The sequence below is a fragment of the Romboutsia sp. 1001216sp1 genome, from assembly GCF_039841805.1.
In the GTDB taxonomy this organism is placed as follows: domain Bacteria; phylum Bacillota; class Clostridia; order Peptostreptococcales; family Peptostreptococcaceae; genus Romboutsia_C; species Romboutsia_C hominis.
The window spans coordinates 115,344-173,014 of sequence record NZ_JBDPHA010000002.1 but is presented as its reverse complement, the minus strand read 5'-3'; the positions used below and the strand labels follow the sequence as shown (position 1 = coordinate 173,014).

At 26.7% G+C, this 57,671-nt stretch carries 55 protein-coding genes and 1 pseudogene (2 of these 56 cut by a window edge); 8 read left to right on the top strand and 48 right to left on the bottom strand.

Annotation, left to right across the window (positions count from 1 at the left end):
* The 14 genes from ABHC41_RS03990 to ABHC41_RS03925 form a co-directional block, all read right to left on the bottom strand.
* A protein-coding gene (locus ABHC41_RS03990; RefSeq protein ID WP_195238162.1) for a protein adenylyltransferase SelO crosses the window boundary here: on the bottom strand, window positions 1-643 show its 5' end (the start). 830 nt of this gene lie to the left of the window's left edge; the window shows 643 of its 1,473 coding nt (coding positions 1-643); the start codon lies at window positions 641-643; its stop codon lies off the left edge, out of view.
* A gap of 120 nt (window positions 644-763) precedes the next feature.
* Window positions 764-1,477, bottom strand: coding sequence for a DUF434 domain-containing protein (locus ABHC41_RS03985; RefSeq protein WP_271893498.1), 714 nt, complete (start codon window positions 1,475-1,477; stop codon window positions 764-766).
* Between the two features lie 81 nt (window positions 1,478-1,558).
* Window positions 1,559-3,328 carry a hypothetical protein gene (locus tag ABHC41_RS03980; protein ID WP_271893497.1) on the bottom strand — a complete coding sequence of 590 codons (1,770 nt, stop codon included), beginning with the start codon at window positions 3,326-3,328 and terminating at the stop codon, window positions 1,559-1,561.
* Between the two features lie 156 nt (window positions 3,329-3,484).
* Entirely contained in the window at window positions 3,485-3,682 is a 198-nt protein-coding gene (locus ABHC41_RS03975; protein ID WP_092925443.1) for a hypothetical protein, read from the bottom strand.
* Between the two features lie 616 nt (window positions 3,683-4,298).
* Window positions 4,299-5,576 carry a methionine gamma-lyase family protein gene (locus ABHC41_RS03970; protein WP_092925439.1) on the bottom strand — a complete coding sequence of 426 codons (1,278 nt, stop codon included), beginning with the start codon at window positions 5,574-5,576 and terminating at the stop codon, window positions 4,299-4,301.
* Between the two features lie 158 nt (window positions 5,577-5,734).
* Complete coding sequence (gene hfq, locus ABHC41_RS03965; protein WP_092925437.1) at window positions 5,735-5,977, bottom strand: RNA chaperone Hfq; 243 nt, start codon at window positions 5,975-5,977, stop codon at window positions 5,735-5,737.
* A gap of 85 nt (window positions 5,978-6,062) precedes the next feature.
* A complete protein-coding gene (gene miaA, locus ABHC41_RS03960) occupies window positions 6,063-7,004 on the bottom strand; it encodes a tRNA (adenosine(37)-N6)-dimethylallyltransferase MiaA (protein ID WP_195238164.1) in 942 nt (313 codons plus the stop codon).
* A gap of 14 nt (window positions 7,005-7,018) precedes the next feature.
* Entirely contained in the window at window positions 7,019-9,139 is a 2,121-nt protein-coding gene (gene mutL / locus ABHC41_RS03955) for a DNA mismatch repair endonuclease MutL (protein ID WP_166505557.1), read from the bottom strand.
* A gap of 41 nt (window positions 9,140-9,180) precedes the next feature.
* Window positions 9,181-12,210: a DNA mismatch repair protein MutS gene (gene mutS / locus ABHC41_RS03950; RefSeq protein WP_271893491.1), complete on the bottom strand. Its 3,030-nt coding sequence runs from the start codon at window positions 12,208-12,210 to the stop codon at window positions 9,181-9,183.
* 229 nt (window positions 12,211-12,439) lie between these two features.
* Window positions 12,440-13,006 carry a chromate transporter gene (locus ABHC41_RS03945; RefSeq protein WP_207733573.1) on the bottom strand — a complete coding sequence of 189 codons (567 nt, stop codon included), beginning with the start codon at window positions 13,004-13,006 and terminating at the stop codon, window positions 12,440-12,442.
* Window positions 13,003-13,542: a chromate transporter gene (locus tag ABHC41_RS03940; RefSeq protein ID WP_092925428.1), complete on the bottom strand. Its 540-nt coding sequence runs from the start codon at window positions 13,540-13,542 to the stop codon at window positions 13,003-13,005. Before ABHC41_RS03940 ends, ABHC41_RS03945 begins: the two co-directional genes overlap by 4 nt.
* A 138-nt stretch (window positions 13,543-13,680) precedes the next feature.
* On the bottom strand, window positions 13,681-15,297 hold the full coding sequence (locus ABHC41_RS03935; RefSeq protein WP_092925426.1) for a Na/Pi cotransporter family protein: 1,617 nt from the start codon (window positions 15,295-15,297) through the stop codon (window positions 13,681-13,683).
* 200 nt (window positions 15,298-15,497) lie between these two features.
* The gene (locus ABHC41_RS03930; protein WP_092925424.1) at window positions 15,498-16,151 is read right to left on the bottom strand and encodes a diphthine--ammonia ligase; all 654 of its coding nucleotides are present in this window, start codon (window positions 16,149-16,151) and stop codon (window positions 15,498-15,500) included.
* Between the two features lie 124 nt (window positions 16,152-16,275).
* The gene (locus ABHC41_RS03925) at window positions 16,276-17,322 is read right to left on the bottom strand and encodes a hypothetical protein (RefSeq protein WP_092925422.1); all 1,047 of its coding nucleotides are present in this window, start codon (window positions 17,320-17,322) and stop codon (window positions 16,276-16,278) included.
* Between the two features lie 224 nt (window positions 17,323-17,546).
* Here ABHC41_RS03925 and ABHC41_RS03920 point away from each other — a divergent pair, with 224 nt between their 5' ends.
* Window positions 17,547-18,158, top strand: coding sequence for a CoA pyrophosphatase (locus ABHC41_RS03920; protein ID WP_166505561.1), 612 nt, complete (start codon window positions 17,547-17,549; stop codon window positions 18,156-18,158).
* A gap of 122 nt (window positions 18,159-18,280) precedes the next feature.
* Here ABHC41_RS03920 and miaB read toward each other — a convergent pair whose 3' ends face one another.
* Window positions 18,281-19,714, bottom strand: a complete 1,434-nt coding sequence (gene miaB, locus ABHC41_RS03915; RefSeq protein ID WP_092925418.1) for a tRNA (N6-isopentenyl adenosine(37)-C2)-methylthiotransferase MiaB — start codon at window positions 19,712-19,714, stop codon at window positions 18,281-18,283.
* A 194-nt stretch (window positions 19,715-19,908) separates the two neighbouring features.
* Between miaB and ABHC41_RS03910 the strand changes: the two genes are divergently transcribed.
* Both ABHC41_RS03910 and ABHC41_RS03905 read left to right on the top strand, forming a co-directional pair.
* The gene (locus ABHC41_RS03910; RefSeq protein ID WP_092925416.1) at window positions 19,909-20,559 is read left to right on the top strand and encodes a DUF421 domain-containing protein; all 651 of its coding nucleotides are present in this window, start codon (window positions 19,909-19,911) and stop codon (window positions 20,557-20,559) included.
* A 25-nt stretch (window positions 20,560-20,584) separates the two neighbouring features.
* Window positions 20,585-20,965 carry a DUF4363 family protein gene (locus tag ABHC41_RS03905; protein ID WP_092925414.1) on the top strand — a complete coding sequence of 127 codons (381 nt, stop codon included), beginning with the start codon at window positions 20,585-20,587 and terminating at the stop codon, window positions 20,963-20,965.
* A 30-nt stretch (window positions 20,966-20,995) separates the two neighbouring features.
* Here the strand turns inward: ABHC41_RS03905 and truA are convergent, their stop codons facing one another.
* The 8 genes from truA to larE form a co-directional block, all read right to left on the bottom strand.
* Complete coding sequence (truA, locus tag ABHC41_RS03900) at window positions 20,996-21,733, bottom strand: tRNA pseudouridine(38-40) synthase TruA (protein WP_092925412.1); 738 nt, start codon at window positions 21,731-21,733, stop codon at window positions 20,996-20,998.
* A 96-nt stretch (window positions 21,734-21,829) separates the two neighbouring features.
* A complete protein-coding gene (locus ABHC41_RS03895; protein WP_092925410.1) occupies window positions 21,830-23,299 on the bottom strand; it encodes an ATP-binding protein in 1,470 nt (489 codons plus the stop codon).
* Between the two features lie 2 nt (window positions 23,300-23,301).
* Window positions 23,302-24,000, bottom strand: a complete 699-nt coding sequence (gene walR, locus ABHC41_RS03890) for a cell wall metabolism DNA-binding response regulator WalR (protein ID WP_092925408.1) — start codon at window positions 23,998-24,000, stop codon at window positions 23,302-23,304.
* Between the two features lie 17 nt (window positions 24,001-24,017).
* Window positions 24,018-25,421, bottom strand: coding sequence for a VCBS repeat-containing protein (locus ABHC41_RS03885; RefSeq protein ID WP_195238172.1), 1,404 nt, complete (start codon window positions 25,419-25,421; stop codon window positions 24,018-24,020).
* A 10-nt stretch (window positions 25,422-25,431) separates the two neighbouring features.
* Complete coding sequence (locus tag ABHC41_RS03880; protein WP_166505565.1) at window positions 25,432-26,055, bottom strand: HD domain-containing protein; 624 nt, start codon at window positions 26,053-26,055, stop codon at window positions 25,432-25,434.
* 162 nt (window positions 26,056-26,217) lie between these two features.
* The gene (locus ABHC41_RS03875) at window positions 26,218-26,889 is read right to left on the bottom strand and encodes a hypothetical protein (RefSeq protein WP_195238174.1); all 672 of its coding nucleotides are present in this window, start codon (window positions 26,887-26,889) and stop codon (window positions 26,218-26,220) included.
* Window positions 26,890-26,949: 60 nt separating this feature from the next.
* The gene (locus ABHC41_RS03870) at window positions 26,950-28,092 is read right to left on the bottom strand and encodes a class I SAM-dependent RNA methyltransferase (RefSeq protein ID WP_092925400.1); all 1,143 of its coding nucleotides are present in this window, start codon (window positions 28,090-28,092) and stop codon (window positions 26,950-26,952) included.
* 9 nt (window positions 28,093-28,101) lie between these two features.
* Entirely contained in the window at window positions 28,102-28,911 is an 810-nt protein-coding gene (gene larE / locus ABHC41_RS03865) for an ATP-dependent sacrificial sulfur transferase LarE (protein WP_195238182.1), read from the bottom strand.
* Between the two features lie 143 nt (window positions 28,912-29,054).
* Here larE and ABHC41_RS03860 point away from each other — a divergent pair, with 143 nt between their 5' ends.
* Window positions 29,055-29,285, top strand: coding sequence for a hypothetical protein (locus tag ABHC41_RS03860; protein WP_166505568.1), 231 nt, complete (start codon window positions 29,055-29,057; stop codon window positions 29,283-29,285).
* A 60-nt stretch (window positions 29,286-29,345) separates the two neighbouring features.
* Here ABHC41_RS03860 and ABHC41_RS03855 read toward each other — a convergent pair whose 3' ends face one another.
* From ABHC41_RS03855 to ABHC41_RS03835, 5 genes and pseudogenes are all read right to left on the bottom strand, one after another.
* Entirely contained in the window at window positions 29,346-30,050 is a 705-nt protein-coding gene (locus ABHC41_RS03855) for an N-acetylmuramoyl-L-alanine amidase (protein ID WP_195238183.1), read from the bottom strand.
* A gap of 130 nt (window positions 30,051-30,180) precedes the next feature.
* Window positions 30,181-30,492 (bottom strand): annotated as a pseudogene (locus tag ABHC41_RS03850) (Spx/MgsR family RNA polymerase-binding regulatory protein); the annotation flags it as partial.
* A 97-nt stretch (window positions 30,493-30,589) separates the two neighbouring features.
* Entirely contained in the window at window positions 30,590-31,897 is a 1,308-nt protein-coding gene (locus ABHC41_RS03845) for a hypothetical protein (protein ID WP_092925391.1), read from the bottom strand.
* Between the two features lie 281 nt (window positions 31,898-32,178).
* Complete coding sequence (locus ABHC41_RS03840) at window positions 32,179-36,393, bottom strand: 2-hydroxyacyl-CoA dehydratase (RefSeq protein WP_240275762.1); 4,215 nt, start codon at window positions 36,391-36,393, stop codon at window positions 32,179-32,181.
* 300 nt (window positions 36,394-36,693) lie between these two features.
* A complete protein-coding gene (locus ABHC41_RS03835) occupies window positions 36,694-38,292 on the bottom strand; it encodes a Na/Pi cotransporter family protein (protein WP_166505571.1) in 1,599 nt (532 codons plus the stop codon).
* A gap of 162 nt (window positions 38,293-38,454) precedes the next feature.
* Here ABHC41_RS03835 and ABHC41_RS03830 point away from each other — a divergent pair, with 162 nt between their 5' ends.
* Complete coding sequence (locus ABHC41_RS03830; protein ID WP_195238185.1) at window positions 38,455-38,619, top strand: hypothetical protein; 165 nt, start codon at window positions 38,455-38,457, stop codon at window positions 38,617-38,619.
* Window positions 38,620-38,730: 111 nt separating this feature from the next.
* Here the strand turns inward: ABHC41_RS03830 and ABHC41_RS03825 are convergent, their stop codons facing one another.
* Together ABHC41_RS03825 and ABHC41_RS03820 are read right to left on the bottom strand one after the other, a co-directional pair.
* Window positions 38,731-39,900, bottom strand: a complete 1,170-nt coding sequence (locus ABHC41_RS03825; protein ID WP_195238186.1) for a hypothetical protein — start codon at window positions 39,898-39,900, stop codon at window positions 38,731-38,733.
* Window positions 39,901-40,108: 208 nt separating this feature from the next.
* A complete protein-coding gene (locus ABHC41_RS03820) occupies window positions 40,109-40,243 on the bottom strand; it encodes a hypothetical protein (protein ID WP_271893476.1) in 135 nt (44 codons plus the stop codon).
* Window positions 40,244-40,460: 217 nt separating this feature from the next.
* Here ABHC41_RS03820 and ABHC41_RS03815 point away from each other — a divergent pair, with 217 nt between their 5' ends.
* Complete coding sequence (locus ABHC41_RS03815) at window positions 40,461-40,709, top strand: hypothetical protein (RefSeq protein WP_092925384.1); 249 nt, start codon at window positions 40,461-40,463, stop codon at window positions 40,707-40,709.
* A gap of 28 nt (window positions 40,710-40,737) precedes the next feature.
* Here ABHC41_RS03815 and ABHC41_RS03810 read toward each other — a convergent pair whose 3' ends face one another.
* From ABHC41_RS03810 to ABHC41_RS03760, 11 genes are all read right to left on the bottom strand, one after another.
* Entirely contained in the window at window positions 40,738-41,286 is a 549-nt protein-coding gene (locus ABHC41_RS03810) for a hypothetical protein (protein WP_092925382.1), read from the bottom strand.
* Window positions 41,287-41,362: 76 nt separating this feature from the next.
* The gene (locus ABHC41_RS03805; RefSeq protein WP_166505574.1) at window positions 41,363-42,982 is read right to left on the bottom strand and encodes an ATP-binding cassette domain-containing protein; all 1,620 of its coding nucleotides are present in this window, start codon (window positions 42,980-42,982) and stop codon (window positions 41,363-41,365) included.
* 94 nt (window positions 42,983-43,076) lie between these two features.
* A complete protein-coding gene (locus ABHC41_RS03800; protein ID WP_092925378.1) occupies window positions 43,077-44,096 on the bottom strand; it encodes a molybdopterin-binding protein in 1,020 nt (339 codons plus the stop codon).
* Entirely contained in the window at window positions 44,083-44,661 is a 579-nt protein-coding gene (mocA, locus tag ABHC41_RS03795) for a molybdenum cofactor cytidylyltransferase (protein ID WP_092925376.1), read from the bottom strand. Before mocA ends, ABHC41_RS03800 begins: the two co-directional genes overlap by 14 nt.
* A gap of 90 nt (window positions 44,662-44,751) precedes the next feature.
* Window positions 44,752-45,462 carry a selenium cofactor biosynthesis protein YqeC gene (gene yqeC / locus ABHC41_RS03790; protein ID WP_092925374.1) on the bottom strand — a complete coding sequence of 237 codons (711 nt, stop codon included), beginning with the start codon at window positions 45,460-45,462 and terminating at the stop codon, window positions 44,752-44,754.
* A gap of 106 nt (window positions 45,463-45,568) precedes the next feature.
* Window positions 45,569-46,312 carry a cell division protein gene (locus tag ABHC41_RS03785; RefSeq protein WP_207733574.1) on the bottom strand — a complete coding sequence of 248 codons (744 nt, stop codon included), beginning with the start codon at window positions 46,310-46,312 and terminating at the stop codon, window positions 45,569-45,571.
* Between the two features lie 18 nt (window positions 46,313-46,330).
* Entirely contained in the window at window positions 46,331-46,822 is a 492-nt protein-coding gene (locus ABHC41_RS03780) for a QueT transporter family protein (RefSeq protein WP_092925372.1), read from the bottom strand.
* Window positions 46,823-47,028: 206 nt separating this feature from the next.
* Window positions 47,029-47,613, bottom strand: coding sequence for a CDP-alcohol phosphatidyltransferase family protein (locus ABHC41_RS03775; RefSeq protein WP_092925370.1), 585 nt, complete (start codon window positions 47,611-47,613; stop codon window positions 47,029-47,031).
* 16 nt (window positions 47,614-47,629) lie between these two features.
* Window positions 47,630-48,283, bottom strand: a complete 654-nt coding sequence (locus tag ABHC41_RS03770; protein ID WP_271893469.1) for a TVP38/TMEM64 family protein — start codon at window positions 48,281-48,283, stop codon at window positions 47,630-47,632.
* Window positions 48,276-49,097, bottom strand: a complete 822-nt coding sequence (locus tag ABHC41_RS03765) for a (Fe-S)-binding protein (RefSeq protein WP_166505577.1) — start codon at window positions 49,095-49,097, stop codon at window positions 48,276-48,278. The genes ABHC41_RS03770 and ABHC41_RS03765 overlap by 8 nt, the downstream gene beginning before the upstream one ends.
* A gap of 82 nt (window positions 49,098-49,179) precedes the next feature.
* Window positions 49,180-49,899 carry a TVP38/TMEM64 family protein gene (locus ABHC41_RS03760; protein WP_330405509.1) on the bottom strand — a complete coding sequence of 240 codons (720 nt, stop codon included), beginning with the start codon at window positions 49,897-49,899 and terminating at the stop codon, window positions 49,180-49,182.
* 282 nt (window positions 49,900-50,181) lie between these two features.
* Between ABHC41_RS03760 and ABHC41_RS03755 the strand changes: the two genes are divergently transcribed.
* Window positions 50,182-50,460: a hypothetical protein gene (locus tag ABHC41_RS03755; protein ID WP_271893467.1), complete on the top strand. Its 279-nt coding sequence runs from the start codon at window positions 50,182-50,184 to the stop codon at window positions 50,458-50,460.
* A gap of 111 nt (window positions 50,461-50,571) precedes the next feature.
* Here the strand turns inward: ABHC41_RS03755 and ABHC41_RS03750 are convergent, their stop codons facing one another.
* From ABHC41_RS03750 to ABHC41_RS03740, 3 genes are all read right to left on the bottom strand, one after another.
* Entirely contained in the window at window positions 50,572-50,796 is a 225-nt protein-coding gene (locus ABHC41_RS03750; RefSeq protein ID WP_092925364.1) for a hypothetical protein, read from the bottom strand.
* A gap of 87 nt (window positions 50,797-50,883) precedes the next feature.
* On the bottom strand, window positions 50,884-51,816 hold the full coding sequence (locus tag ABHC41_RS03745) for a DUF362 domain-containing protein (RefSeq protein WP_092925362.1): 933 nt from the start codon (window positions 51,814-51,816) through the stop codon (window positions 50,884-50,886).
* Window positions 51,817-51,982: 166 nt separating this feature from the next.
* Window positions 51,983-52,732, bottom strand: a complete 750-nt coding sequence (locus ABHC41_RS03740; protein ID WP_092925360.1) for an acyl-ACP thioesterase domain-containing protein — start codon at window positions 52,730-52,732, stop codon at window positions 51,983-51,985.
* Window positions 52,733-52,966: 234 nt separating this feature from the next.
* On the opposite strand from ABHC41_RS03740, the gene ABHC41_RS03735 reads away from it, so the two are divergent.
* Window positions 52,967-53,815, top strand: a complete 849-nt coding sequence (locus ABHC41_RS03735) for a DegV family protein (RefSeq protein ID WP_166505580.1) — start codon at window positions 52,967-52,969, stop codon at window positions 53,813-53,815.
* 151 nt (window positions 53,816-53,966) lie between these two features.
* Here ABHC41_RS03735 and ABHC41_RS03730 read toward each other — a convergent pair whose 3' ends face one another.
* The 4 genes from ABHC41_RS03730 to ABHC41_RS03715 form a co-directional block, all read right to left on the bottom strand.
* Window positions 53,967-56,231, bottom strand: coding sequence for a molybdopterin cofactor-binding domain-containing protein (locus ABHC41_RS03730; protein WP_195238190.1), 2,265 nt, complete (start codon window positions 56,229-56,231; stop codon window positions 53,967-53,969).
* Window positions 56,232-56,681, bottom strand: a complete 450-nt coding sequence (locus ABHC41_RS03725) for a 2Fe-2S iron-sulfur cluster-binding protein (protein ID WP_195238192.1) — start codon at window positions 56,679-56,681, stop codon at window positions 56,232-56,234. It abuts the gene before it with no gap.
* Window positions 56,681-57,469: an FAD binding domain-containing protein gene (locus tag ABHC41_RS03720; RefSeq protein WP_092925352.1), complete on the bottom strand. Its 789-nt coding sequence runs from the start codon at window positions 57,467-57,469 to the stop codon at window positions 56,681-56,683. Before ABHC41_RS03720 ends, ABHC41_RS03725 begins: the two co-directional genes overlap by 1 nt.
* A 200-nt stretch (window positions 57,470-57,669) precedes the next feature.
* On the bottom strand, window positions 57,670-57,671 hold a 2-nt sliver of the coding sequence (locus ABHC41_RS03715; protein ID WP_092925350.1) for an HAD family hydrolase. It continues 796 nt past the right edge of the window; only 2 of the gene's 798 nt are visible here; its start codon lies beyond the right edge, outside the window; its stop codon straddles the right edge of the window (only 2 of its three bases are visible, at window positions 57,670-57,671).

Here is a 57,671-nt window from a genome sequence, read left to right as displayed (position 1 = left end):
AGTGTCTTTTTAATGAATAATCTGCTAAAGCCTTAATATCACTTGTACTTCCAAAATTTGCTGCATACTCAAATGTTCCAAATCTAATATGACTAGATGCAATACGAGTAAGTATTGCTCCTTGTTTTATATCTTCTCGAATTACAGATTCACCAGTTTTAATTACTGCCAAGCTGCGGGTAGTTGGAATACCTAAACCATACATAGCTTCACTTATTATATATTCACGAAGCATAGGGCCAAGTACTGCCCTCCCATCTCCTCGGCGAGAGTATGGTGTTTTACCAGAGCCTTTAAGTTGAATATCATATCTTTCACCACTTGGTGTTATTTGTTCACCGATTAATAATGCTCTTCCATCTCCCAGCATTGTAAAATACCCAAATTGATGTCCTGCATAAGCCTGTGCAATAAAAGCGCCTTCTTCTATTTTTTTGTTACCTGCAAGTATTGATACTCCTTCATCACTTTTAAGAGCATCGCTATTAAGCCCTAAAGATTCTGCTAGTGGATAATTTAGAATAACTAATTTTGGTGAACTTACTTTATTTAAATCAATCTTACTAAAAAATGTTTTGGGTAAAGTAATATAGCTATTATCTAAATTCCATCCTATTTTTTTAGTTTCGTTCTTATTAGTCATTTTTTCTCCTATCTATTTTTTATATTTAATTTATCTTATATTAATTTTTATATATTCTATTTTTATATATTATTTTCATTTGCTACTTTTTTATTTATTATTTATAAATTAACCTTATATCTATGTGTTCAGATCTATAATATTTGCTTCTTGTATATACTTATCTATTATCTCTTTTGCTATATTAAAATAACTTATACATTTATCAATTATAGCTGCATCGCTACTAACTACTCTATCTAACTTATCTAGTATTATATCTGCATTGTTAACTAATACAACATCAGTATTAAATCTCCAATTTTTTGTACAATCTAATATTTTATATTTTAAGTTGCCAGAATTAGAAACTGTAGAATCTAAATAAAATATAACTTTGCTAGCATTATATTCATTAAAAAACCTTCCAATTAAATTTAATGCTTCTTCTGTTTTATCTATGATTTTATAAGTTCCTCTAAGTCCTGCTAGATCCCTAATATTTTCATCAGTTCCTATGATTAATGTTCCTTTAGATAATGCAACTTCTAGTATTATTATCAAATTGAACCCATCTATATATATAGACCCTTCATTTATCTTATCTATTGAAAGTTTTTTAGATTCTCTTATCATTTTCTTTTTATAAGAACATACAGATCTTTTTATAGCATCCCTTTGTCTTATTGAGAATTGATATTTATTTGAAACAAAATTTACTACCGGTTCTATTTTATAATCTCTATTTATCAACCATTCTACTTCTTCTTTAGCTTTTTTTAGTTTCATCAATTCTTTATTAGAAAACCATCTTTTATCATTTTCATCAAATCCACGCCTAGATATTTTAGCCATATTATATTTTACCCCTTATTATATAAAATTCGTTTCGTTCATGTCGCCAATGTCTTTGTAAGTTGATCAAAATATCATTTATTACTTTTTATTTAATATATCTAAGTAATCAAATAAAGTAAATTTATCTTCACTAACAAAGCTACCTAGTCTATCCTTAGCCAAAGATATATACCAATCCTTATCAAGCTTATCTGGTATATCTTTATTTATAATATTACTATTATCTATAAATACTCTATCAGGAGTATAACTTATCTTCTCTAACTTATTGCCTGGCTTCATTTTCATAACAGCAAAATCTAAATTCGACTTACTGGCAAATACCCGAAGGACCTTTAATTTTATCTCTTCACTTCCATATACGACATGACTATATTTACCAGTTACCTTAATGCATTTTTGAAAATCTATAAGCTTATTAGATTTATTTATAGTAGTTTCTATATCTACACCATTAATTAATTTTTCTTTTAAAGCTTTATTAACTATAGGTAAATCATTATCTATTAAGCTTAATTTCTTTACATAAGCACCTTTACTTTTAATATTACCATCCTCTTTTATATAAATATAATTATTAACATCTTTTTGTATAATCTTCTTTATAAAATCATGTTCTAAATCCATCCTAGTTCTTTTGCACCATTTGCTACAAATATCTAAGTATTTATCTACATCTTCCTTAGAACTAAACTTAAACATAACTCCATCAGTATTGCCTTGTATAAATTCTGCACTGCTTCCAAACTCCAACTCTACCTTTTCTATAAGGTCTAATAGTAAAAGTTGTCCATTTACGCATATAGATATTCCTTGTCTAGGGTCATAAAGTTCATTATTAATATCCATACAGGCACCATAAGTGCTATTTAATACTAGTTTAAGAGATTTTTCTATAGGATTACTTTCTTTTTTAAATTTAATTCTAGTATCCCTTATTTCTTTGTACTTAGAAGGTTTTTTTACATTTCTACTAAGTAAATCATATTCTATCATTATAGAAGGATAAAAAGAGCTTACATCTGAGTTTACTATAAAGTCTTCCCCTTCATATTTTTTTCTAGCAGAGTGAAGTCCTCCCCAACCAAAATCAGTTTCAATTCCATATACATTAGTTCTTAGATATTTTTTTAAATCTCTATTATTATAATTTTCATACCAATCTTTTATATGATTATATTTACTAAGCTTTAAAGTATTGACTATATCAAATTCATTAGTATCATTCCTATCGTAATTAGGCTTTTTTGCACCTAGTATATATGCACTTAGTTGAGCTTCTGTTTTATTAAACATATCTTTATCTAAATTAAAGTATTCTATAAGCCCTAGCTGTGCTTCATATTTATAATAAATCTGTTCAAATACTTTATAAGTCATTCTTACATCATGTAAACAATAAGATGTTAACTCATCTATTTCTTTTTTTGTTGGATATCTATCTAAATCAAAAGATACACTACTTTCTCTTATATCTTCTCCCATAAATAATTCAAGCTCTTTTAAACTTCTATAACTGTCACTTATCTCAAATATATATAAAGGTATCTTGTGTAAGTTTCTATCTATTTTCCATCCTGACACTTTTCGTTCAACAAGCTTATACGATACATCACAAGGATCTATGCCTGCTATTATTGACTTTAATATCCACTGATCGTATCCTCTTATATTATATCCTACCCATACTGATTCTTTATTTTTGTTAAATACTCTTAAAAGTTCTTCTCTATTATTTATTATAATATGTTCTTTTTGCGTTTTATAATCTTTCATACAGCACATCCAAAACCCTGCTTTAGATAGTACTTCAAAGTCTATTATTATACGTCTTCTTTCTTTTGCCATTAGCTCACGCCCTAAATTATATTTTGTTATATATTATACCCAATTTTTATATACCTCTAAATGTTTACTATAAGTTTATCCTCATCTTATTTTTAAGCGTGAATAAATGCTTGTTCAAATAGTAATTAACCTTTTCTTATTTTACGATAAAAAAAACTAATTTATAACCTTTATATAATCTGTGTATACTTCTCCTTTTAAACCATTTGGTCTTACTATCTTTATTAAATAGTAATCATCATCTAATTCTTCATATTCTTTAACAAAATAATTTCCTATTAATTCATTAAATTCATTGTATTTTAAATTTTTCTTTTTAAGGTATTTTTCTAGTATTTCTAATTCTTCTTTCATTTTTCACCTCTAGTATTTACCCCTATGTATCAATTTAATATTCCTTAAAACAAATTATATATCTTATCATTATATTTTATATCCTTTATTTATCTCCAGAACTTATCACAACAATTCTTAACGTCTTCACTTTTTCTAACTCTAATATTATCTCTCCAATCAGATGAAAATAAACTTTGATACCTTCTTTGCTAATACCTATTGTCTAAGAGAAGTATTACTCATTTATCTCTATTAGTTCTTATACATCTTCTAGCTCCTTGAAGTACCTTAGTCATATAATCCATAATTCTTTGCTTGCTCTAAATATAGTGGATTTGTATTTTCATCTATTCTACCTTCTACTATTATGTCTAAACCTTCATATATAAAAGCATGCTTTATAGGTACTTCTGGTGTATAGTTTTCGCCATATAATTTTTTAACCCTTTTGTTCCCTCTAATTCCTTCTATTGCTTTTTCTCAACCTAACTATCTATTATCTATACTTCCTCGCCTCATTATAAATCCAACTAAGTTTCTTAGTGATATCTTTATATTATTCATATTAGTTTTCTTTTTATTAAAAAAATACCCTACATTATAGACTTATTATCTATAACATAGAGTATTTATATTAACTATTTTTTTTCATGTATTCTATAGCCTTTAATGTACCCATCTTAGAATGGTCAAATGTAAGTCCACCTTGGAAATATACATTATATGGAGGCTTTATAGGAGCATCTGCACTTAATTCTATAGAAGAACCTTGTATAAATGCACCTGCTGCCATTATAACATCGCTATCATATCCTGGCATTGCCCAAGGTACTGGCTTAACATATGAATCAACTGGTGCCGCTGCTTGTATTCCTTGACAGAATGCTATAACCTCATCAGCATTTTTAAGTCTAACTATTTGTATTATATCACTTCTTGGATCATCATACTTTGGAAGAACTTCATATCCTAACTTTTCAAACATTCTAGCACAGTATATTGCACCCATAACAGCTTGGCTAACTACATATGGAGCCATAAAGAATCCTTGAAGTACAGTTCTACTAGTACCAAATGTTAATCCACATTCTTTACCTATACCAGGAGAAGTTAATCTATATGATATAAGTTCTACTAAGTCTTTTCTTCCTACTATATATCCACCTGTTAGAGCAAGTCCACCACCTGGATTTTTTATAAGTGATCCTGCCATTATATCAGCACCTACATCTGTTGGCTCTTTAGTTTCTATAAATTCCCCATAACAGTTATCAACCATAACTATTACTTCAGGCTTTACACTTCTTACAGTATCTATTATCTCTTTTATATCTTCTATTGTTAAAGATTTTCTCCAAGAATATCCTTTAGACCTTTGTATCATTACAAGTTTAGTTTTATCATTTACCTTTTCTTTAATTCCTTCTAAGTCAACATTTCCATCTTCTAAGAAATCTACTTGGTTATAAGTTACTCCAAACTCTTTTAAAGAACCTTTTTCTTCTCTTATACCTATTACACCTTCTAATGTATCATATGGTTTCCCAGTAACTGATAATATCTCATCACCTGGTCTAACTATACCTTGTAAGCAAAGAGTTAGTGCATGAGTTCCATTAACTATTATAGGTCTAACTATTGCATCTTCTGCATTAAATACACTTGCATATATTTCTTCTATTTTTTCACGTCCAATATCATTGTATCCATACCCAGTTGTCCAGTTAAAGTGATTATCACTTAAGTTGGCTTCCTGCATTGCTTTTAATACTTTATATTGATTATATTCTCTTATTTTTTTTATTTCTTCAAATCTTGGTTCTATCTCTTTTATAACTTCTTCAGATAAGTTGAATGTTTCATCATCTAATCCGTAGAAACTTTGTAATAATTCTTTTGTTTCCTTTAGCATATTTTCCACCTGTCTTATTTATTTTAACAATCAAATTTTATCATATTGAATTTTTTAATGCAAATTAAAAAGTAAATTCACTAATATCTTCAAAAATATTTTTTATTTATAATTAAATAAAAAAGGCTAACACATGTTAGCCTTTTATCTATCTAAGTTTATTTTTGCATATTTGGATTCTGTAAATTAATAGGTCTTGCAGGTATTATAGTTGATACCGCATGCTTATATATCATATTTTGTTGCTTGTTCTCGCCTTCTAATAATATTATATAACTATCAAACCCCTTAACTAAACCTTTTACTTGAACTCCATTCATTAAAAATATAGTTACAGGTGTTTTATCTTTTCTAGCATTATTTAAAAACATATCCTGTAAATTTAATACGGCATTTTTCATTTGTATATATCCTCCCGAGATCTTAATTAAATTTTAAAGATTAATATATTTTAATTTATTTTATACTATTCCTCTATACTCTATTTTATACAAGTTGTAATCTTTTTTCAATATAGTTATTTACTTCTTTTTCCAATTCTTTTTTATCACTATATTCATCTAGATTAAACCATTTCGCATCTTTATACCTTCTAAACCATGTTAATTGACGTTTTGCATATCTTCTAGAATCTCTTTTTATAATTTCTACTGCTTCGTCAAGAGTGTACTCTCCATCTAAATACTTTATTATCTCTTTGTAACCAATTCCTTGCATAGATATCATATCCTTAGTATATCCCATAGATAAAAGATTTTTAACCTCATCTATAAGTCCACAATCCATCATTATATCTACTCTTTTGTTTATTCTTTCATATAAATGTTCTCTTTCTCTATTTAGAACTATTATTATCGGTTCATATTTTTCATTAAATCTTAAGTCATTAGAAAAATCATTCATTTTTTCTCCGCTAAGACATACTTCTAATGCTCTTATAACTCTTTTTGTATTATTTTTGTGTATTCTATCCGCCGCATCACTATCTAGTTCTTTTAGTTTTTGATGCATATAATCTATTCCATTTTCTTTTAATTCTTGCTGTAATTTATCTCTTAATTCGTTGTTTGCATCAGATTTTGCAAAATCCATATTGTATATTAATGAGTTTAGATATAATCCCGTACCACCAGTTACTAAAATATTTTTACCTTCTTGATGTATTTTTTCTATATATTTGTTTGCTCGACTTTGAAATTCCGACACCGAAAAAGCATAGTTAGGTTTTACTTCATCTATCAAATAATGAGTTACACCGTTCATTTCCTCTTTAGTTACCTTCGCACTTCCTATATCCATATACTCATATATTTGCATAGAATCTGCTGAAATAATATCAGCATCTAAGGACTTTGCTAAATTTATTGATAATTCTGTTTTACCAACAGCTGTTGGTCCTGTAAGTATTATAAGTGGAATCTTTTTCATAATTACCTTCCTATCTACATAATTCTTTTGAACATTTTTTCTATTTCTTTTTTAGAAATCTCTACTAATACTGGTCTACCATGAGGACAAGTAAAAGGATTTTCACAAGCTTCCATCTGACTAAATAAGCTATTTATTTCTACATTTTTTATCTTATCATTAGCTTTTATAGCTGATCTACAAGCCATTGATGCAAACTTTTCTCCTTTTAGTTCATAGTTATTATTTATATCTTCTATATTGTCTATTATTTGTAGTATAAATTTCTCACTTTCAGGGACTCCAAATACAGTTGGTACACATCTTATCATTATATGATTATTACCAAAGATTTCAATTTCAAACCCAAATTTCATAAATAATTCCAAGTTTTTCTCTACCTGAAGCATATCTACATTTGATAACTCTAATATTATTGGATCTAGTAACATTTGCATACTTATATCACTTTTATAAAACTTGTCCATATACCTTTCGTATAAGACCTTTTCATGTGCTGCATGTTGATCTAGCAAATACATAGAATTTCCTTTGGACATTACTATATAAGTATCAAATATAGTTCCTAATACTTTGTATTCACTTAAAGAGAATTTACTTTTTTCCTCTTTAAAAAATCCTTCTTGAATACTTTCACTATCACTTGTTATAGATAAATCATTTATATTAGTAGTGTTTAATATATTGTTTTCTAAACTTTTTTGTAAGCTATCATTTTTATCTTCATCTAACTTACTTATTTCCTCTATAGAAAATGTTTTGTCTAAATTTATCTTTCCTTCTATTAAAAATTCATTATTTGAATCCTTAGTTAATTTAATATCGTCATCTATATAAATTTTAGGTGTATTTTCTTTTATAACATCCTCTTTAGTACTTTCTTCGTTGTATAAAATATTTTTGTTTTCATGTGAAACATTTATATTTTTGTCGTTTGATGTTTTACTTTTTAATACATCATCTAATCCTAAAAAATTATCTATAGGTTTTTGACTGTCTAATTCTACTACCTCTATCTTATCCATAGCTATATCATCTAAATTAACTTTGCCTTCTTTTTTATTTAGTATACTACTTTTATTATCTACTGCATTAATTTTGTCTAAATTATTTATACTATCGCTAGCTTCATATTTTCCTATTAAATGATTGTTAAGTAATGTTCTTCTTATTAAATCTCTAAGTTCTATATATACTTCTTTTTCATTTTCAAACTTTACCTCAAGTTTTGTTGGATGTATATTAACATCTATACTACCTGGATTAATTTTTATATCTAAAAAGCATACAGCATGTTTATTTATAGGTATTATACCTTTATAAGCTTCATTTATAGCATCTAATATAATTTTACTTTTAACAAATCTATTGTTTATATATATATGCTGAAGGTTTTTATTTGAACGATACACATTATTATCTCCAACATAACCTTTTATTTCAAAGTTATCACTTTTATATTTAAGCTTAACTAAATTTTCACATACATCTTTTCCATATATACTTCTTATGGCGCTAATTAATCTATTATCTCCAGGTGTATTTAACATAGGTTTGTTGTTATTTATATATTTAAATTGAATATTAGGATTTCCTATAGCTAATTTGTTTATTAAATCACTTATATTTATAGTTTCAGCATGATTTGATTTTAAGAACTTTTGTCTAGCTGGAGTATTAAAGAATATATCTTTTATTATGATAGTAGTTCCATTAGAACATCCTACTGGTTCCTTAGATATAATCTTTCCACCCTCAACTATAACCTTGGTTCCTATTGATTCTTCCTTAGTTTTTGTTATCATTTCAAGCTTACTTACCGCACTTATAGATGCTAGTGCCTCTCCTCTAAAACCTAGGGAATATAAGTCATATAAATCATCAATTTTCTCAATTTTGCTTGTTGCATGTCTTAAAAATGACTTATCAACTTCACTAGAGGCTATACCACAACCATTATCAGTTATTCTTATTAACTTTTTACCACCGTCAATAATCTCAACTATTACTTTAGTACTTCCTGCATCTATACTATTTTCAACTAATTCCTTAACAACAGAAGATGGTCTTTCAACCACTTCTCCTGCTGCTATTTTATTTATAGTTAAATCGTCTAAGATGTTAATTCTATTCATATTTATTCCTCCCTTATCAAACCTTTAGTTTAGTAAGGTAATTATTTAAGTGAATCCTTAGCTTTTCGTTGGAGCATATATATAGTATTCATAGCATCTAGTGGAGTCATATTTAATATGTCTATATTTGCTATTTCATCTAGTAAAGATGTTTGCCCCAGATTATCAAATGATACCTGAGATATTGCAACTTCTTTTACCCTGTTATTACTATTTATTTTTCTATTTAATTCTTCATTTTCCTTATCTAGATTATTATAACTATTTTGTAAAGATATATGGTCTCTATCTAACTCTTCATATTTATACTTTAATATATTATATTCGTCTTCTAATTTATTTACCTCAGTTCTTAATGATTCAAGTTCTAACTCTTTTGAAGAATCTATATTAACCTCTGCTTTACTTAAAGCATCCTCTAATTCTTGAGATATTGCAACTTCTTTTATCATGTTACTACTATTTATTTTTCTATTTAATTCTTCGTTTTCTTTATCTAGATTATTATAACTATTTTGTAAAGATATATAGTCCCTATTTAGCTCTTCATATTTATACTTTAATATATTGTATTTGTCTTCTAATCTACCTATATCAATACTATCACTTAAAACTAAATTCTTTTCATTGTTTATAGTTACACTTTCATACATATGATTTTTTTCTAAATCACTAAGTATTTCTTTAGCTCTAGCTATAACTAAATCTGGTAACTTTGCAAGTTCAGCAACATATATCCCATAACTCTTATCAGCGCCTTGTGGTACTATTTTTCTTAAAAATATTATATTGTCATTATCTTCTTTAACAGCTATAGAATAATTCTTGACATCACTAAACTCATTTTCTAAATCTGTTAATTCATGATAATGTGTTGCAAATAGTGTTTTACATTTTATATTATTTTGAATGTATTCAACTATTGACCAAGCTAAACTTATACCGTCATAAGTACTTGTTCCTCTTCCTATTTCATCAAGTATAACTAAACTTTTTTCTGTAGCATTTTTAAGTATATGAGATACTTCACTCATTTCTACCATAAATGTAGATTGCCCTTGACTTAAATCATCACTAGCACCAACTCTAGTAAATATTCTATCCATTATAGGAATTTCAGCAAACTCTGCTGGTACAAATGAACCAATATGTGCCATTAAAGCTATTATTGCAGTTTGTCTCATATATGTAGACTTACCTGCCATATTTGGCCCTGTTATTATATTTATTATATTTTCACCAGTATTTAAATAAGTATCATTTGGTACGAAGTTTTCTTCTCCTACTAAGTTTTCAACTACAGGGTGACGACCATTTTTTATATCTAGTTTATTGTTGTCACTTATAGTTGGCTTAACGTAGTTGTTAATATATGCCACAGTAGCAAGTGACACAAATACGTCTATATTTGCTATTGTTTTAGCAGTTTTTTGTATTCTATCTATATTTTCATATATGTTATTTCTTATATTTACAAATATCTCATACTCTAAAGACTTTATCTTTTCTTCAGCATTTAATATCTTATCTTCTATTTCTTTAAGTTCTGGAGTTATAAATCTTTCTGCATTACTTAAAGTTTGCTTTCTTATATAGCTCTCATCTATATTAGCAGTAGCTAAGCTAGCTTTAGTTATTTCTATAAAATATCCAAATACCTTGTTAAATCCAATTTTAAGTGATTTAACACCAAGCTTTTCTTTTTCTCTATTTTCAATTTCTTTTATTAAAAATGCTCCATTTTTAGATATATCACGAAGCTCTTTTAATTCATCATTAAACTCAGATTTTATTATGTTTCCTTCTTTTAAATTTATACCTGGGTCTTCTTTTATAGCTTCTTCTATAAGGTTATATATATCATCTAATATATCCATATTAGCTATATATTTTTTAAGTATACTTGCACTAGAATCATTTATAGTTTCTCTAAGCTTTGGAAGATTTTCTATAGAATTTTTAAGGTGTATTAGTTCCTTTGGAGTAACTCTTTCAAAGGCAATTTTCCCACATATTCTTTCTATATCGTATACAGTTTTAAGTATTTCATTTAAATCTTCTCTTAACATAAAATCTTCTTTGATTTCTTCTATAACATCAAGTCTTCTCTTTATACGCTCTTTATTAACTAATGGTTCTTCTACATATTTTCTAAGAAGTCTCCCTCCCATAGCAGTAGATGTTTTGTCTAATACATGTAAAAGTGAACCTTTTTTCTTATTTGCTCTTATAGTTTGAGTAAGTTCTAAGTTTACTCTTGTAAACATGTCTAATACCATATATTCACTACTATTATATATGTTTATATTATTAATATTTGATGTTACTTGCTTTTGAGTGTTGTATATATAGTTAAGTAATATTGATAAAGAAGACTTTATAAGTCCATTATCATCAAAGTTTAATCTTTGAAGGTATGCCTCTGTGAAGTATTCTTTAAGTATTTCAGCATCTAGGTAGTTATTATCAAAGTTTTCATTTATATATATATTACTAACTGTTGCTATGTTTTTTAGTTTCTCTATAAAATCTAAATCATTTAATATAATTTCAGTTGGGTGAACTTTTGCTATTTCTTCTATAACTTTCTCTTCTTTTAAGAAAGTGGCATTTACTTCACCTGTACTTATATCAACATAAGTAAGACCTATATTATCATTGTTTTTATATAAACTCATTAAGTAGTTATTTTTCTTATTTTCAAGTAAGCTTCCATCAAGTACTGTCCCTGGCGTTACTACTCTTATAACATCTCTTTTAACTATTCCCTTGACGCTAGCTGGGTCTTCTAATTGCTCACCTATAGCTACTTTATATCCATTTTCTACTAACTTTGATATATATGCATTTGCAGAATGGAAAGGTACCCCACACATTGGTGCTCTTTCTTCTAATCCGCAAGATTTTCCTGTTAGTGCAATTTCAAGTGTTTTTGAAGCAACTATTGCATCTTCAAAGAACATTTCATAAAAATCTCCTAATCTAAAAAACAATATACAATCAGGATATCTATCTTTAACTTCAAAATATTGTTTCATCATAGGAGTTAGTTTATTTCTGTCTATATTCATATTTGCCTCCTTATGTTTTATGCTAATGTTTATTTTAAGACTTCGTAAGTTTAAATATTTAATCTTTAACTTTAATCTAATTATTTATTATACCATAACTGAAAATTGTTATTAAGTTAATAATAAAAAAGAACTAGCAAAATTTATGTCAGTTCTTTTTTATTAAATCTATTTTAACTCTACAGTTATTGCTTTATCATAAAAAAGATTAGTCAAATTGACTAATCTTTTAAAGCCCTAATATTATTCCGGCTACTGCTCCTATTAAAATAAATATAGCCGGGTGTTTTTTAGATTTTCTAGATAATATAAATATACCTATAGCTAATATTAAAGCTTTGTAGTCAAATATATATAATATATTTTTACTTTCAACAAAATTACTTACAGTTATTATAGATAACTTTAATATTTCAAATAAAGCTACTGCTATAAGTCCAGTTACTGCGGGTCTTAATCCATAAAATATAGATGTAACTATAGTATTTTCTTTAAATTTATTTAAAAAGTTAGCTATTATAATTATTATTATAAATGATGGAAGTACAAGTCCTGTTGTTGCAACTAAAGAACCTATAATACCTTTAGCATTATATCCAGCAAATGTTGCCATATTTATTCCCATAGGCCCTGGTGTTGATTGGCTAACTGCCACCATGTCAGCTAACATTGATTTATCAAACCAATTATATTTACTTGCTATATCACTTAAAAACGGGAGTGTTGCAAGTCCACCACCTACTGCAAATAGTCCAGTTTTAAAAAATTCAAAGAATAACTGTATATATGTAATCATTTTTCATCTCTCCTATATTTAAAGGCTATACCAAATACTGCCGCCCCTACTACTATATAAATAGGAGAAACATAGAAAAATGCACCTAGTATAACGGTTGATAAAAATATTATAGTTCCTATATTATCTTTAACTGAGTTTTTATACAGCTTACAAACTGCATTAAATATCAAAACACTTACTGCTACCCTTATGCCACCTAATGCATGCTGTACAATTTTATAATTAGAAAAATTCTTAAGAGTTGATGCTATTAATATAATTATAACTAGTGATGGGAATACCATTCCTATTGTAGCAAAAGCTGCTCCTAATATACCTTTTGTTTTATATCCTACAAATGTTGCAACATTTATTGCTATTACACCTGGTGTAGCTTGCCCTACTGCGTAGTAATCTAATAGTTCTTCATTTGTAACCCAATTTTTATTATCTACTATTTCTTTTTCTAACATAGGAAGCATTGCATAACCACCTCCAAATGTTAATCCACCGATCCTTGCAAAAGTTTTAAATAAATCAAGTAACTCTTTCATATCGTCTCCTTATTATTTCTACCATATATGTATATATTACTATTTTGTATTGTAAAAATCTATATCTTAAATTTTTAATACAAAATAGTAATATAAATCATAAAAAAACAACCCTATTTTTTAGGGTTGTTTTTTTAATTATTTTGAATGTATAACTCTTTTAGCTATATTAGTTGAATGATCTGCTATTCTTTCTAAATTACTTAATAAATCTAAGTAAACTATACCAGAGTCTATTTTGCATAGATTTTTATTTAATCTTTCCATGTGACTTGATCTAAATGATTTCTCCATACAATCAACTTCTTCTTCTAAGCCTAGTACCTCTTTTGCTAGTTCTTTATTATCTTCTTTCATAGCTTGAAGAGATAATGTATATACTTTTGTAACTTTTTCATAAATATATGCTATTTCATCTTTTGCTTCTTTTGATAAATTAGCATTTGAATTTATAAGATCTTGTGCTAGTTCAGCCATATTTTCAGAATGATCACTAACTCTTTCTATATCATTTACTGTATTAAATAAAAAGTCAACTTGCTCTATTAATTTATCATCTAAAGATTTCTTAGATAATTTCACTAAATAATCTATAAGCTTCTTTTGTAATTGATTTACTATGTCTTCTTTATCAAAAGTTTTTTGAATATCTTCTTGTGAATTTTCTCTAATAGCTTTTATTGAACACTCTAATGTTTCATTGGCTTTTCTTCCCATTCTTAAGGTTTCTTTTACAACATTTCCTAATGCTATTGATGGAGTTTCTAGCATTCGCTCATCTAAAAACTTAGTTGCTCTTTCATCATATTCTTCATCACCATTATCAGGTATAAGCTTCATCACTATCTTAACTATGTACTTAGAAAATGGTAATAATATTATTACATTTATTATATTAAATAAAGTATGAGAGTTTGCTATTTGTCTTGATATATCTGTTGGATCTAAATGTGTAACTATCATACTTATTGGTTTGTTAAGTACTATCATAAATAATATTGTTCCTATTACATTAAATGTTAAGTGCATAACTGCAGCTCTTTTTGCATTTTTGTTAGTTCCTATACTTGATATTAAAGATGTTGTACAACTTCCTATATTATCTCCGTATAATATTGGTAATGCTCCAGAAAGTGGCATTAATCCTTGTGATGCTAACGCTATTAATATTCCCATTGATGCACTTGAACTTTGTAAACAAGTTGTCATAGCAAAACCAGCAAGTAAAGCTATTACTGGATGACTTGCAAGACCTTGCAGCATATTTCTAAATGCTTCAATTTTAGATAAAGGTGCCACAGCCTCTTTCATAAATTCCATACCTATAAATAATATAGCAAAACCTATTAATATTTCTGATATATTTTTTAGATTTGGCTTTGATTTAGATCCTATCATATATAATATAATTCCTACCCCAAGGGCTAATGATGATATTATACTTGCATCAAATGATACTAACTGAGCTGTTACTGTAGTACCTATATTTGCACCCATTATAACACCTATTGCTTGGTATAAACTCATTATACCTGCATTTACAAAACCAACTACCATTACAGTAGTAGCTCCACTACTTTGTATAATTCCTGTAACAACGGCACCAACTAAAACACCCATTACTACATTACTAGTTAAAAGTTCGATAGCTTTTTCAAGCTTAGGTCCAGTAGATTTTTGAAGACCTTCTCCCATTAAGTTCATTCCATATAAGAAAAGTCCTAAACCTCCAATAAGGTTTATGAATATGCTCACTGTCTATTCCTCCTCAGAAAATTATGGTTATTTTTCTTACTTTTTTGTCACCTCTTTATCTTATCAGAATTTTCGACATGTTTTGTTAATTTTATGTTAAATTTTTTACATTTCTTTAACTTTTTAAATATTTTTTATATTTAAATAATCATAAAAAGATATAGTTAAAAACTATATCTTTTTACTTGTACAAAATATAATTATACTAATGATATATCTAATATACCATAGTTATTATCTACGACATTCTCATTTTGTATGTACTTTATTTTATTTTTAAATATAGGTCCATCAACTACAAAAGTATGATACTCTCCATTTTCTCCACAAGGATCACTTCCTAAATCCTTTATTCTTTTAACTACATCTTTATTTAAAGTTTGTCCTAATAAATCAATTGGTAAATATTTTAAGTTAACTATTTTTATAACAGTTTCAAATCCTTCGTTTATAAATTCATAAACTAAAGCTTCTCTGTCTTCTTGCCAAAGTGGAAGTTCACACTTTATATTAGCTTCACTGCATCTATCTTCACACCATTTTCTGTGATCTACTATATCTATATCCCCAAATACACAAATTTTAGCTCCCATATCCTTGGCTTTTAAAAGTGTTTTTGTAAATTCTTTTTCATAATTATTCATGTCACATTCTACTATTAATAATGGTATATCTAAAGACTTACTTACTTTATATAATAAATCTTTTTTTATACTATGTGTAAATGAACTATCTTTGCCTTTTTTAAAGGTTACAAGTAAACCCACGGGCTCATAACCCCTTTTTATCATTCTATATAATGCTAGAGTACTATCTTTTCCCCCGCTAAATGACATTACAAATTTCTCTCCCATACACGTTCTCCTTTTATCTGATTTTTTATGACACTATATATTAATTATATAAAAAGTCATTTTATGTATCAACTCAAAAGTAAATTTACAAAAATAAAGCCTACAATATATGTAGACTTTATTTTTATTTACTAATATCCTTACCTTTAAATGTTTTGTATGAGTGCATAAATTCTCTTGTGTTAAATATGTACTTTCCTCCTATTTGAGTGTAATAATTATTAGCAGAATCATATATTTCTTTAACTTTTTGTGTAAGGTTTTTATTGTAATATCTAAGTTCTTTGAATTCTTTTTTTAATTTATCTGCTGTCATCCATACTTTATTGGAAGTTATATCTGCTAGTCTTATATTTTCAAATTTTAAAGAGTTTTGTTGTGAATATACATAAAGTTCGGCTAGTATTTCTTGAAGATTTTCATTGGTAAGATCTGCCTTTAACTTTTTATAAATTATAGCTCCCATAGAATCAATACCTTTTTCTTCTAATCTTTCTTGATTTATAAGGGCATTTAATGGTTGCCTTTTTATATATACATAAGATTTCTCTTCTAGTATATATTCACCTCTTACATACTTTGCAGGTCTATATATAACAAGTATTGGAGCATATTGTCCACCTATTTCATGTTCATTTAAATCTATTATCTCATCTCTACTTTTTACCTTATATTCATTAGATATAGTCCCATATCTAGATCTATCTCTAAGGGAATACATATGAGAATCCTCTATATGTTTAATTATTTCATTTATGTATAACTTGTCTACTACACCCATATCGTGTGAATTATTTACATAATTACTTGCTAATTCATCTTTGATAGAATTTATATCATCTACACTTATAGAAAAACATGCACAAAGCTTTTTTAATTTATCTTCTATATTACTTAAATCTATGTCAGTATAAGCAAGTACATCTTCTAATTTTTCTTCACTTTTTAATTTTATAATATCATTTAATATCTGTGTATCGTTTTTAGCACTATTTTTATCAAATAGATATCTATTTATATCAGATTTTAAGTTATTTATACTTGACTGTATTTTTATATAATCACCTAATAGATGTGTATTATTATTTATTATATCTTTTGGTATGCTTATGTATCTTTCATCTTCTTTTACATATATATTTATGTCATTTCTTGTGATGTCTTCTAACATTTTAATCTCCTTACTAATTATAGTTTAAAGTCATATATAATTATAACATGAATTTTATCTTATAGTTAGTTTTTAAATTTAAAAATTAACTAGCTTATATAAGCATATATTTTTAGTTGATGTTTCTATTATTTTACTAATTAGCTATTATTTAAATTGTATTTTGCTATAATTTTTTATAATTCATATTATAATAGTATTATGACATTAACAAGGAGGACTTTATGATTTACAATTTTAAAGAAAAATTTAAAAACTATAAGGCATATATAAACGGACATGAAAATATGAAAAAAGCATCTGTGTTAATTCCAATAGTAAAAAAAGATAATAAGCACTATATCTTATTTGAAGTTAGATCTAAAAATTTAAAAACACAACCTAATGAAATATGTTTCCCTGGTGGTAAAATAGAGCTTGGGGAATTACCTATAGATACGGCTATAAGGGAGACATGTGAAGAGCTTGGAACAACTTATAATAATATTGATATTATTTGTGAATTAGATTTACTAGTTACTCCATCAAACTTAATAATACATCCATTTTTAGGATATATAAATGATATAGATAATTTTAGTATAAATACTTCTGAGGTAGATCACATATTCTTAGTTCCTATATCATATTTACTAGAAAGTGTACCAAATATTTATAATAGCGATGTTAAAACTATACCAAGTTCAGATTTTCCATTTGATAAAATTCCTAATAAAGAAAATTATAAATTTGATACAGGTAATTATTCTGTTTTATTTTATTCTTATAAAAATTATACAATTTGGGGTATAACAGCAAAAATACTAGAAAACTTTTTATCTATAATATCTAATTAGAAGTGTTAATTACTTCCTTAATAATTAAAAATTTTGTTAATTCTTATATACATCTAGTTAATATTCTATATTTTAAATAAAAAAGGTATCTCTTGAAATTACACAAGAGATACCTTTTTTATTTATTTTATTTTTCCTACTAATGAGAAGTTAGTAGCACTAGTTATATCAACCATTACTAACTTTCCTATTAAATCTTCATCCTCTTTAGCTTCAAAGTTTACTAACTTATTTTGTCTTGTTCTTCCTGTAAACTTATTATCATCAGTTTTACTTTTTCCTTCAACTAAAACTTCAACAGTTTTACCTACATAACTTTTATTTATTTGAGCAACTATTTCATTAACTTTGTCTAGTACTCTATTAAATCTTTCGTGTTTTACATCTTCTGGTATTTGATCTTCCATCTTAGCTGCTGGAGTTCCTTCTCTCTTTGAATATATAAATGTAAATGCTGAGTCATATCTTACTTTTTCAACTACATCTATAGTATCTAATACATCTTCTTCTGTTTCACCTGGGAATCCTATCATTAAATCAGTAGAAAATGCTATATCTGGTATTTCTTTTTTAGCTTTTTCTATAATTTCTAAATAATATTCCTTAGTATAGTGTCTATTCATCTTTTTAAGTAAAGTTGAACTTCCACATTGAACTGGTAAGTGTAAAAATTCACATACTTTGTCACAATCTCTTATAGCATATATAACTTCATCAGATATATCTTTAGGATGAGAAGTCATAAATCTGATTCTTTCTATTCCCTCTATTTCATTTACCATTCTAAGCAACTTATCAAAGCTTATTGGTTCTTCTAGTGTTTTTCCATATGAATCAACATTTTGCCCAAGTAATGTAACCTCTTTTGTCCCATTAGCTACCAATTCTTTTATTTCAGATATTATATCTTCAGGCTTTCTACTTCTTTCTCTACCTCTAGTGTATGGTACTATACAGTAAGTACAGAAGTTATTGCAACCATACATTATATTTACAAAAGCTTTAAGTTCAAATTTTCTATTGCTTCTTAAACCTTCTACAACTTCACCATCAACATCCCATACATCAACTAACATAGTATTTTCATCCATTGACTTAACTAATAATTCAGGGAATTTGTATAGATTATGTGTTCCAAATACTAAATCAACATGTCTATATTTTGACTTTAATTCTTTAACAACATGAGGTTGTTGCATCATACATCCACAAACTGCTATTTTTAAATTAGGATTTTTTCTTTTTTGACCTTTTAACTGACCTAAATTACCATATACCTTTAATTCTGCATTTTCTCTAACCGCACAAGTATTGTATATTATTAAATCACATTCTCCAGCAGTCAATCCTTTTTCATACCCCATAGCTTCAAGCATAGCACATAGTTTTTCAGAATCATGTTCATTCATTTGACATCCAAATGTTTGTATCAAATATCTAGGTTTTGCTTGATGTATTGCATAATATCTAGTGTTTTGTTCTTTTATTGCATCTATAAACTTATCTTGTTCTTTTATTTTTTCTATAGGAACTTCTATTTGTTTTCTTTTGCTCATCTATTTCATCTCCTCAGTAATTTTAAATAAACTACACATTTATATTAATATTTATTTATTTTCAAACAAATTTACTAAACCATATTATATCAAATTTATAAATTATTTTAAAGATATTAAATTTAAGTTTTATGTATCATAATTTATAAATAAGGGTAAAATAACTTATCATATAATGTGAAAGGAAAATAATTATGGTGTTAGTATTGGTAAGAAGTATTTTACTTTATATGGTTGTTTTAATATCTTTGAGAATTATGGGAAAAGGCGAAATAGCAGAAATGAATACATTTGATTTAGTAATAACTCTTTTAATAGCAGAAGTTGCTGCATTGCCTATGGAAAACAATAATATACCTTTAATTAATGGTATAGCTTCTGTTACAGGCCTTACGCTTATTCAAATAGTTGTTTCTTATATAACTTTAAAAAATAGAAAAGTTAGAACTTTTTTATGCGGGGCTCCATCTATTTTAATAAATAAAGGCAAAATAGATTATAAGGAATTAGAAAAACAAAGAGTTACAATAGATGAACTTCTTGAACAACTTAGAATTGAAGGGTATTTTAAGGTTTGTGATGTTCAATATGCAATACTTGAAACAGATGGCAATTTAAGTATATTACCTTCACCATCATACAAAGATATCCCTACAAAATGCTTTGAACATCTTCCTATGTCTCTTATAATAGATGGTTATATTATAGATAAAAATCTTAGAATTATTGGAAAAGATAAAAAATGGCTATATGAAATATTAAGTAAAAAAAATATAAAAAATAAAAAAGATATCTTATTATTAAGTATTGATGAAAATGATAAGGTATTTATACAAACAAGATAAATTGATAGATATGAGGTGAAATTTATTGAAGGCTTTAATATGTTCACTTATTTGGACAGTTTTATTTTTATTATTTAGTTTTTATTCTCTTGATAAATTTGATGATTTTGCTAAATTATACACTGAAAAAGCTGAATCAATAGAACTTCATATAAAGGATGGTGATTGGGATAGTGCTAAAAAAGCTTTAGATGAATATGACACAAGCTTTAATGAAAGTAAGGATTCTTGGTATAAAGTATTTAATCATGAGTATTTTGGAGAAGTATCTTTATATTTAGATATTCTTCAAGGTTCTATTTGTGCTAAAGATAAAGGTATGTCACTTGAACAGATACAAAGAATAAAAAATGCATTACATAATATAATAGAAAATGAACAGTTTGACTTAAATCATATATTCTAATAGATGGGATTTCTCCCATCTATTTTAGTATTAATATGTAACTTTATATAAGCAAAGTCCTTTAGCTGGTGCCGTATCAGATGATTTAGATCTGTCTTTATTTTCTAGCATTATTTTTATGTCTTGTGGAGTTTTTCTTTTAGACCCAACATCTATTAATGCTCCCGCTATTATCCTTACCATATTATATAAAAATCCATTACCTTGAACATATATATCAATCATATTATTATTTTCATTTATTACTATTGAATGTATTTCTCTAACATTTGATTTTTTCTTAGATTTAGAAGAAGCAAAACTAGTAAAATCATGCTCCCCAACTAAATATTCACTTGCCTCTCTCATTAAATCTATATTTAGTTTTTTTTCTATATGAGTAGTATATCTTCTAGTAAATGGGTCATGATATTTATTATTATCTATTTTATATAAATAAGTTTTTGACTTAACATTATATCTACTATGAAATCTTTCTTCAACTTCTTCTAGTTCAGTTATAACTATATCTTCCGGTAGATAATTATATAGATAATCTTGCATTTTTTTTAAACTTAACTCAGAATTTGTCTTAAAATTAGCAACCTGTCCTCTTGCATGAACTCCCATATCAGTTCTTCCAGATCCTATTATTTCTATATGTTCGTTAGTCATTTTACTAAGAACATCTTCTATCTTTCCTTGTATTGTCATATCATTATCTTTTAATCTTTGAAACCCCTTATATCTTGAGCCATCATATTTTATTGTCATTTTTATATTTCTCATTTTGTTCCTCTTTTCATTAATTTATAATCCTTAATTATATAAAAATAGGATATACTTTATCTAAGTATATCCTATTTTTATGATATTTAATACTATTTAATAATCTATAGATTCTAAAAGTTTATTTTTTACAACTATCGTCATAGTTGTTCCAACACCTTTTTCACTATCTAGATTCATATACCCACCATGAAGTTTTACAATTTCATTACTTATTGCAAGCCCTAAACCACTACCTGCTTTGTTATAATCTTCTTGGAAGAATTTATCTAGTACTTTATCTAAATTTTCTGTTTCTATACCACAACCATTATCGGTAACTTTTATTGTTGTATACTCCTCATTTTGAGATACTATAAGCTTTACAAATCCATTGTTATCTGTAAACTTGATAGAATTTTGTATTAAATTTATTAAAACTTGTCTTAGTCTATCTTTATCTCCTTGTATAGGTTCAAAATAATCTCCTATAAATTCTACAGATAAATCTATATTTTTTTCACTGGATTTAACTTTCAACTGATTAACAACACCTACTGATAATTTCCTTATATCTACTAAATCTATTTTTAATTTTATTCTATCAGATGCAAGGCGAGAAAAATCAAGTAATTCTGTAACTAACTTTATAAGTCTTTCTGTTTCATCTTGTATAATACCTAAACCTAGATCTAACTCTTCTTTGCCTATACCTTCATAAGAAAGTGTCTCACTCCATCCTTTTATAGATGTAAGAGGAGTTCTAAGTTCATGAGATATAGATGATATAAATTCTTCTTTTAACTTTTCACTTTTGTCTATTTCCTCTGCCATATGTATGAAAGTTTCTGCTAAATCACCTATTTCATCATCTGATATATTAACATTTTTAAGTTTTATACTGTAGTTTCCATGTGCTAGTTCATTTGCAAATTGTTTTAATTCTCTAAGAGGCTGTATAAGAGTTTCTGCAAATCTAAGACTTAAAGATATCGCTATTAGCAATATGCAAATTCCTGCTAATACTAATCCAAGTATTACTCTAAATATAGTTGAATCTATCTCTTCTAAAGAAATAGTATATCTTACTACACCTTCTATTATATTGTTAGTCTTAAGAGGAACAGATATACTCATAACATGCTCCCCCGTTTCAGGAATTTTATATACATATGGAGTCAAATTATTCTCATCTTTTAAAGCTCTACTTATATCTTCTCCATTTACATCTACGTTAGTTTTAAATCCATATTGATCTATAATCATCTTTGAGTTTTTATCTATAATTGAAATAGCAAATTTTGAATCACTACTTGAGTGCTCTTTTTGTAATATAGCATTTATTTTGTTTTCTTTTTGTAGTATAGCATTTACTTTATTTTCAAAGCTATCAGCTTCATTTACTATGTTATTATTATATTGTCTATTTATATTATTTGCTTCACTTTTTAAAATTTGACTTACATAATCATAATAGTAGTTTTGTACATAAAACATAAAAAGACCTTCAAATAATATAACAGTTATAATTATTATGGTAAAATAATTTTTTATTATCTTCTTTCTTAAGCCTTCAAAATGTAACAATATCATTCTTCCTTTCTAAAACAGTATCCATAACCCCAAACTGTTTGTATATATTTAGGCTTAGATGGGTCTTCTTCTATTTTATTTCTTATTCTTCTTATGTTTACATCTACAATTTTAAAATCATATAAATAATTAGTTCCCCACACTTCATTAAGTATTTGATCTCTACTTAATGATTGATTTGAATTTTTCATTAAGTATTTAACTATTGAAAATTCAGTAGGTGTAAGTTCTATTTCTTCATTATCTTTGAATAATTTTCTTTTATCTAAATTTAATACAAATGAATCTGATACTATCTCATTTCCCTTTGATAAATTTTCGTCTTTTTTAACTCTTCTTAAAAGTGCTGATACTCTTACTAATAGTTCTTTTATACTAAAAGGCTTCACCATGTAATCATCTGCACCTGATATAAATCCTTCGATTTTATCATCTTCCTGCGCTTTAGCTGTAAGCATTATTACACCTACCTGATCAAAGTTTTGTCTAATAAACTTACATACTTCTATACCACTTATATCTGGAAGCATAACATCTAAAAGAGCTAGCTTTATATCTGGTTCTTTGCTTATTTTTTCTAATGCTTCTTGTCCTGTTCCTGCTTCTATTATTTCATATCCTTCCCTTTTTAGGTTTATACTAACAAAACTTCTTATTCCTATTTCATCTTCTAATATTAATATTTTTTCCTTCATATTAAACCTCCCAATAATTAATATATAAGTGAGAAATACTCTTTCAATGCCTCTTCATTTATTTTTAATTTTTTTAATTGTTCTAAGTTGTTTATATATAATGTAAAAGTATAATCGTTATTTTCACCAAGTGTTATTGACGATTGATTGACATTCTTTTTATTTTCATCAATTATATTTTTATTAACAACAGCTATTGTAAATAATTCTTTAGGTTTTGTTTCTAGTATATCATAATAATAGAATTTAAATAATACATCACTACTTTGCTCTTGATAATCTTGTTCTATATAGAACTTGTTTACTAGTTCATTAGGTATTAAAAGGCTAAATTTATATTGATAATTATAATATATCTGAATTGTAAATAATAATGATGAATCTTCTAGATTTTCTTTTCCATTCCATCTATACCAGCTTATAGTTGCTGAGGTTTTTGAAGTATATATATTTCCACTTCCATTTACTATAGGTATATCTATAACCTTATCATTGTTTATATCCTCTACTGGTATGTAGTATGGCTTCATTATACTTTTATCGTCATCTTTAAATGCTTTTTTTAATTTACCATCTTTTAAGTACAATATCTGTGTTATATAGTTATCATTTTTAAGTATAGGCATATCAAGTACTATGCCTTTATGTTCAATTGTTTTACCCTTTTTATTTTCAGTTGATATAGTGCCTAATGTTATATATGAATTATTCAGACTTTTTATATTATCAAACTCAACATAGTTAACAAGCTTAAGGCCTTTATCAAAGTTAGCTAAACTTGCATATGCTTTATTAGTCTTTTGATTAAAATGTAGCATTAATATATCTAACTTATCATCTCCATCAATATATCCAATTTTTACTTTCATATCTAAAAGATTTTTACTATCTTCTAACCATGTAGGATCTAATGTGTATACTTTTTTTACTTCATCATCAATAAAATTATATATATACATATTAGTTTTTCCCTCTGATTTTATAAGAAGTACTATTTCTTTTTTTCCATCATTATTTAAATCATAAAAATTAGCATATTGTATTTCTTCACCTTCTTGAAGTGAATAAGCTTTTTCTTTATTTGTATATGTACCATCAGGATTCTTAGTTAATACAATAAATCCTACTTCATCTTTTTTATCATCTTGGCTTTCTTTCTTTTGAAATACTACTAATTCCTTTTCTCCATCATTATCTAAATCTACCTCATTTATTTTTGCTGCTTCTTTTGAATTGTTTGGCTGTAACAAAGATGTTTGTTTTGTTAGTAATTTTTTTATACCTTTATATAAATCTGATTCATTTTGATTATATAAAGGCTTATCTTTAATAAGCTCTTCAGGAGATTCTGAAGTTATACTACATCCAGTTGTTAAAAATACAATTAAGCTAGCCCCAATTAATAACTTAAAAAATTTCATCTAAAACCTCCTATCCTTTGTATGTTTTAAAATATTGTTTAAACTTTTCTATTCTTTCCTTTTCATTATTTATAGTCTCTAAACTTAAATTTCCTCTTCCTAATCTATCACAAAAAGATAATAATGCTATCTCTTTATATTTTACATCATTTATCATATTTTGTGGATTAAAAAAAGGAAGATTTTTATCATAAAATAATGGTTGCATGTGATATCTTATCATTTTAGATACACTTTCATTAAATTTTTTGTCATTACTTACCATATCTAAAAAATTTTTACCAATTTTTTCTCCTTCTATATCATGATTATAGGATGTTATTTTGCCCCTTCTAATTTTTGTCGTTGTAAGTTTTCCTAGATCATGAAGTAAAGCTGACCACATAAATACTCTTTCATTTTCTGAAAGTTTTTTTACTTCACTAGCTTTATCAACTACTAATAGTATATGATTTAATACATTTCCTTCTGGATGATATTTTAGATTTTGTTCTACCTTCTCTAAATTTTTTATCATTTCAAATGGCTCTTTATCAAATTCTCCATTTTCAATTAACCTTCTTATATCTTTAGAAGGTTTATTACTTTTAAGTAATATTTCATCTACCTTATTAAATATCTCTTTACTAGTCATATTTTTTCTCCTTATTTTTTAAATAAAAAATTCACTTCGCCTAAGCAACGTGTTGGCAAACATCTTTATAATACCTTAATATATAAAAAAAGCTTAGAATAACTAAGCTTTTTTATTTTATCACTATTTATTTTTTTTTATTTATATATGATTTTAACAGCTTTATTTTTTTGGAAACTTTTCTTCTGACCAAACTATATTTTCAAATTTATTGCTGCTTTCTTCACTTTCCACTACATTATCTTCATTAGATGGCTCTTCTTGTATAGTTCTAAATCCTACTGAATCATCTGCTTCAATTTCATAATATCCGTCAGAATTAATTTCATTACTAAGTTGATTTTCATCTACATATATATTACTTTCATCACTTAAAGGTTTTACTTTTTTTCCTTTTTGATTTGAAGACTTTTTACTTTTGACTTTTTTATGGCTAACTTCTTCTTTTGGTTTTATCTTATTATTTTTAGAAGGTTTCTTAGTTGCTGACTTATTACTTTTTTGATTTTTACTCTTTTTGCTAGGATTATTGCTATTTTTGCTCTTTTCTTCTACTTGTTTACTATTTTTTTCCTCTACCTGTGCTAAATCTTTTTCTTCTTGATGTTTCTTAGAGTTTTTTGGTTTAGATTTTTTGCTTCCTAGGCCTAAATTTACCTTTAACTTATTTGATTTTTTTGACTTAACATCTTTTTCTAACTCATCATTATTTTTTCTTTCTTCAGTAAGGAAATCATTAAGTATGACTTCATTTAAATCCTCTTCATATTTAGGTGCCTTAATTGTTTTTTCTTTAGGTGATTTTTTTCGATTTTTACTATTAACTCTAAACATAAATACACCCCCTAAAATACTCTTTATATTATATATAGTATATTAGAGGGTTAAATATTACTATTTTCTAGGTGGTTTTGGACCTATATATTGATATAAGTTTGTTTTTAACATTCCATTGTATAACTTTCTCTTTTTATCAGCTTGTTTTCCAAACTCTTTTTCAAATTCATCATAAGAAGTTATTAAATAATATGACCAATTTCTAAGTCTAAAGAAGGCCTTTCCTAAATTTCTATATAGCATTTGGACACTTTCTTTGTCTTCAAGTCTTTCTCCATAAGGTGGATTTGTTATTATAAACCCATACTCTTCATCACTTTTAAATTTAGTTGCATCTAAAACATTAAATTCTATATATTTATCAACTCCAGCTATTTCTGCATTTTCTTTAGCTATTTCTATAGTTTCTTCATCTATATCATATCCATATATTTTAAAATCTACATCTTCATTTATTTTCTCATAGGCATCTTTTCTAACATCCCACCATATTTTTTTATCTATAGTTCTCCACTTTTCAGATATAAACTCACGATTCATACCTGGTGCCATATTTATAGCTTTCATAGCTGCTTCTATAAGCATAGTCCCCGAACCACACATAGGATCAACCAATATTCTACCTGGTTTCCAAGGTGTTAAATCAACTATACCAGCAGCTAAAGTTTCTCTTATAGGTGCTTTGTTAGCTCTTTCTCTATATCCTCTTTTATGAAGAGCATCTCCTGTTGTATCTATGTAAAGAGTTACTATATCTTTATGTATAAATACATATATAGGATATTTTTCTTTACATTCTTTTAGTAGTCCTCTTTCCATATACTTAGCTTTTAAACTATCTACTATAGCTTTTTTTACTATTGATTGTATATGTGTAGTACTATATAACTTTGACTTTATAGATGATGCTTTTGATACTGGAAATTCAGCTTCATAAGGAATGTATCTTGACCAATCTATTCTCTTAGTATTTTCAAATAATTCGTCAAAAGTTTTAGCTTCAAATTCAGCAATTTTAAGGTGTACTCTTTCTGCACATCTTAACCACATATTAGCTTTAGCGATACCATCTTCTCCAGTTTTATAAGTTACTCTACCATCTTCTGTTTTTACTATTTCAAAACCTAGTTCTTTTATTTCTCTTGCTAGCATTTTTTCCATACCAAAAAAGCATGGTGATACTAATGTATAACTTTTCATACGTCCTCCTTAGTTGCTTATATCTTTATTCATACTACCCATTTCATATCCATTCATATCTAGGGTAACATATTCAAATCCAAATTCTTTAAATTTATTACTAGTGTTTTTAAGTACTTCTTTAATAAAAAACTTATCTATCTCATCAAATCCAACTTCAATTCTAGCAATATTTTCATGTATTCTTACTCTAAACTGATTAAATCCTAGATCTGCTAAATATTGCTCGCTCATTTCTATTTTTGTAAGAAGTTCTTTAGTAATTCTTGTATTGTATGGGACTCTAGTTGCAAGACATGCAAAAGCCGGCTTATTATATGTTTTTAGTCCCATTTCTTTCGATAATACTCTTATATCTTTTTTAGTTAAATTGCACTCTTTTAATGGACTTATAATATTTAATTCCTCTAGTGCTTTTAGCCCTGGCCTATAATCACCTAAATCATCTATATTTGTTCCATCTAGTACATACTCTATATTATTATCTTTTGCTATCTTTTTAATAGTATTAAACACATATTTTTTACAATGATAGCATCTATCTTTTTTATTTTCGATAAACTCATCTAATTCTAAATTATCTATATCTATAACTAGGTGCTTAACACCAAATTCATTTGCGTACTTTTTTGCTTCGTTTATTTCCTTTTCACTATGCATCATAGCATTTAAAGTTATAGCCACTACTTTTTCACCTAATACATCTTTAGCTACTTTAAGTAAAAAATTACTATCTACTCCTCCAGAATAAGCTATAGCTACATTGTCTAATTTAGCTAATATATTTTTTAATTTTTCTAGCTTATCATTTAATTCCACAAATACACCTCTCCCTTATTTAATAAATTAATTATATATAATGTTATAATATAAAGCAAACTTTAATTTCTCTTTACTTTAAAATTGAGTTTTTTATATATTTATTGTAATATTAAAATAGTAAAGGGGGAGGGATGACTATTATGAATTATTATGACATCTTACAAAATTTTCTTAGATGTAACAAAAACATAAAGTTAAAATTTAAAGAGGATAAAAAAACATTAGATATATGTAACTATAATAACACTATACTTTCTTTAGAGTTACAAAATAGCGACATGAAACTTAATGCTAAAGTAATTTACGAAAGTATTATTAATTTAGATAATTTAACTATATATATTCCTAAAATATATGTAAAAGAAAACTAGAATATAATTAATTTATCCCAGAGTAATATTTCTCTGGGATTTTATTAATTAATCTATTACTTATTCCTTCTTGTATATAACTATAAAAGCATCATTAAATCCTTTTTCTTTTAACTCTTCTATTCTTTTTTCAGCATTCAATCTATTATTATATGAGCCACATACTACCCTATATAAAGTATCCCTATTATCTATAGGTGTTATAGGTTTATTAACATCATTGTCAACTGGAGTATACGTTATATTTAAATATCTACATATGCCTCTTGCTATCCCATCTGCTAATGCTTCTTGCTTTTGAGTAAGAATTTTGTAATCTTCCTGATTATCTATAAAAGCAAGCTCTATAAGACATGCTCTCATATTAGTATTTCTTATTACATAAAAATTAGCAGTCTTTACTCCTCTATTTTTAGTATATGCTTTGTTTTTTAGCAATTCTTCATGTATATAATTTGCTAAATCCTTAGTTGATGATGTATGAGAGTACGTCTCTATACCGTTAGCTGTGCCATTAAATGAATTACAATGAATAGATACAAAACAGTCTGCACCCCAACTATTTGCATCACTAACTCTATCTTCTAAAGATATTGTTTTATCTTCAGACCTACTTAACCTTACTTCTATTCCTTGTTTCTTTAATAATTTCTCTACCTTTTTAGATACTTCTATATTTATATTTTTTTCATATAGATTATTAATACCAATAGCTCCACTATCATTTCCACCATGACCTGGATCTATATATACCTTTTTTACCATAATTAATTCTCCTTTTATAGTACTTAAGCTATAGTAAATAGCCCTATACATTATATGATTTAGGTATATAATTTGACATTATTTTTAATACAAAAAGCCGTGTTATAAATTATACAACACAGCTTTTGTTTTATAGTAATTTTTCTTTCCATTCCTCTTCTTTAAAACCTACCACAACATGTTTTCCATCAAATGCTATAGGCCTTTTTATAAGCATTCCATCGCTAGATAATATATCTAGTAATTTATCATCATTCTCAGTTTTAACTACATCTTTAAGCCCTAGCTCTCTATATTTTACACCACTAGTATTAAAGAATTTTTTTAATTCATATCCACTTAGTTCATACATTTTTTTTAATTCTTCTTTAGTTGGAGGATTTTTAACTATTTCAATATCCTCAAATTCTAAGTTATTTTCCTTAAGCCAAGCCTTGGCTTTTCTTACAGTCGATCATTTTGAATATCCATATAATTTTATCATTTGTCTCACCCTTTTAGTTAACATTTTATTTTATATTTACCCAACAGCTATACTTTTAATCAAACTTATTCCATGGAACTACTTCTACTTCCCCAAACCATCTTTCATTTAGTCTATTAGAAAATTCTCCTTTATATCCTATAAAAGATAATACTATTAGTTCTAAATACTTTGTCCCTATTTGTATTATATTCCACATATCCTCAACACTAAGATTTGCTCTATTATCTCTTCTGCTTGGATGCACTATTTTATTTCTAAAGTATATTACTAGATCTACCCCATCATCAAATCTTGTTTTAGTCCAATCATCAAATAGATCTAATTCTTCCATTCCATATGGGATTTTACATATATCTAGTACCATTTTTATATTTTTAGCTGCACTATTTAAGTCAAATTCATCATCATTAAGTATTTGTTCTTGCTCTACAAGTATCATATAAGATAGTGCTTCTAATGCAATTTGAATTGATATTATATTATTTTCTATTGTTATCTCACCTAATGATTCTATATACCAATCTATTACATTTTTTATAACTTGTCCACAATATCCATCTTCTAGTTTTTTGCACATTAAAGACATATACTTTTCTATATTATGGTGATTTGATATAGTATCTGTCCAAGTTGGTACAAACTTAAATGGAGTTACTATGTTTTCTCTCCATAACCTATAGACATTGTTATTTCCTTGATACCCTTTAGCTAAGCATATTCCAATATGCCTTCCACACATAAAGCTAAGTGCTATTGATATCCTATCTAAAAAATCTATTATATTATTAGTTTTAAATTGTTTTTTATCTTTTCTTTGAACTCTCCCTATATGAGTTATTATACTACCAGATTTAGATTTTAGTTTTTCATTTAATTCTTTTCTATAATCATACCTTTTATCTATTGTAACTACAAAGTCATTAATTTCAAATTGAATTCTACCTGCGAACAACTTATCCACGTGTTTTATAAGTGTTCCCGGAAATTTATCTAAGTTTATTATATGAAAATCTATATAATCTACATATGCATTTTTTGACTTTATATAGCTATCATTTGTATATCCTTCTATATTAAAATCATTTATCGAATTTATACTTATCGAAATTGGCTTATATCCATAAATTTCAAGTATTGCATTATCATAATCTAAATCTAAGTCTATATCTTCATCATATGCAGAAAGTATTTGTGCTTTAAAGTTTATAGATACTGGAGGAGTCATTTTATAATACACTATTCCGCTACATTTATATTTTTTATCTAAATAAATACAAAATCTACCTTGATATATGATTATATCTTCATCTATTTTGTATCTTAAGTATTCTGAAGATATAGCACTGTTTATTTCTTTCATAATGTTTTCCTCCTTCCATGCAGTACTTCTTGATTATATCATAAATAATAAACTTTAGCTAAGATTTAAATTAATCGTTGTTATATCAATGTATATAACTATCTATTATACTAATTATCTTTTTCATTTTAACTTAAATTGATTTTATATAATATTATAGCATTTTCAATCTCTTCTTTTAAACACATATTTGAATTATTTCCTTACATAAAGATTCCCCTTAAAGTAGTGTTATCTAATAACTTTACATTCTATCTATTTTAAGGGGCTTAATTCATACTTTAAAAATTATTTTTTAATGCTGTTGATAACATTAATTTAATTCTATTTATTTGATTTATTTCACTTGCTGATGAATCATAATCAATAGCTATTATATTTGCATCTTTATACATTTCTTTTATTTTCTTTATTTGACCTTTTCCTGTTATATGATTTGGAAGGCACCCAAAAGGTTGCATGCATATAATATTTTTAATATCATCTTCTAATAACTCTAACATTTCTCCTGTCAATAACCAACCTTCTCCTGTTTGATTTCCTAATGATATTACATTTTCAGTATACTTAGATATAGTTCTTATATTTTTTGGAGGAATAAACCTTTTGCTTTTCATTAATTCTTTATTATAAGTGCTTTGATAAATATTCATTGTATTTATAAATAAATTTCCTAATTCTTTATTTATCCATTTTCCCTCTAAATATTTAAATTTATATTCTGCATTTAAACAACAACTAAGTAAAAAGTTAGATAGCTCAGGTACTACTGCTTCTCCACCTTCAGATTCTATAATATCAACTAAATAATTGTTTGCAAGAGGGTGAAATTTTACTAATATTTCTCCTACCAATCCAACCTTAGGCTTTTTTGTATCTATTAACTCTAAATTATCAAAATCATATATTATACTTTTTATATTTCTCTTAAACTCTAATATACTAGCTTTTTTTAATGATTCTTTGCATATGCAAACCCATTTATTATACAATTTATTAGCACTGTTTATATATTTTTCATAAGGTCTTGTTCTATATAAAACTTTCATCAATAAATCTCCATATATACAAGACATTAACAATCTATTAGCCATACTAAGTGTAATATGTTTTGATAATCCGTTTTTCTCTATTCCATTTACACTTAAGGATATTACAGGTATATCTTTGTATCCAGAATCATAAAGGGCTTTTCTTAAAAATCCTATATAATTAGTAGCTCTACATCCTCCACCAGTTTGTGTTATAGCTACAGAAGTATTATTTAAGTCATACTTACCAGTTTTTAACGCTTCTATAATTTGACCTATAACTATTATTGCAGGGTAACATGCATCGTTACTTACATATTTTAATCCTTCATCTATTATTTCTCTTTTTATATTTTCTAAAATAACCAAATTATACCCACTTAAATTTACTGTTTCTTTAAAAAATTGAAAATGTATAGGTGACATTTGAGGTACTAATATAGTATGTTTTTTATTTATTCTACCTTTTTTATATTCGATATGATCATTTTCTATATATTTATTATTTTTTCTTTCTTCTATTGCAGCTTTTAATGACCTTATCCTTATCTTAGCTGCACCTAGATTATTTCCCTCATCAATTTTTATAACTGTATGAATTTTAGATTTCTCATTTAAGATTTCTTTGACTTGATCTATTGTAATAGCATCTATACCACATCCAAATGAATTTAGTTGAACAAGTTCTAAATTAGAACTTTCTTTTACAAAACTTGCTGCTTTATACATTCTATGGTGATATACCCACTGATCAACTACTCTAAGTGATTTATTTATTTTAGATAAGTGACATATAGAATCTTCACTTAATACATTTATTCCTAAAGAGTTTATAAGTTCTGGTATTCCATGATTTATCTCCGGATCTATATGGTATGGCCTTCCACATAAAACTATACCTTTTTCATTTTTATCATAAATCTCTTTTAAGGCTTTTTCTCCCTCAATTTCTATATCTTTTCTGTATCTCTCTTGTTCTATATATGCCTTATCTAGAGACTTTTCTACCTCAGTCTTAGATATATTAAAGTACTTAAATAGTTCTTCATATAAGTTTTTAATAAGTTTCTCACGATTATTTAGACTTATAAAAGGATTAATATAATTTATATTTTTTATTTCATCTATATTATTTTTTATAACTTCTGAGTAAGATATAACTATTGGGCAATTATAGTTGTTGTCACATCGTTCATCTTCTTTTTTTTCATTAACTACACAAGGATAAAAAATATATTTTATATCTTTTTCTATTAAATCTTTTATGTGCCCATGTACCATCTTAGCTGGGTAGCAAATTGTGTCTGATGTTATAGATGATATTCCTTTTTCATATAAATCTTTTGATGAACGTTTAGATAAAACTACTCTAAATCCCATATTTGTAAAAAAAGTATGCCAAAATGGATAGTTTTCATATATATTTAATACTCTTGGAATACCTATTTCACCTCTAAATGCTTTAGATTTTTCTAATGGCTTGTAGTTAAATATTCGATTATATTTATATTTATAAAGATTTATCTTATTTTCTTTTATTTTATTATCATTATATAAAGCTTCTCCCCTCTCGCATCTATTTCCTGATATGAATAATTCATCATAAAATTTATTTATTGTTAATAAACAATTATTTGAGCATCCACCACATCTTGAAGTTTTTGAACTAACTTCTATGTTTTTTACTTTGTCTAAATTAAGTAAGGTGCTTTTATTGCTACCATTATGCATATCCATTGATATTAAAGCACATCCAAAAGCCCCCATTAACCCAGCTATAGATGGTCTTATTACCTCTTTGTTTATTATCTTTTCAAAACTTCTAAGTACTGAGTCATTATTAAATGTACCTCCTTGGACAACTATATTACTCCCTAAATTATCAAAATTATTTTCTTTAATAACCTTATATAATGCGTTTTTTATTATGGAATAGGAAAGACCAGCTGATATGTCTGCTATGCTAGCACCTTCTTTTTGTGCTTGCTTTACCTTTGAATTCATAAATACAGTACATCTTGAACCTAAATCTACTGGTAATTTAGATAATGTTCCTATTTTTGCGAATTCTTTTATGTCTATAGACAATGATTCTGAAAAATTTTCTAAAAATGAACCACATCCAGATGAGCATGCTTCATTTAATATTATATTATCAATTACACCATCTTTAATTTTTAAACACTTCATATCTTGCCCACCTATATCTAATATGAAGTCAACTTTATCATTAAAATACTTTGCTCCTTTATAATGTGCTATAGTTTCTATTTCCCCAAAATCTATACCTAATGCCTTCTTTATAAGACCTTCACCATAACCTGTTACTGTTGAGTAACATATATTAGCTTTTTTAGGTAATTTGCTATATATATCAATTAAAACTTCTTTGACTGTATCTAAAGGTCTTCCATTATTACTACTATAGTGACTATATAATATATTTTTTTCTTCATCTATTAAAACTACTTTTGTTGTAGTTGACCCTGCGTCTATACCTAAATAACAATTCCCTACTACTTTTTCTATATCTTTATATCCTATATCTTTTTTGTTATGCCTTTTTAAAAATATTTCATATTCATTTTTATCTTTAAATAGTGGCTCTAATTTACTTATTTTATTTATACCTTCTTTATCCAAATTCTTAATTTTATCTATCAATGATTCAAGGTTAACTTTGCTACCTTTTTTTGATATTAAACTAGCTCCCATACATACATAAAGTTGGGCATCCTTAGGAAATATTATATCTTCTTCATCTAAATTTAACACCCTCTTAAAAGCATATCTTAGTTCTGATAAAAAATATAATGGTCCTCCTAAAAAAGCAACCTTACCTTTTATCTCTCTCCCACAAGCTAATGCACTAACAGTTTGTATAGCAACTGCATTAAATATACTCATTGCAATGTTTTCTTTTTTAGCTCCATCATTTAAAAGAGGTTGTATATCTGTTTTTGCAAATACACCACATCTTGATGCTATCTTGTAAATCGTATCATAATTTTTTGCAAGTTCATTTAATCCATTAGAGTCGGTCTGTAAAAGATATGCCATTTGGTCTATAAATGCACCTGTTCCTCCTGCACATATACCATTCATCCTTTGATCTATTCCATCTGTTAAATAAGTTACCTTTGCATCTTCTCCTCCCAATTCAATAACCACATCAGTTTCTGGATAAAAATACTTTATAGCTTCTGTAGATGCTATTACTTCCTGTATAAAATCTATTTTTAGTCTCTTAGCCATATCGATTCCACATGACCCTGTTATTGCTACAGTTATTTCTCTACCTTCTAGTATACTTTGCACGTCTAATAATGTATCTAAAACTGTATTTTTTATACTTGACAAATGTCTTTTATAATTTTTATATACAATATTATTATCATCATCAAATACCACAACTTTGACTGTAGTTGAGCCAATATCTATACCTAATGAAAATAATCTATTCATGTTAAATCCCCCATATTTTCTGTTTATCTATTATTAAGTTTTATGCTTTTTTAGATATTTATATGTAGCCAAAATTTATAAGTTTTTTAAGTTGATATTTATATATATACATAAAAAATTCGCTTCGCTCATGTCTCCAACGACTTCGTTCGTTGCTTAAAAATTATTTTTGAGCTACTGTATATGCGGATATCTTTACTTTTTCTAAATATGTTACTATAACTTTAATTCATAGATTATCCACAACTTTCAAGTAAATATATTACATTAATAAGTAAAAAAGCACACTTATTTAGTGTGCTAATAATTTAATACTCTTATAGCTATATTTGAGCAATGATCTGAAATTCTTTCTAAGTTTGATACTAAATCTAGATATAATATCCCAGAGTCTATCTCACATGTATTATTGTTTAATCTGTATATATGATTTGCTCTTATTGATTTTTCTATATTGTCTACTTCTTCTTCTGTTTTAATTATTCTTTCAGCTATTTTTTTGTCTTTTTTATTTATAAGAATTAAAGCATCTTCATAATTTTTTTTGACTTTTTCAAACATTTCTTCAATTTCTTTTTGACCATCATTGGATATGCTTACATCTTTATCAATTGCTATCTCAGCAAGTTCAGCTATATTTTCAGAATGATCTCCTATTCTTTCCAAATCATTTATAGTGTTAAATAAATTATCTACCTCTTCTACTGAGTTACCAGTTAAAGATGTCTTAGACAATTTTAATAAATAGTTTAATATATTTCTTTGATAATCATTTATATCTTTTTCAATTTTAAATGTTTCTTCTACATCTTTTTTAGATTTATTTAAAAATGCACTCATAGATGAATTTAAGCATATATTTGTTACTTTAGCCATTTTATTAGTTTCTTTTAATGTATTTGCAAATGCTATTGATGGTGTTTCTAACATTCGCTCATCTAAATAAGTTTTAACTTCCTTTTCTTCTTCAGTTTGAGGAACTATCTTCATAGCTAATTTTACAATATACTTAGAAAATGGTAAAAGTATTATAACTGTTACTATATTAAATAATGTATGTGCATTTGCTATTTGTCTTGCTACATCTGTTGGATTAATTCTTGTTACTACTGCAACTATTGGCTTGTTTAATATTAATAAAAACATTAGTGTACCCAAAATATTAAATAATAAATGCATAATTGCTGCTCTTTTTGCATTTTTGTTAGCACCTATACTAGACAATAATGATGTAACACAAGTACCTATATTATCTCCATAAAGTATAGGAAGTGCAGATTGAAGTGGTATAATTCCTTGTGATGCTAATGCTATAAGCATCCCCATTGATGCACTTGAACTTTGAACTACCCCTGTTATTATAAGACCTAACAGTACACCAAGTAGTGGTCTATGACCAAAATTAACAAGTGCATCTGTGAATCCTTTATATTCAGCAAGAGGGCTGACAGCATCTTTCATAAACTCCATACCCGTAAATAATATACCAAATCCAAGCAATATCTCTGCTATATTTTTAGTTTTACTTTTTGATGAAAATAGATAAAGTGCTATACCTATACCTAAAGTTATAGGAGCAAGCCCCTCTAAATTAAAACTTACTAATTGAGCAGTTATAGTTGTACCTATATTTGCTCCCATTATAACTCCTATAGCTTGAGATAACGTCATTATACCTGCATTTACAAAACCAACTACCATAACAGTAGTAGCACTAGAGCTTTGTATTATCGCAGTTACTCCTGCTCCAACTAATACTCCAAGTAAAACATTACTTGTTAAAAGCTCTACTATTTTCTTTAGTTTTTCCCCAGCTGCTTTTTGAAGTCCATTACCCATTAATGTCATACCATATAAAAAAAGTCCTAGTCCTCCTATAAGACTTATTAGTATCTCCAAATTAATTCCTCCTTTGGTTAAACATCATTCTATATATATTTTTCTCCTTTTTCCATTTAATAATTCACTCTAATTTCTAAAGCTACATTTTATTGATTAGAATAGTAATTATATTTTTAGGTTAAATTATTATTGTTTAATAAATTATTTAAGGAGGACTATATGACTAGAAAAAAAGCTTGTAAAGCCCCTCAACAAAGTAAAAATGTTGCAAGTTCAAGTCTAGAAATAGCTGAAGAACTTAATATATCACCAAGATTAAGACCTAGCAAAACTGGTTCTGTTAGTCAAAATACATCTAGACCTATAAAGCCTGGAAAGAAGTAATCTAAAATATAAAATTTTTATGGTGCAGGATTACTAATCAATATAATTTTAAATATCCTAATACAAATAAAAATAGACTTAGATATCATCTAAGTCTATTTTCTATAAATTTTATGAAATTAGCATAAATATAAAATGAGAAGATACACCTGCACATATTCCACCTATCGTATGTGAAATTATTGCTTTACTAGTTAGTCCTCTTGCATTTAATGCATCCATCATACCTACATGAGTACTTAAGTATCCACTCCAACACATTCCCATGGCCGTAAATACGGCTATATCATTAGGAGTTATAACATTATCTTTGATAAACTGTGGTACTAAACTCATAGCTGCACCAACTGCACCTAATGATGTTATAGGAAATGCTATAGCTTGTGCTGATGTAAATCCAAACAATGGTTCTAATATAAAGTTTAGCTTCTTTCCTATTACAGGTAAAAGAGCTATACCTTCATATGCTGCCCCTGTATATACTTCTTTACCGGTATTTGGATCTATACTTGGGCCAAATGTAAGTAACATTACTAATGTACATACTATTAAAACACCTGGTATTATAGCTAATCCTAATTCTACACCTGATTTTCCACCTTCAAGTATTGCATCTAGGACTCTTTGGAATATATTTCCATCTCTTATTTCTCTATACTCTTCTATCTTAGAATTTTCTATTTCTAAACTAGTATTATCTATCTCATCTTTATAGTATTTTTTTGTAAAGTGCAACATTATTCTAACACTAATTATACTACCTATTATGGCACCTATATTTCCTACTAACGCCGGAAGTACATATTTTTCACCCTGAGATATCATAAATGTTGTAACTATAAGACCCATTCCAAAAGATGTACCCAAATTACAAAGTGCTGGTACTTGGTACTTTTTAAAATACCTAGTAAAAGATTTATCCTTGCTAAATGATATGATTGCTGGATTATCAGATAAATAAGTAGTTACAGCTCCTGCTATACTAGCTCCTGGAAGTCCATATAAAGGCTTCATAAAAATAGCAAATATTTTATTAAGTAGTGATATTACTCCAAATTCTGATAATAATGCACTTAGTGCCCCTGCTAAAACAGCCATTGCCATTATTAAAAATACAGTATTTAATAATAAATCGTGAGCAGTGTTCATTATGACTTTAAACATTATACCTGCTCCCATGATACTTGCTACATAGGTAAATCCGCCTAATAAGATAGCTAAAAATACAAATGTCTCTAGATTTACCGACCTGACTTTCCTTTTAGTTGTAGTATTTTGCATACAAATCATCCCCTATGTAATTATTATCTGTGTCTTTTAAACTTAAAATTATAAATTTAAAGAATATTTTTTATTATTCTATAATATATTAAATTTATTTTTATGTAAATATTTATTTTTTCTTTGCGATAATTTGCATTTATATTTATTAATAAAAAAGTACTACCATATGGTAGTACTTTAAACATTTACATTTATATATTAATTTCTACTTATTATCTATTATAGTTTTTGTTGTATCTAAATCTTTAGCTAAGCATTTTTGACTATTTATTCTTTCACTTACTAATAAGTAGTTGCTTATTCCTTTTAATGTTTTTGCTAATTTATTTATCATTGCCATTTTTAACTCCCCCTTTATGTTTTCTACTTAGGATATTGTATACAATATACTGTATCAAGTCAATACTTTTATTAAAAGTTTATTTTTTATCAAATTTTTTATGCCAAACTTAATCAATTTAACTTATATATACAATATTATTTTATATTTTTGACTTTTAGTTTATAATAAAGGTTATAATATAAAAGTTAATTTTCATAAAATGAGGAGGTACGTCATGTCTTGTCCAAACTGCAAGTGCAATAAATCAAAAATAAGTAATGATGAATATGAAGAATTAAAAGAATATTTCAAAGATGAGATACAAGATTATAAAATTGTTGATTATATAAAAGATAATGGTAATCATAGTTCTTATGTTGAGGTAGAACTTGAAGACTATATCGTTGAAATTGAGGATATAGATACTGATAATTTAAATTTAGATAAAGTAATAGATGCTTTAATAAGAAATAGTGTTAAATAATTAAAAGTAGACTAATTTTAGTCTACTTTTAATTATTTTTCTCTGAATCTATTTTCATTTTTAATATTTCTAATTGACTTTTATATGCTACTAATTGTATTTCTATTTTTTCTTTTTTAAGCTGTATATTCTTTTTAGTTTTTTCACTTTTTGCATTTCTTATTTCATCTTCCATTTTAGTACTCATAGCTTCAAGTACATATACAGTCTTTTGTAATTTCTCATATACAGCCCTAGGATTATTATTTTGCTCACTTTTTCTCTCTAATATAAACATTATCTTAAAGTACATAAATGCAACAAAAATATTTATTACATTATCTAGTAATTCTTGTGTCATACTATCACTAATTATTGCTACTAAAATAAAAGATGCTATATTAAATAAAAATAGTGTAGTTAACTTATTTTTATTTTTGCCATAGTTATAATCTTCTTTATATCTAGCTAGTCTATATGGAATAGCTATTGTGACTATCGGTGATAAAAACAGTATATTTCCTTCTAATATAGCGTATATAACACTTAGTGCGGTTAAAAGCATTATGGCTTTATTAGTTATATCTACTTTTTTCATATATTTCTCCTTTTTGGATATTAAAAATACCTCCTTGCACAAAGTATAAAATACTCTGTGCTTAGAGGGTATTAATTTATTTACCATACATAGTTTTTAATTGAGCTTGTATGTCTTTATTTTCTAAGTATTCATCTAGCGTAGTTTTTCTATCCATAACACCACCTGGAGTTATTTCTATTATTCTATTTGCTAGAGTTTGTATCATTTCGTGGTCATGAGAATTAAATATTAATACTCCTGGGAACTTTTCTAAACCTTTGTTTACAGAAGTTATACTTTCAAGGTCTAAGTGGTTAGTTGGGTCATCTAAAACTAATACGTTAGCGTTACTTAACATAAGTTTTGATAACATACATCTAACTTTTTCTCCTCCTGATAAAACTTGAGCTTGCTTTAGAGCTTCTTCTCCACTAAATAACATTCTACCTAAGAATCCTCTTATAAAACTTTCACTCTTTTCTTCAGAATATTGTCTTAACCAATCAACTAATGAGTATTCTACACCATCAAAGTATTGATTGTGATTTTTAGGTAAGTAACTTTGAGAAGTTGTAACTCCCCACTTAAATGTTCCACTATCAGCAGTATCTTCACCCATTATTATATTGAATAATGTAGTTATAGCTATTTCGTCACCCATAAATGCTACTTTATCATCTTTATCAAGTCTAAATGATACATTATCAAGTACTTTAACACCATCTACAGTTTTAGTTAATCCTTCAACTTCTAAAACCTCATTTCCTATTTCTCTCTCAGGTGTAAATCCTACATATGGATATCTTCTTCTTGATGGTTGTATTTCTTCAACTTGTATTTTTTCTAATTGTTTTTTTCTAGATGTTGCTTGCTTTGCTTTAGAAGCATTTGAACTGAATCTTGCGATGAACTCTTTAAGTTGAGCTATTTTTTCTTCAGCCTTTTTATTTTGATCCTTAGCAAGTTGTAATGCTAATTGGCTTGACTCATACCAGAAATCGTAGTTACCAACATACATTTGTATCTTACCAAAATCAACGTCAACTATATTTGTACATATTTGATTTAAGAAGTGTCTATCATGTGATACAACTATAACGATAGAATCTTCAAGTCCCATTATAAACTCATTTAACCAGTTTATAGATTGGAAGTCTAAGTGGTTTGTAGGTTCGTCCATTATTAGTATCTCAGGCTTACCAAATAATGCTTGAGCAAGTAATACTTTAACCTTTTCTCCACCTGTTAATTCTTTCATTTGCTTATAATGTACCTCTTTAGGTATACCAAGACCCATTAAAAGTCTCTCTGCATTAGTCTCTGCATCCCATCCATCAAGTTCGGCAAATTCACCTTCAAGTTCAGCAGCTTTTATACCATCTTCTTCAGTGAAATCAGGCTTCATGTATAATGCATCTTTTTCTTTCATTATAGAATATAGTCTTTCGTGTCCCATTATAACTACATCTAAAACTGTATCTTCTTCATATTTGAAGTGGTCCTGTCTAAGTACTGACATTCTTTCTTTTTCAGTTATTGAAACACTTCCTGTGTTTGGCTCTATATCACCAGCTAATATTTTAAGGAAAGTTGATTTTCCTGCACCATTAGCTCCTATTATCCCGTAACAATTTCCTTTAGTGAATTTTAAGTTAACATCTTTGAATAACTCTTTATCACCAAATCTAAGTCCAACATTTGTAACTTGTAACATTAATGTGTATTCCTTTCTTTCTTTCTTTAATTTTCGTAAATTACATAACATTTTTATAATATAATAAATATTTAATTTAGTCAACTGATGAGTACTACACCTTAGCAAAATTACAGGCTGGATATGTGCAAATATCGCAATTCATACAAAGTCCACCATGCCCATACATTGCTATATCTTTTTTAGTTAATTTTTCATCTACTAGTACTCTTGGTAAAATAACATCAAATACTGTTGTTTTATTATACATTGCACATCCTGGTATCCCCATTATAGGTATATCACCTTTATATGCTAATAAAAACATTGCCCCAGGAAGTATTGGTGAACCATAGGTTATTATACTTGCTCCACTTTCTTTTATAGCAGTAGGTGTTACATCATCTGGATCTACACTCATACCACCTGTGCAACATATAAGTTCTGCACCTTGATTTATAAAATCTTCTATAGCATTTTTTATCATAATAGTATCATCTTTACATATAGCTTGACCTATAACTTCACACCCAAACTTTTCAACCTTTTCTTTTATAACAGGTCCAAATTTATCTACTATTCTTTTATAAAATACTTCATTTCCAGTTGTAACTATACCAACCTTCTTAGGTTTAAACTCTACTACATTTACGATTTTTTTATTACCTACTATATTTTTTGCTTCGGTTAGCTTATTTTTATCTATTAGTAAAGGAATCACTCTTGTTCCTGCTACTTTAGTTCCTTTATTTACTATAAAATTATTATGTAGGGTAGATAACATTATATCATCTATCATATTAAGTTCTAATAATGTATCTACGTCTATTTTTAAAAGTCCATATTTATTTGATATAAAATCTATTTTACCTTCTTTTATATCACTAAAATCTAAATTTTCTCCTGCTGTTAAATCTTTTAAGAATATAGCTCCATCATTTTCATGAACCATATCTTCATTTTTTTCCCAAACATATAGATGATCTTTACCTAATGATAGTAAAACTTCTATATCTTCTTTTTTTACTATATGACCTTTTTTAAAAGCAACCCCTTTAAACTCACCTGGAATTATCTTTGTTATATCATGACAAAGTATATGTCCTATAGCATCTACTGTTTTAATCTTTTTCATATATTCCCCCTAATTGTATATAGTCTTTTTTTGTGTCAATATCAAATAACATATACTCACTGACATCTACATATTTTATTTTACATGAATTAGTTATAACTTTTTTACCTTTTTCATCTTCTTTTAAACTTAATAATTCCTCTCTTTTATACTCTGGAAATATTACAGGATTTCCTTTTCTATCTTTATATCTTGGAATTATTATAAAATCTTTATTTTCATTAAATTCTTCTATCATTTTATTTATATATTTGCTATCAATTAAAGGTTGATCTCCTACAAAAAACATATATCCAAAGGATTGCTTGCTATTATTTATACCTAATCTTATAGATTCACTTTGACCTATATAATTTTTTTTATTTTCTATATATTTATAGTTGTATTTTTTTGAAATATCCTTTATTTCATCATATGAACTAACAACTATAACTTCTTTAAATTCAACTTTTGATATTTCATCAAATACATATTCTATTATAGTTTTATCTTTGTATTTTAGTAAGAGCTTATTTTCTCCCATTCTTTTTGATAGCCCTGATGCCATTATAATCGCTGTTATCATTTTTTATATCCTTATTAATTTATTAAAAAGTTTATTTTTATACAAATATAAAACACTAATTATTTATGATATTAAAATAAATCTTATATTCTATACACAATAAAATAAATCATTTAATATACTTCCATATATTATTTTTATATTATGTTCATGTTTATTAATACTGTTAATAAGATTTTTTGCTATATCTAAATGCTTTTTTGTTTCTACTTTATTAATTAATAATATTTTTTCACAATTGATATTTTTAAACATACCATTTTTATTTATTACTATATCAACCATATTTTCTATAGTTACTTTATTTTTAGTGTTTGTTAATTTTTCAAATTCTTTAAGTCTATGTATATTTTTATCGTTTATACACATATCATAAGAAGTTATATCTAATACCCCTATAACTTTCGTGGTTTTAGGATATACTACCGGCTCGTTTATATTCCATCCTTTAAGCTTTTTTCTCTTAGAACCATCACCTTCTATTAAAAGAACATCAAAATCACCTTTGATCTTATCTAAATCATAAAAATCTAGCCCTATTATCTTATTATCTAAATTTATATATGATCCAACAATAACGACTCTTTCTTTTTCACATTTTTTATATTTTGCACTATCTAATATGTACATATTGTCATATAATTCTTTTGGCGGTACATATATTTTTGTTGTTGTGCTTATAAGTATTTTTTTGCTATTAATGCTAGATGCCAACTTATTTATAAGTGAGGTTTTTCCTCCAGCTCCTATTACTGTTATAATCTCTTGTTCTCTTAAGTTTAATGCTTCTTTTAAATTCATATCTACCCTAACTTTATATATTTATAAACTTTTATTTAATATTTTTTTAATGTAAAATAAAGAATCCATAGAATAATTATAACATTATTCTATGGATTTATACAGATTAATTACATACTAATCCTATTTTTATTTTATCTTTTGTTTGTTCTTTTACATACAATGAGAAAATGCTATCACAAGAATTTTCGCTTTTTTCTTTTATAATAGTTAATATATCATTTACAACAAATATCATTTCATCTTCTTTGCAATAATTAGATCCCATTTCAATAAATATTATTTGCTTTTTATTTAAAAGTTCATTATGTGATCCACTTACATTTTCTAGTAAATTTCTTACCATGTCTTCTTTAGATATGTCTTTACCAAACTCTTTATAAGAATATTTTATTCCACCATCTGTACATAAAGTTTCTTTTAAATCTGTTAAGTCTAAGTTTATCATGCATTGATATGATATAGATTCAACTAACATATTTACTAAATTTATAAATTTATCCATTGAAGCTTCATCTACTTTAAATTCTCTATTTATATTTACTTCGTCTTTATTTTCTTTATTAGAAGAATCTATTCCTATACTTAATATTCTTCTTTCATCTGCCATATATCCTATTGCATTGACTATCTGTAATGCCTTTTTATCTTCACTATTATAAGTTAAAAATAATAAGTCTACTCCATCTAATAATTCTCTAACATAATCCTTATCTACATCTTGATTTATAGATATTTCTTCTATATCCATATTATTTTCTAATTTAAATTTAATAGAATTTAATGTATTTATTCCATCATTTCCTATACCTATTATTTTAGCTTTTTCTAATTTTTCTTCTATATTCATAATATCTCCTTAATCAGATTACTTTAATAGTTTAAGATATTTATTTTCTAATATCTTAAATAATGGAACACCAATTATAGTTATTACTACAAATTGTCCAAAACCTACTTGTAGCATTGAAAGTATAAGAGGCACACCAAATAATTTATTTAGCATAATACCTATTATTATAGCATTTACTATTGTTGGCCATAATGATGCGATTAGTACATAACCTTTTTTTCCTTTCATTGTTTTACCTGTTAGGTAAACTAAGTATACACTTATAAATGTTGCCAAAGTTCCAAATATAATATCAGGAACACCATAAGGACCTATTACATTAGCTAAAAAACATCCTATTGTCAAAGCTAATATGTATTCCTTACTTATAAGTGGTAGTAGTGTCATAACCTCAGCTATTCTAAATTGTATTGTTCCATAACTTATAAAACCAAAAGCTAAAGTAACTGCTGCATAAACACCTGCTACTACTCCAGTTTTAACTATCTTTTTAGTGTTGTTTCTCATCTTTTTTCTCCTAAGTGCTTATTATTTATAGCCTAATCTACTTGGAAAAAATAAAAACCGTAGAAATTCTACAGTTTTAATGGCAGTTAATTAAATGCCTATTTTAACCGTAGTTTTTTTTATAGACAGGAGGCTTTCGAACTGTCTTTTTAAGGTTACTTACGATATTATATAATATATATTTTTTTATTTCAAATATTTTAATATTACTTTAATATGTTTTTAGCTTCAATCATTCTTTGAAGTGCTGTTATTATAACTATAAACGAAAATATATTAACTACTATACCTAAATAACTTTCAAAAATCATCATAAGAGATAACATTATAAATCCTTCACTTCTTTCAGCTACTCCTGCTTGATAATAAAATGATTTTATTCCGCTTTTTTCACTAACTGCACCAACTGTTAAAAATATTACCATTGATATTAATATACAAGCTAATAATACAATAATATTTAATCTTATCTCTTCAAATTTTAGTGCACTTACAAATATTATACCTATTTCTACTATCCTATCAAACGTAACATCTAACACTGTTCCAAAACTAGATGATGAGTCTGTTTTTCTAGCTATACTTCCATCTACTGCATCTAAGTATCCAGATATCCAAAGTAGCATTACAGCTAGTATATTTTTATCTAAATATAATAATACTGCTGATAATACCCCCAGTATAAGAGCTAGTGTAGTTACAGTGTTTGCGCTAATTTTTCTTTTTATAAATATATTTGCTCCAAATTCTATAAATGGATTTACATATTTTCTAGCATGTGTGTCTAACATATTATTTCCCTTCTATTTAATGTTTTTCTTCTAATTTATCTTTTAGAAATTTATTTTTTAAAAATATTGATACAGTAAATAATAATACTAAAAGAGCTATTGAAATATAAAAGCTAGTACTTTTTATATTTAAAGAAGTAGCCCCTATATTTGTAAATACTGCTATACCAGGAATAGTTCCAAATAGTGTAGATAGTATAAAATCCTTATATTTTACATTTGTAATACCTGCTCCATAGCTTATTACATCAAATGGAAATAGTGGTATTAACCTTAATAGAAATATTATATAAAATCCATTTTTTTCTATTAATCTTTCTATTTTTTCTAACTTATCGCTTGACTTTCTTTTAATTATTTCTTTTCCTAAATACCTAGCTATAAAAAATGCTATACTTGCACCTATTAAAGCTCCTATTGTTGTATATATATACCCCTTACTAAATCCAAATATTAGACCTGCTGATATTGCAAGTACTGAATCTGGAAAAAATGTTAGAGGTACTAATGAAAACATCACTATATATATAAATGGAGCTAATACACCAAATGTTTTTACATATTCTTTTATTGTATATATATCAACATTATTACCTATATATTTATTTGTAATTACTACAAAAGCTAATATCCCTATTGTGACTAGTATTTTTTTTAACTTATTATTCATATTTTCTCCTATTATTTAGTTTATATCTATTTATCCATGAATTTATACTAGATTTATTATATTGTGTAAACTTATCTTTGTTTAAATATTCTTCATTAAAAATTAAGTCTAATATATGAATTGAATTTTTCCCTCCATTTATCATAAACTTAACACATGTTTCACAGTAACATATAGTATAATCACTTTTTGTTTGAGAACATCTTTTTTCAAGTTGTTTTTTCTTATTTTCATTGTCTGTAAATATAGCTCCACAACACATAGAACTACTTCTATTTTTTTCAAATTCACTGTATTTAATTCCTAAGCTTTTAAGTATATCTCTTGCACTTATATATATAGATTCAACGCCTCTTATTGCACAAGAATCATGTATTGCAAATTCTATATTTAGATCACTATAATATCCAATTAACCTATTATCTAATCCAAATTCTCTTATGACATCTAATAAAAAATATACTTCTATATTTTTACTATTTTCACTTAAACTTTTATAACAATTAGGACATGACGTTATAACCTTTTTAACATTGTTAGTATTTAGAGTTTCATCTAAATTTTTATAGTATTTTTCAAATGATTTATAATCTTTTATCATTATACTTGGTTTATAACAACAAGAAAAAGTTATTCCTATATTTTTTATATGACCTCTTAAATAATTATATATATTTAGTATAATCTTTTCATCATACCCACTCAAACTACACCCTGGCATAAATAATACATCAGCATCTTCATCTATAAAAGTTTTTCTAAATAATTTATTATTGCTGCTAATTTGATGTATTTTATATGGTAGTTTACTCATTTTATCACCTTCCTTAAACTTATTTTAAAATAATTTTTTATATAATTTACAAAACAATATGGATTGGCTTAGCCAATCCACATTATTTTTCTTTTAAAGATTTATTTAAATTACTATTTTTTTCATTGTAAATCTTTTTAAGCATATATCCAAGTATACTTAATGCAAATAATATCATAAGGCCTGTTACTACAAATTTTAAGGAACCTGTTAACATATCTCCAACATAAGAATATATTATAGTTGCAGGAAGCTGTCCTATGCCTGTTGCTATAAAAAATGAACTAAACTTCATTGAAGTAAGACCTGCTGCGTAGCTAACAAGGTCAAAAGATATAAATGGTAGTAATCTAGCTATTAATATTGTATGTTTTCCGTACTTGTCAAAGAAGTTATCTATGTTATCTAATGCATATTTGCTTGTAAGCTTTATAACTACATCTCTACCTAAAAATCTTGCTATATAAAAGCATAATGCTGCTCCTACCATTGAACTAGTCCATGAAAGCATTGCTCCTTTTACCCACCCAAATAAAGCCGCATTAGCAAAAGTTATTAAAAATGCTGGAAGTGGTGCTGCCACTGATTGAAGTATCATAAGTAAAAAAGATATTATAGGTGCTAATATACCAAAAGATAATATATATTCTTTTATAGCATCTATGTTTAGCATACTTAAATAAAATATCATCTGATTTATACCTTTATTTATCTGCGGTATAAATAAATATATACCTATTACTAATAACGATACACCTATTTTTACTGATATATTTTTTAATTTATTATCTATTTTTATCACCTACTATGTCCTATTTATATATTTTTTATGACATTATGACCATTTATAATATAATTCATAATAATATTTAAATTTTTAAAGTCATTCTTAAATATTTTAGCATAAACAGTGCAAAATTCTTATAAATATATATATTGTAATTTTATATACCAATAACTACATATATTGATTTTTTCTATACATAATTTATATTTTACAAAAATTTATTTATATATAAATTTTGTGTAACAATTTTTATCAAGATGCATATCATAAATATTAATATGTATAATTGGAGGTTTTATGCCTAGAAATAAAGGTCTTAATAACTGTAATTTACTAGTCAATAATTGTAATTCATTTTCTAATCAAAATCTTATACTAGTTACTATATTGGCAGCAATCATAGGTCAAGAAATAGAAAACGATGAAGAATTAGCACTTCTTGGTACATTTTTTATAGTTTTAGGAGAACAGTTATCTTTAGTCTCTGAAAGTAGAATAGTATGTAGAGAAGTCAATAAAGAATTAGAAAATTTAAATGATGAAGCAGAAGTTGATGAAATTAATGAAGTATTTTAAGAAATACCTCAAGAAAAAAAGTAAAAAAAATTAAGAAAAAATACATAAAAAAATATAGTGACAAAAAATAAAAAGGCTATAATTTATGCATTATAGCCTTTTTATTTAACATTACTCTCTATAGTAATTTTTTTCTCTTGCTGTTTTTTGATCATTATTTAAATTACTATTTTTAGTTCTAGTTTTGCTGCTATAGATAGCTTCATTTTCTGATGCCATCTTAGCATTTACTTCAGTTTCATTAGCTCCATTTATACCTAATTCATGTGCTATTTCTATTTTTTCATTTTCATAATCTTGCATTCTTCTAGTGCTATGTTTTTTTTGGTTAGTCATGTTGCCACATCCTTTGGTTTTATTTCTATATATATTATTTCACTTCTATAATTTAAAATTCTTATAAAACATTACCAATTTATATATCTATCTACCATGTATATCTTTAAGCTTTTCTTTATCAACCCTTACTTCACTATCACCATATGCACACTTGCTAAATATCTTTTCTGCTTCTTCTAAGCTTAATCCTTTTATTTCCATATTCTTAGGGTCAGATTCTCCTATGTTATCTTTATCTAATCCATAGAGATAACATACTGCTTGTGGTAAAAAGCCTAGAAGTCTTGCTCCTATGCAATCTGCTGCTAGTGGATCTGTTGATGCTATAATAAGTCCTGGTGTATCTACTGCCATTCCATTATGAGGTCCTGTACCTACCATAGCTTTATCACAGCTTATTATACTTAAGTCTATAGGTATTTCATTTGCCATAGCTCTTATGAATCCATGCAAGTCCTTATGAATCCCTGTATTTTTTTTTGGATACCCATGGATTTCTGCTGGCGGCCATCCCATTGCTATATTTTTTATCGCACTTGTTATTGTTGCTTCTTCATGATGCTTTAACTGAGTAAATGATATTATTACATCTGCTTTATTTACTATTTCATTTATAGGAGTTGATTTTATTATGTCATGCTTTAGCTTTAAATCTATATATGGACCATAATTCATATCAACAAATTCTATTTTTTCTTCTTCTATTATTTTGTCATACCCTACATTTTTCATAACCTCTGTAGTCTTTTTACTTCCAGATCCTGTTGCTATATATATTTTGCTAGGTTCTTTTTCTTTTATATACTGTATAAGTGTTTTTAAAGTTTTAGGACCTACAATTCCTGCATCTTTTGGTTTGCTATCTTTTACCCAGTTAGGATTTATAACTACTACGTCTCCTTTTTTTATAATTTTATCTATTGGCAATAAATCTAAAGCTTTTTCTAATGATTTAGATTCTGTCATTGCCTTAGTTATTGAAACTATAGGTTCTTTAACCCTTCTCTCTCTTATCATAAAATCACCTCGTCTTTAGTATTTTTTTTAAATTTTAAATTTTATGTAACTAGCTATTATCATCAATATTTATATATCTATTATTTTCATATATTTAAATAAAATACTAGCAACTACTAAAGGATTCTAATTTCATATATAAAAATAGTCTAAGTTTGTATAAAACTTAGACTATTTTTACCCATTTACTTTCAAGAAGGGATATTTCATTTTTATTTTCATCAACTATTTGATGTATTGCTATTATATAATCGTCTTCATATTCTATCTGACTTTCTACCACTACTTCATTATTATATTTAAGCTGCTTTTCATAAGCTACTAAAAGTTCACTTATTCTATAGTTTTTAAGTACTTCAAAAGGCATTGAATCTATTATCCACATTATATAATGAGAATTACCTACATGTATATTTATATCTATATCAGAGTATCTTATATCAAAATTCTTAGATATATCTATTCTAGATGGTCTTCTCATTTTTAACTTATTTATCTTAACACTTCTATCCTCTTTTACTTCATATCTCTCATAATAGCTACTTGGTATACTGCAAGGCTTAGCTTTTTTTATATCTATATAAAATGCTAAAGTGTCTCCACTTAATATTAATTCTTCTTTTTCATTATATATTTTAAAGTTTCTAAGTGCATAAAACTTTCTAAATGCTTTTACATATGTTACAATTTTAAGCTTTTCTTTATAATTAGCTTTACCATGTACTTTTATATCATAATTAAATATAACCCAAGTATAATCACTTTCTTTAAAATCAGTAAATGATGCTCCTAAGCTAATATCCTGGCTAAATGCTGCATCTGACATAAAATCCATATATGACGAAAAATTACATTCGCCTCTTATATTCGTATCTCTATACGTTACTTCATATATTTTTTCAAATACTTTAGACATAATTAAAACTCCTAATACTTGTAATTATTCCTCTACTTTATTGATTATACTTCAAATTATATTCGAAATCAAATTAATATTATTTTACATAATTAAACTCAAAAACTATATATTTTACTTAGTTGCCAATTTAGTATATAATTCTATTATAGAGTAATTATTTAATATTCTATTACCAAGTTATAATATATTTATTATAATATTGTTCATATAAAAAAGGAGAGATATATATATATGGCTGTAAAAATAGTTACCGATAGTACTTCTTATATACCTAATGAGTATATACAAAAATATGACATATCTATCGTCTCATTAAATGTAGTTATGGATAATAACAGTATACGTGAGCTAGATGTAGATAACAAAGTCTTTTATGATGATATGGAAAAATGTGAGGAAATCCCTAAATCATCTCAACCATTTCCCGAAGAAATGTTAGATACATTTGAGAAAATAGTAAAAAATGGAGATTCTATTGTAGGAATATTCTTATCTTCTAAACTAAGCGGAACTTTTTCAAATGCTAACTTAATAAAGAATATGACAATTGAAAATTATCCAGATGCCGATATTACAATAATCGACTCTAAGACTACTTGTATGCAAATGGGATTTGCAGCTATTGAAGGTGCTAAAGCATCTTTAGAAGGAAAATCAAAAGACGAAATAGTTGATATAGTAAATCATACACTTGATAAAAGCAATTTCTTATTTACACCAGAAACACTGGAGTATTTAAAAAAAGGCGGTAGAATAGGTTCAGCTTCTGCCCTTTTAGGTACTTTACTTCAAATAAAACCAATTCTTACTGTTAGAGATGGTATAACTGGAGTATATACTAAAGTTAGAACTAGAAAAAAAGCAATTAATACTATTGCTAATACCGTGTTTGAAGATATCGAAAAAAACGGACTTGGAGATGTTATAGTCCATCATATAAACTGTGAGGAAGATGGATTAGAGCTTGCTAAAGCTTTAGAAGCTAAGTTAAATATTCCTGTTAAAATACAATCTATAGGGCCTATTGTAGGTGTTCATGTTGGACCTGGAAGTATAGGTATTGCTTACTTTACAAAATAATATAATTTTAGGCACTTATTATTTAATGATAGCATTTTATAAATTACATATTTTTCATTTTTATTTAAGTAAATAACTTTTAAATATTATAAAAGGTATGAAATACAAGTTGTATTTCATACCTTTTTATAATATTTATTCATATTTACAATTATTTATTCATAGCCATAAATATTTTTTCTGGAGTCATTGGTAAATCATTTATTCTAACACCTACACCATTGTATATAGCATCTTGTATAGCCGGTGCTGGAGTATTTACAACAACCTCTCCAACAGACTTAGCTCCAAATGGACCTGTTGGTTCATGAGTTTCTACAAAATCAACTATTATATTACCTACATCGCATCTAGCTGGTATTTTATATTGCATAAATGTATTAGTATCCATTTTACCTTTATCCGTATATCTTATTTCTTCAAATAATCCAAGTCCTATACCTTGTACTATTCCACCTTCAACTTGAACTTTAGCAAGATTTTTATTTATAACAGTTCCACAGTCTACTACTGCTACATAATCTATTACATCAACTTTACCGGTTTCTTTATCTATTTCAGTTTCTACAAATCCTGCTATAAATGGAGGAGGTGAAACAGGGCTACCATGAGATGCACATCCCACTAATTGATTTTTTTCAGGCCCTACGGTACAGTCAACAGCTATATCAAATACTAATATAGACTTATTTTCTGTAAATACTTTTTCCCCATCAAACTCTACATCTTCTTTATCTACACCAAGTCTAGTTGCTCCTAAACTCATTATTTTATTTCTAAGTTCATTAGCAGCTTTTACTACTGCCATACCTGTTACATATGTTGTAGATGATGCATATGAACCTGGATCATATGGAACTACATCTGTATCTGCTGCTATTACAGTTATTTTATCCATGGTAGTTTCAAGTATTTCACAAGCCATTTGAGAAAGTATAGTGTCACTTCCCGTACCCATATCCGTTGAGCCTACTAGTAATGTATAATTTCCGTCATCGTTTAATCTTATTTCAGCACTTGCTGTATCTATCCCTGCAATTCCAGAACCTTGCATAGTAAGTGCCATACCAACACTTCTAACTTTTCCATTTCCTAAGTCTTTAGATGGGTATTTTTCATTCCATTTTATAAGATTTTTCCCTTTTTCTATACACTCTTTTAGATCTACTGAATTTAAAGTCTTATCATATGCAAATGAAATTTCTCCTTCATTTACTATATTTTTAAGCCTAAGTTCAGTTGGGTCCATATTTATCTCTTTTGCTAATTTATTTATAGTAGACTCTACTGCAAAACATCCTTGAGTAGCACCATATCCTCTAAATGCTCCTGCTGGCATTTTATTAGTATATACTACATGCCCTTTAAATCTAGATGCTTCTAATTTATTGTACATTGGCATAGTTTTTTCACCTACTAATCCAAATGTAGTTGATGCATGTTCTCCATAAGCACCAGTATCAGATAATGCATCTATATCTATAACTTTTATTATTCCATCTTTAGTGGCACCTATTTTAACATTTAATTTCATAGCATGTCTACTAGTTGAACAATTTTGAGTTTCTTTTCTGTCATAAAGTATTTTGGCTGGTTTTCCAGTTTTAAGTGTAACTATTGCACTAAATATTTCAACACAAGCAGTTTGCTTACCTCCAAAACCACCACCTATTCTTGGTTTTATAACTCTTATCTTACTAGATGGTATGTTTAAAGCTCTCGATAGATGTCGCCTAACATGAAATGGTATTTGTGTAGAACTTACTACTACCAATCTTCCCATATGATCTAGGTAATTATAAGATCTATAAGTTTCCATCATAGAATGAAGTTGTGATTGAGTATAATATGTTTCTTCTATAACTACGTCACATTCATTTAAAGTTTTTTCTACATCTCCTTTAGTATAATTATGAGTTGATACTATATTTTTCTCTCTAATCATACCTATATCAAAGTTGCAATGTCTCTCTTCATCATGAACTAATATATTAGTTTCAGTTGCCTTTTCAAAATCAAGTACTGGTTCTAGTACTTCATATTCTACTTTTATCATATTCATAGCTTTAACTGCTGTTTTTTCATCCTTAGCAGCAACTATTGCAACTTCATCTCCTACATATCTAACAGTATCTTCAAGTATTAATCTATCATATGGCGATGGCTCTGGGTAAGATTGACCTGCTAGTGTAAACCTAGTATCTGGTACATCTTTATATGTAAGTACACATTCCACTCCATCTACTAATAAAGCTCTTTTAGTGTCTATATTTTTTATTTTCGCATATGCATACGGGCTTCTTAGTATTTTTACAACTAAAGCATCTTTTGATGCTAAATCGTCTGTATATACTGGTTTTCCTGTAGCTATTGCCATTCCGTCTATTTTACCTATACTTTTACCTATTATCTTCATTTAATTTACCCCCAGATAAGTTTTAACTGCTCTTAGCTGTCCCATATACCCTGTACATCTACATAGATTTCCAGTTAAGTAGTGTATTATATCCGCTTCTGTAGGATTGTTTAATTCTTCTTTCATTGCTATTACTGTCATTATAAATCCTGGTGAACAAAATCCACATTGTTCAGAACCTTCACTAACTAATATCTTAGCAAAGTCACTAGCTTCCTTTTCTAATCCTTCTATTGTTGTTATCTCTTTATTTATAGCTCTAACTGTTAAAGTTGCACAAGATAGTACTGGCTTTTTATCTATCCATATAGAACATAAGCCACAGCATCCTGTATCACAGCCTCTTTTTACACTTAAGTTCCCTAATTTTCTTAAAGTGTCTACTAAATACTCTTCACATTCTATGTCAACTTTTCTTTTTTTACCATTTACTTTAAGTTCTACTAACATTATATAACCTCCATTATAGCTCTTTTTATAAGTACCCTAGCCATAGCATATCTATATTCTTTAGATGCTTTCATATTAGTTCCAAAAGATAATTCATCAACTGCTATTTGTACAGCCTTATCTATATTTTCATCAGTTATATTATTGTTCGATAAAAACTCACTTGCATTTTTTGCTTCTTTTGCAACTTGAGGTCTAGCTCCTATACATATTTTAAATGTATTATCTAATTTTGATACTGCTACATTTACTATTGGATAGTCACTTTTAGCATTTCTTAAAGATTTATATGATGCTTTTTTATTATTCTTTTTTATGTATATCTTAGTTAATAAATCTTTTTCATAACCTTTATCTAAAAATTTATCTAAAGTCATTCTTCCTTTACTAAAAGTCTCTATTTCAGTATCTAAACAAAGTAGAGCTATTATTAAATCAGAAAATCCATACTTAGAAAATACTGTAGCACCTACAGTTACAACACTTCTAAATTGAACTCCTATTATATCTCTTACACTGTGGTTTAAAATATCACCAAAGTTATTTTTTATTATATCACTAGTTTCTAATTCTCTAAATGTTGTCATAGCACCTATTTCAACATAATCTTCATCTTCTTTTATATAATCTAGATTTAAATTAGATAACTCTATTCCTGTGCCTATTCTTTTTTTACCCATCCTTAAAAAAGCACTTCCACCTATTATCTGATTATTTTTTCTTTTCATTAATATGGCATATGCTTCTTCTATTGTTGTCGGTTGAACAATGTCTGTAAGTGTAAACATATTTCCTCCCCAATTTGTATTAGTTTTGATTAATTATACCACATTTTAGCCATTCTAGACAATAAAATTCGTTATATATACTAACGTTTATTTTCCATTTAAAAAGTAAGTTCGATTTTATTTAACTTAAAATATATTTACTATTTTTAATAAAAAAAGTCATTCTAAATATTTTTTAGAATGACCTTTAAATTTAAATATT

Bases quoted from the DNA above. Each gene is read 5' to 3' on its own strand.
- ABHC41_RS03985 (WP_271893498.1), bottom strand. From the start codon at position 1,477: ATGGCTAAAATATCTAGGCGTGGATTTGATGAAAATGATAAAAGATGG.
- ABHC41_RS03980 (WP_271893497.1), bottom strand. From the start codon at position 3,328: ATGGCAAAAGAAAGAAGACGTATAATAATAGACTTTGAAGTACTATCT.
- ABHC41_RS03975 (WP_092925443.1), bottom strand. From the start codon at position 3,682: ATGAAAGAAGAATTAGAAATACTAGAAAAATACCTTAAAAAGAAAAAT.
- ABHC41_RS03970 (WP_092925439.1), bottom strand. From the start codon at position 5,576: ATGCTAAAGGAAACAAAAGAATTATTACAAAGTTTCTACGGATTAGAT.
- hfq (WP_092925437.1), bottom strand. From the start codon at position 5,977: ATGAAAAATGCCGTATTAAATTTACAGGATATGTTTTTAAATAATGCT.
- miaA (WP_195238164.1), bottom strand. From the start codon at position 7,004: ATGAAAAAGATTCCACTTATAATACTTACAGGACCAACAGCTGTTGGT.
- mutL (WP_166505557.1), bottom strand. From the start codon at position 9,139: ATGAATAGAATTAACATCTTAGACGATTTAACTATAAATAAAATAGCA.
- mutS (WP_271893491.1), bottom strand. From the start codon at position 12,210: ATGAATATAGACAGAAATAAACTAACTCCTATGATGAAACAATATTTT.
- ABHC41_RS03945 (WP_207733573.1), bottom strand. From the start codon at position 13,006: ATGATTACATATATACAGTTATTCTTTGAATTTTTTAAAACTGGACTA.
- ABHC41_RS03940 (WP_092925428.1), bottom strand. From the start codon at position 13,542: ATGAAAGAGTTACTTGATTTATTTAAAACTTTTGCAAGGATCGGTGGA.
- ABHC41_RS03930 (WP_092925424.1), bottom strand. From the start codon at position 16,151: ATGGGAGAGAAATTTGTAATGTCATTTAGCGGGGGAAAAGATAGTACT.
- ABHC41_RS03925 (WP_092925422.1), bottom strand. From the start codon at position 17,322: ATGTTAGAAGACATCACAAGAAATGACATAAATATATATGTAAAAGAA.
- ABHC41_RS03920 (WP_166505561.1), top strand. From the start codon at position 17,547: ATGATTTACAATTTTAAAGAAAAATTTAAAAACTATAAGGCATATATA.
- miaB (WP_092925418.1), bottom strand. From the start codon at position 19,714: ATGAGCAAAAGAAAACAAATAGAAGTTCCTATAGAAAAAATAAAAGAA.
- ABHC41_RS03910 (WP_092925416.1), top strand. From the start codon at position 19,909: ATGGTGTTAGTATTGGTAAGAAGTATTTTACTTTATATGGTTGTTTTA.
- truA (WP_092925412.1), bottom strand. From the start codon at position 21,733: ATGAGAAATATAAAAATGACAATAAAATATGATGGCTCAAGATATAAG.
- walR (WP_092925408.1), bottom strand. From the start codon at position 24,000: ATGAAGGAAAAAATATTAATATTAGAAGATGAAATAGGAATAAGAAGT.
- ABHC41_RS03885 (WP_195238172.1), bottom strand. From the start codon at position 25,421: ATGAAATTTTTTAAGTTATTAATTGGGGCTAGCTTAATTGTATTTTTA.
- ABHC41_RS03880 (WP_166505565.1), bottom strand. From the start codon at position 26,055: ATGACTAGTAAAGAGATATTTAATAAGGTAGATGAAATATTACTTAAA.
- ABHC41_RS03875 (WP_195238174.1), bottom strand. From the start codon at position 26,889: ATGTTTAGAGTTAATAGTAAAAATCGAAAAAAATCACCTAAAGAAAAA.
- ABHC41_RS03870 (WP_092925400.1), bottom strand. From the start codon at position 28,092: ATGAAAAGTTATACATTAGTATCACCATGCTTTTTTGGTATGGAAAAA.
- ABHC41_RS03860 (WP_166505568.1), top strand. From the start codon at position 29,055: ATGAATTATTATGACATCTTACAAAATTTTCTTAGATGTAACAAAAAC.
- ABHC41_RS03855 (WP_195238183.1), bottom strand. From the start codon at position 30,050: ATGGTAAAAAAGGTATATATAGATCCAGGTCATGGTGGAAATGATAGT.
- ABHC41_RS03845 (WP_092925391.1), bottom strand. From the start codon at position 31,897: ATGAAAGAAATAAACAGTGCTATATCTTCAGAATACTTAAGATACAAA.
- ABHC41_RS03840 (WP_240275762.1), bottom strand. From the start codon at position 36,393: ATGAATAGATTATTTTCATTAGGTATAGATATTGGCTCAACTACAGTC.
- ABHC41_RS03830 (WP_195238185.1), top strand. From the start codon at position 38,455: ATGACTAGAAAAAAAGCTTGTAAAGCCCCTCAACAAAGTAAAAATGTT.
- ABHC41_RS03825 (WP_195238186.1), bottom strand. From the start codon at position 39,900: ATGCAAAATACTACAACTAAAAGGAAAGTCAGGTCGGTAAATCTAGAG.
- ABHC41_RS03820 (WP_271893476.1), bottom strand. From the start codon at position 40,243: ATGGCAATGATAAATAAATTAGCAAAAACATTAAAAGGAATAAGCAAC.
- ABHC41_RS03815 (WP_092925384.1), top strand. From the start codon at position 40,461: ATGTCTTGTCCAAACTGCAAGTGCAATAAATCAAAAATAAGTAATGAT.
- ABHC41_RS03810 (WP_092925382.1), bottom strand. From the start codon at position 41,286: ATGAAAAAAGTAGATATAACTAATAAAGCCATAATGCTTTTAACCGCA.
- ABHC41_RS03805 (WP_166505574.1), bottom strand. From the start codon at position 42,982: ATGTTACAAGTTACAAATGTTGGACTTAGATTTGGTGATAAAGAGTTA.
- ABHC41_RS03800 (WP_092925378.1), bottom strand. From the start codon at position 44,096: ATGAAAAAGATTAAAACAGTAGATGCTATAGGACATATACTTTGTCAT.
- mocA (WP_092925376.1), bottom strand. From the start codon at position 44,661: ATGATAACAGCGATTATAATGGCATCAGGGCTATCAAAAAGAATGGGA.
- yqeC (WP_092925374.1), bottom strand. From the start codon at position 45,462: ATGAATTTAAAAGAAGCATTAAACTTAAGAGAACAAGAGATTATAACA.
- ABHC41_RS03785 (WP_207733574.1), bottom strand. From the start codon at position 46,312: ATGAATATAGAAGAAAAATTAGAAAAAGCTAAAATAATAGGTATAGGA.
- ABHC41_RS03780 (WP_092925372.1), bottom strand. From the start codon at position 46,822: ATGAGAAACAACACTAAAAAGATAGTTAAAACTGGAGTAGTAGCAGGT.
- ABHC41_RS03775 (WP_092925370.1), bottom strand. From the start codon at position 47,613: ATGTTAGACACACATGCTAGAAAATATGTAAATCCATTTATAGAATTT.
- ABHC41_RS03770 (WP_271893469.1), bottom strand. From the start codon at position 48,283: ATGAATAATAAGTTAAAAAAAATACTAGTCACAATAGGGATATTAGCT.
- ABHC41_RS03765 (WP_166505577.1), bottom strand. From the start codon at position 49,097: ATGAGTAAACTACCATATAAAATACATCAAATTAGCAGCAATAATAAA.
- ABHC41_RS03755 (WP_271893467.1), top strand. From the start codon at position 50,182: ATGCCTAGAAATAAAGGTCTTAATAACTGTAATTTACTAGTCAATAAT.
- ABHC41_RS03750 (WP_092925364.1), bottom strand. From the start codon at position 50,796: ATGACTAACCAAAAAAAACATAGCACTAGAAGAATGCAAGATTATGAA.
- ABHC41_RS03745 (WP_092925362.1), bottom strand. From the start codon at position 51,816: ATGATAAGAGAGAGAAGGGTTAAAGAACCTATAGTTTCAATAACTAAG.
- ABHC41_RS03740 (WP_092925360.1), bottom strand. From the start codon at position 52,732: ATGTCTAAAGTATTTGAAAAAATATATGAAGTAACGTATAGAGATACG.
- ABHC41_RS03735 (WP_166505580.1), top strand. From the start codon at position 52,967: ATGGCTGTAAAAATAGTTACCGATAGTACTTCTTATATACCTAATGAG.
- ABHC41_RS03730 (WP_195238190.1), bottom strand. From the start codon at position 56,231: ATGAAGATAATAGGTAAAAGTATAGGTAAAATAGACGGAATGGCAATA.
- ABHC41_RS03725 (WP_195238192.1), bottom strand. From the start codon at position 56,681: ATGTTAGTAGAACTTAAAGTAAATGGTAAAAAAAGAAAAGTTGACATA.
- ABHC41_RS03720 (WP_092925352.1), bottom strand. From the start codon at position 57,469: ATGTTTACACTTACAGACATTGTTCAACCGACAACAATAGAAGAAGCA.